This window comes from Brevundimonas sp. MEB006b (assembly GCF_030209705.1).
Taxonomy (GTDB): Bacteria; Pseudomonadota; Alphaproteobacteria; order Caulobacterales; family Caulobacteraceae; genus Brevundimonas.
Map to the genome: position 1 here is coordinate 1 of NZ_JARVRL010000005.1, position 52,835 is coordinate 52,835.

General features: G+C 66.3%; 65 protein-coding genes (1 of these 65 running past the window's edge). 48 read left to right on the forward strand and 17 right to left on the reverse strand.

Annotated elements, in window-relative coordinates; translation table 11 throughout:
- On the forward strand, positions 1-128 hold a 128-nt coding region (locus QRN13_RS06315), incomplete at its 5' end, for an EF-Tu C-terminal domain-related protein (RefSeq protein ID WP_455708777.1).
- A 305-nt stretch (positions 129-433) separates the two neighbouring features.
- Positions 434-2,029, forward strand: coding sequence for a carboxylesterase/lipase family protein (locus tag QRN13_RS06320; protein WP_284877275.1), 1,596 nt, complete (start codon positions 434-436; stop codon positions 2,027-2,029).
- Here the strand turns inward: QRN13_RS06320 and QRN13_RS06325 are convergent.
- Together QRN13_RS06325 and QRN13_RS06330 are read right to left on the reverse strand one after the other, a co-directional pair.
- Positions 2,026-3,093 carry a L,D-transpeptidase family protein gene (locus QRN13_RS06325; RefSeq protein WP_284877277.1) on the reverse strand — a complete coding sequence of 356 codons (1,068 nt, stop codon included), beginning with the start codon at positions 3,091-3,093 and terminating at the stop codon, positions 2,026-2,028. The genes QRN13_RS06320 and QRN13_RS06325 overlap by 4 nt on opposite strands.
- Before the next feature lie 38 nt (positions 3,094-3,131).
- A complete protein-coding gene (locus tag QRN13_RS06330) occupies positions 3,132-3,293 on the reverse strand; it encodes a hypothetical protein (protein WP_284877278.1) in 162 nt (53 codons plus the stop codon).
- A gap of 148 nt (positions 3,294-3,441) precedes the next feature.
- Here QRN13_RS06330 and QRN13_RS06335 point away from each other — a divergent pair, with 148 nt between their 5' ends.
- The 3 genes from QRN13_RS06335 (at position 3,442) to QRN13_RS06345 (ending at position 6,513) form a co-directional block, all read left to right on the forward strand.
- Entirely contained in the window at positions 3,442-4,602 is a 1,161-nt protein-coding gene (locus tag QRN13_RS06335) for a GNAT family N-acetyltransferase (protein ID WP_284877279.1), read from the forward strand.
- 10 nt (positions 4,603-4,612) lie between these two features.
- The gene (locus QRN13_RS06340) at positions 4,613-5,527 is read left to right on the forward strand and encodes a transcriptional regulator (protein ID WP_091746224.1); all 915 of its coding nucleotides are present in this window, start codon (positions 4,613-4,615) and stop codon (positions 5,525-5,527) included.
- Positions 5,528-5,625: 98 nt separating this feature from the next.
- Complete coding sequence (locus tag QRN13_RS06345) at positions 5,626-6,513, forward strand: GIN domain-containing protein (protein ID WP_284877280.1); 888 nt, start codon at positions 5,626-5,628, stop codon at positions 6,511-6,513.
- A gap of 117 nt (positions 6,514-6,630) precedes the next feature.
- On the opposite strand, the gene QRN13_RS06350 is transcribed toward QRN13_RS06345, so the two are convergent.
- Positions 6,631-7,383: a porin gene (locus QRN13_RS06350; protein WP_066551211.1), complete on the reverse strand. Its 753-nt coding sequence runs from the start codon at positions 7,381-7,383 to the stop codon at positions 6,631-6,633.
- 590 nt (positions 7,384-7,973) lie between these two features.
- Between QRN13_RS06350 and rpsJ the strand changes: the two genes are divergently transcribed.
- The 29 genes from rpsJ (at position 7,974) to QRN13_RS06495 (ending at position 23,540) form a co-directional block, all read left to right on the forward strand.
- Positions 7,974-8,279 (forward strand): 30S ribosomal protein S10, encoded by a 306-nt coding sequence (rpsJ, locus tag QRN13_RS06355; protein ID WP_003164367.1) that lies wholly within the window; start codon positions 7,974-7,976, stop codon positions 8,277-8,279.
- 21 nt (positions 8,280-8,300) lie between these two features.
- Positions 8,301-9,050 carry a 50S ribosomal protein L3 gene (rplC, locus tag QRN13_RS06360; protein WP_284877281.1) on the forward strand — a complete coding sequence of 250 codons (750 nt, stop codon included), beginning with the start codon at positions 8,301-8,303 and terminating at the stop codon, positions 9,048-9,050.
- Positions 9,050-9,688, forward strand: a complete 639-nt coding sequence (rplD, locus tag QRN13_RS06365) for a 50S ribosomal protein L4 (RefSeq protein ID WP_017506058.1) — start codon at positions 9,050-9,052, stop codon at positions 9,686-9,688. Before rplC ends, rplD begins: the two co-directional genes overlap by 1 nt.
- Entirely contained in the window at positions 9,688-9,990 is a 303-nt protein-coding gene (locus QRN13_RS06370; protein ID WP_008260292.1) for a 50S ribosomal protein L23, read from the forward strand. Before rplD ends, QRN13_RS06370 begins: the two co-directional genes overlap by 1 nt.
- Before the next feature lie 4 nt (positions 9,991-9,994).
- Complete coding sequence (rplB, locus tag QRN13_RS06375) at positions 9,995-10,831, forward strand: 50S ribosomal protein L2 (protein ID WP_055753391.1); 837 nt, start codon at positions 9,995-9,997, stop codon at positions 10,829-10,831.
- 2 nt (positions 10,832-10,833) lie between these two features.
- Complete coding sequence (gene rpsS / locus QRN13_RS06380) at positions 10,834-11,112, forward strand: 30S ribosomal protein S19 (protein WP_017506055.1); 279 nt, start codon at positions 10,834-10,836, stop codon at positions 11,110-11,112.
- Positions 11,113-11,115: 3 nt separating this feature from the next.
- On the forward strand, positions 11,116-11,496 hold the full coding sequence (gene rplV, locus QRN13_RS06385; RefSeq protein WP_017506054.1) for a 50S ribosomal protein L22: 381 nt from the start codon (positions 11,116-11,118) through the stop codon (positions 11,494-11,496).
- A complete protein-coding gene (rpsC, locus tag QRN13_RS06390; RefSeq protein ID WP_017506053.1) occupies positions 11,496-12,251 on the forward strand; it encodes a 30S ribosomal protein S3 in 756 nt (251 codons plus the stop codon). Before rplV ends, rpsC begins: the two co-directional genes overlap by 1 nt.
- A gap of 3 nt (positions 12,252-12,254) precedes the next feature.
- Positions 12,255-12,695: a 50S ribosomal protein L16 gene (gene rplP, locus QRN13_RS06395; RefSeq protein WP_017506052.1), complete on the forward strand. Its 441-nt coding sequence runs from the start codon at positions 12,255-12,257 to the stop codon at positions 12,693-12,695.
- The gene (gene rpmC, locus QRN13_RS06400) at positions 12,695-12,892 is read left to right on the forward strand and encodes a 50S ribosomal protein L29 (RefSeq protein WP_008263673.1); all 198 of its coding nucleotides are present in this window, start codon (positions 12,695-12,697) and stop codon (positions 12,890-12,892) included. Before rplP ends, rpmC begins: the two co-directional genes overlap by 1 nt.
- Before the next feature lie 10 nt (positions 12,893-12,902).
- Positions 12,903-13,145: a 30S ribosomal protein S17 gene (gene rpsQ, locus QRN13_RS06405; protein ID WP_017506051.1), complete on the forward strand. Its 243-nt coding sequence runs from the start codon at positions 12,903-12,905 to the stop codon at positions 13,143-13,145.
- An 18-nt stretch (positions 13,146-13,163) separates the two neighbouring features.
- Positions 13,164-13,532: a 50S ribosomal protein L14 gene (gene rplN, locus QRN13_RS06410; RefSeq protein WP_003164378.1), complete on the forward strand. Its 369-nt coding sequence runs from the start codon at positions 13,164-13,166 to the stop codon at positions 13,530-13,532.
- Between the two features lies 1 nt (position 13,533).
- Positions 13,534-13,842 (forward strand): 50S ribosomal protein L24, encoded by a 309-nt coding sequence (gene rplX, locus QRN13_RS06415; protein WP_039248554.1) that lies wholly within the window; start codon positions 13,534-13,536, stop codon positions 13,840-13,842.
- The gene (gene rplE, locus QRN13_RS06420; protein ID WP_284877282.1) at positions 13,842-14,402 is read left to right on the forward strand and encodes a 50S ribosomal protein L5; all 561 of its coding nucleotides are present in this window, start codon (positions 13,842-13,844) and stop codon (positions 14,400-14,402) included. Before rplX ends, rplE begins: the two co-directional genes overlap by 1 nt.
- A 19-nt stretch (positions 14,403-14,421) precedes the next feature.
- Entirely contained in the window at positions 14,422-14,727 is a 306-nt protein-coding gene (rpsN, locus tag QRN13_RS06425) for a 30S ribosomal protein S14 (protein WP_055753393.1), read from the forward strand.
- Between the two features lie 15 nt (positions 14,728-14,742).
- Complete coding sequence (gene rpsH / locus QRN13_RS06430; RefSeq protein WP_008262310.1) at positions 14,743-15,141, forward strand: 30S ribosomal protein S8; 399 nt, start codon at positions 14,743-14,745, stop codon at positions 15,139-15,141.
- 1 nt (position 15,142) lies between these two features.
- On the forward strand, positions 15,143-15,676 hold the full coding sequence (gene rplF, locus QRN13_RS06435; protein ID WP_055753394.1) for a 50S ribosomal protein L6: 534 nt from the start codon (positions 15,143-15,145) through the stop codon (positions 15,674-15,676).
- 3 nt (positions 15,677-15,679) lie between these two features.
- Positions 15,680-16,036 carry a 50S ribosomal protein L18 gene (gene rplR / locus QRN13_RS06440; RefSeq protein WP_008259637.1) on the forward strand — a complete coding sequence of 119 codons (357 nt, stop codon included), beginning with the start codon at positions 15,680-15,682 and terminating at the stop codon, positions 16,034-16,036.
- Between the two features lie 12 nt (positions 16,037-16,048).
- A complete protein-coding gene (gene rpsE / locus QRN13_RS06445; RefSeq protein WP_055753395.1) occupies positions 16,049-16,657 on the forward strand; it encodes a 30S ribosomal protein S5 in 609 nt (202 codons plus the stop codon).
- 3 nt (positions 16,658-16,660) lie between these two features.
- On the forward strand, positions 16,661-16,849 hold the full coding sequence (rpmD, locus tag QRN13_RS06450; RefSeq protein ID WP_055753396.1) for a 50S ribosomal protein L30: 189 nt from the start codon (positions 16,661-16,663) through the stop codon (positions 16,847-16,849).
- Positions 16,850-16,991: 142 nt separating this feature from the next.
- Positions 16,992-17,585 (forward strand): 50S ribosomal protein L15, encoded by a 594-nt coding sequence (gene rplO, locus QRN13_RS06455; RefSeq protein WP_055804617.1) that lies wholly within the window; start codon positions 16,992-16,994, stop codon positions 17,583-17,585.
- 128 nt (positions 17,586-17,713) lie between these two features.
- A complete protein-coding gene (gene secY, locus QRN13_RS06460; RefSeq protein WP_017506043.1) occupies positions 17,714-19,093 on the forward strand; it encodes a preprotein translocase subunit SecY in 1,380 nt (459 codons plus the stop codon).
- A 37-nt stretch (positions 19,094-19,130) separates the two neighbouring features.
- On the forward strand, positions 19,131-19,691 hold the full coding sequence (locus QRN13_RS06465; RefSeq protein WP_017506042.1) for an adenylate kinase: 561 nt from the start codon (positions 19,131-19,133) through the stop codon (positions 19,689-19,691).
- A 27-nt stretch (positions 19,692-19,718) separates the two neighbouring features.
- Positions 19,719-20,450: an energy transducer TonB gene (locus QRN13_RS06470; protein WP_284877283.1), complete on the forward strand. Its 732-nt coding sequence runs from the start codon at positions 19,719-19,721 to the stop codon at positions 20,448-20,450.
- 137 nt (positions 20,451-20,587) lie between these two features.
- Positions 20,588-20,956 carry a 30S ribosomal protein S13 gene (gene rpsM / locus QRN13_RS06475; protein WP_026108555.1) on the forward strand — a complete coding sequence of 123 codons (369 nt, stop codon included), beginning with the start codon at positions 20,588-20,590 and terminating at the stop codon, positions 20,954-20,956.
- Between the two features lie 9 nt (positions 20,957-20,965).
- Positions 20,966-21,355 (forward strand): 30S ribosomal protein S11, encoded by a 390-nt coding sequence (gene rpsK, locus QRN13_RS06480; protein ID WP_013268944.1) that lies wholly within the window; start codon positions 20,966-20,968, stop codon positions 21,353-21,355.
- A gap of 93 nt (positions 21,356-21,448) precedes the next feature.
- A complete protein-coding gene (locus QRN13_RS06485; RefSeq protein WP_017506040.1) occupies positions 21,449-22,468 on the forward strand; it encodes a DNA-directed RNA polymerase subunit alpha in 1,020 nt (339 codons plus the stop codon).
- Positions 22,469-22,572: 104 nt separating this feature from the next.
- Complete coding sequence (rplQ, locus tag QRN13_RS06490; RefSeq protein ID WP_055804627.1) at positions 22,573-22,992, forward strand: 50S ribosomal protein L17; 420 nt, start codon at positions 22,573-22,575, stop codon at positions 22,990-22,992.
- An 89-nt stretch (positions 22,993-23,081) separates the two neighbouring features.
- The gene (locus QRN13_RS06495; protein WP_284877284.1) at positions 23,082-23,540 is read left to right on the forward strand and encodes a GNAT family N-acetyltransferase; all 459 of its coding nucleotides are present in this window, start codon (positions 23,082-23,084) and stop codon (positions 23,538-23,540) included.
- A gap of 72 nt (positions 23,541-23,612) precedes the next feature.
- On the opposite strand, the gene QRN13_RS06500 is transcribed toward QRN13_RS06495, so the two are convergent.
- Entirely contained in the window at positions 23,613-24,470 is an 858-nt protein-coding gene (locus QRN13_RS06500) for an ABC transporter permease subunit (protein ID WP_284877285.1), read from the reverse strand.
- Positions 24,460-25,371: an ABC transporter ATP-binding protein gene (locus tag QRN13_RS06505; protein WP_284877286.1), complete on the reverse strand. Its 912-nt coding sequence runs from the start codon at positions 25,369-25,371 to the stop codon at positions 24,460-24,462. Before QRN13_RS06505 ends, QRN13_RS06500 begins: the two co-directional genes overlap by 11 nt.
- A gap of 99 nt (positions 25,372-25,470) precedes the next feature.
- Here QRN13_RS06505 and QRN13_RS06510 point away from each other — a divergent pair, with 99 nt between their 5' ends.
- A complete protein-coding gene (locus QRN13_RS06510; protein WP_284877287.1) occupies positions 25,471-26,715 on the forward strand; it encodes an alkaline phosphatase family protein in 1,245 nt (414 codons plus the stop codon).
- A gap of 62 nt (positions 26,716-26,777) precedes the next feature.
- Positions 26,778-28,499 carry a hypothetical protein gene (locus QRN13_RS06515; RefSeq protein ID WP_284877288.1) on the forward strand — a complete coding sequence of 574 codons (1,722 nt, stop codon included), beginning with the start codon at positions 26,778-26,780 and terminating at the stop codon, positions 28,497-28,499.
- Here QRN13_RS06515 and QRN13_RS06520 read toward each other — a convergent pair.
- From QRN13_RS06520 to QRN13_RS06535, 4 genes are read right to left on the reverse strand one after another with little or no spacing between them, the layout of a single operon-like run.
- A complete protein-coding gene (locus QRN13_RS06520) occupies positions 28,496-29,053 on the reverse strand; it encodes a CDP-alcohol phosphatidyltransferase family protein (protein WP_284877289.1) in 558 nt (185 codons plus the stop codon). The two genes, QRN13_RS06515 and QRN13_RS06520, sit on opposite strands and share 4 nt — an antisense overlap.
- An 8-nt stretch (positions 29,054-29,061) precedes the next feature.
- The gene (locus QRN13_RS06525) at positions 29,062-29,841 is read right to left on the reverse strand and encodes a DsbA family protein (RefSeq protein WP_052689612.1); all 780 of its coding nucleotides are present in this window, start codon (positions 29,839-29,841) and stop codon (positions 29,062-29,064) included.
- A 25-nt stretch (positions 29,842-29,866) separates the two neighbouring features.
- On the reverse strand, positions 29,867-31,267 hold the full coding sequence (locus tag QRN13_RS06530) for a M48 family metalloprotease (protein WP_284877290.1): 1,401 nt from the start codon (positions 31,265-31,267) through the stop codon (positions 29,867-29,869).
- Between the two features lie 59 nt (positions 31,268-31,326).
- Positions 31,327-34,041 carry an Rne/Rng family ribonuclease gene (locus tag QRN13_RS06535; RefSeq protein ID WP_284877291.1) on the reverse strand — a complete coding sequence of 905 codons (2,715 nt, stop codon included), beginning with the start codon at positions 34,039-34,041 and terminating at the stop codon, positions 31,327-31,329.
- A 508-nt stretch (positions 34,042-34,549) separates the two neighbouring features.
- On the opposite strand from QRN13_RS06535, the gene QRN13_RS06540 reads away from it, so the two are divergent.
- Positions 34,550-35,725, forward strand: coding sequence for an N-acetylmuramoyl-L-alanine amidase family protein (locus tag QRN13_RS06540; protein ID WP_205678504.1), 1,176 nt, complete (start codon positions 34,550-34,552; stop codon positions 35,723-35,725).
- A gap of 39 nt (positions 35,726-35,764) precedes the next feature.
- Entirely contained in the window at positions 35,765-36,442 is a 678-nt protein-coding gene (locus QRN13_RS06545; protein WP_284877293.1) for an SDR family oxidoreductase, read from the forward strand.
- 4 nt (positions 36,443-36,446) lie between these two features.
- Here QRN13_RS06545 and QRN13_RS06550 read toward each other — a convergent pair whose 3' ends face one another.
- A complete protein-coding gene (locus QRN13_RS06550; RefSeq protein WP_017506027.1) occupies positions 36,447-37,115 on the reverse strand; it encodes a J domain-containing protein in 669 nt (222 codons plus the stop codon).
- 45 nt (positions 37,116-37,160) lie between these two features.
- Here QRN13_RS06550 and QRN13_RS06555 point away from each other — a divergent pair, with 45 nt between their 5' ends.
- The 7 genes from QRN13_RS06555 (at position 37,161) to QRN13_RS06585 (ending at position 45,744) form a co-directional block, all read left to right on the forward strand.
- Positions 37,161-37,457 carry a BolA family protein gene (locus QRN13_RS06555; protein WP_284877294.1) on the forward strand — a complete coding sequence of 99 codons (297 nt, stop codon included), beginning with the start codon at positions 37,161-37,163 and terminating at the stop codon, positions 37,455-37,457.
- Between the two features lie 80 nt (positions 37,458-37,537).
- Positions 37,538-39,355, forward strand: coding sequence for a response regulator (locus QRN13_RS06560; protein ID WP_284877295.1), 1,818 nt, complete (start codon positions 37,538-37,540; stop codon positions 39,353-39,355).
- Positions 39,356-39,479: 124 nt separating this feature from the next.
- Complete coding sequence (locus tag QRN13_RS06565) at positions 39,480-39,974, forward strand: RcnB family protein (RefSeq protein WP_284877296.1); 495 nt, start codon at positions 39,480-39,482, stop codon at positions 39,972-39,974.
- A 98-nt stretch (positions 39,975-40,072) separates the two neighbouring features.
- Positions 40,073-41,761, forward strand: coding sequence for a cisplatin damage response ATP-dependent DNA ligase (locus QRN13_RS06570; RefSeq protein ID WP_284877297.1), 1,689 nt, complete (start codon positions 40,073-40,075; stop codon positions 41,759-41,761).
- A gap of 52 nt (positions 41,762-41,813) precedes the next feature.
- Entirely contained in the window at positions 41,814-42,767 is a 954-nt protein-coding gene (locus QRN13_RS06575; protein WP_284877298.1) for a mechanosensitive ion channel family protein, read from the forward strand.
- Entirely contained in the window at positions 42,767-43,783 is a 1,017-nt protein-coding gene (locus QRN13_RS06580; protein ID WP_284877299.1) for a threonine aldolase family protein, read from the forward strand. Before QRN13_RS06575 ends, QRN13_RS06580 begins: the two co-directional genes overlap by 1 nt.
- A gap of 110 nt (positions 43,784-43,893) precedes the next feature.
- On the forward strand, positions 43,894-45,744 hold the full coding sequence (locus QRN13_RS06585) for an ABCB family ABC transporter ATP-binding protein/permease (RefSeq protein WP_284877734.1): 1,851 nt from the start codon (positions 43,894-43,896) through the stop codon (positions 45,742-45,744).
- Here QRN13_RS06585 and QRN13_RS06590 read toward each other — a convergent pair.
- The 4 genes from QRN13_RS06590 to QRN13_RS06605 form a co-directional block, all read right to left on the reverse strand.
- Positions 45,729-46,208 carry a hypothetical protein gene (locus QRN13_RS06590; RefSeq protein ID WP_045811695.1) on the reverse strand — a complete coding sequence of 160 codons (480 nt, stop codon included), beginning with the start codon at positions 46,206-46,208 and terminating at the stop codon, positions 45,729-45,731. The genes QRN13_RS06585 and QRN13_RS06590 overlap by 16 nt on opposite strands.
- Positions 46,205-46,756 carry a response regulator gene (locus QRN13_RS06595; RefSeq protein WP_039247653.1) on the reverse strand — a complete coding sequence of 184 codons (552 nt, stop codon included), beginning with the start codon at positions 46,754-46,756 and terminating at the stop codon, positions 46,205-46,207. Before QRN13_RS06595 ends, QRN13_RS06590 begins: the two co-directional genes overlap by 4 nt.
- Positions 46,757-46,891: 135 nt before the next feature.
- Positions 46,892-47,839 carry an acetyl-CoA carboxylase carboxyltransferase subunit alpha gene (locus tag QRN13_RS06600; RefSeq protein ID WP_284877300.1) on the reverse strand — a complete coding sequence of 316 codons (948 nt, stop codon included), beginning with the start codon at positions 47,837-47,839 and terminating at the stop codon, positions 46,892-46,894.
- Between the two features lie 90 nt (positions 47,840-47,929).
- The gene (locus tag QRN13_RS06605; protein WP_284877301.1) at positions 47,930-48,850 is read right to left on the reverse strand and encodes a site-specific tyrosine recombinase XerD; all 921 of its coding nucleotides are present in this window, start codon (positions 48,848-48,850) and stop codon (positions 47,930-47,932) included.
- A 125-nt stretch (positions 48,851-48,975) separates the two neighbouring features.
- On the opposite strand from QRN13_RS06605, the gene QRN13_RS06610 reads away from it, so the two are divergent.
- From QRN13_RS06610 to QRN13_RS06620, 3 genes are read left to right on the forward strand one after another with little or no spacing between them, the layout of a single operon-like run.
- Positions 48,976-49,542, forward strand: coding sequence for a shikimate kinase (locus tag QRN13_RS06610; RefSeq protein WP_284877302.1), 567 nt, complete (start codon positions 48,976-48,978; stop codon positions 49,540-49,542).
- A complete protein-coding gene (gene aroB / locus QRN13_RS06615) occupies positions 49,539-50,645 on the forward strand; it encodes a 3-dehydroquinate synthase (RefSeq protein ID WP_284877303.1) in 1,107 nt (368 codons plus the stop codon). Before QRN13_RS06610 ends, aroB begins: the two co-directional genes overlap by 4 nt.
- A complete protein-coding gene (locus QRN13_RS06620) occupies positions 50,645-51,232 on the forward strand; it encodes a GNAT family N-acetyltransferase (RefSeq protein WP_284877735.1) in 588 nt (195 codons plus the stop codon). Before aroB ends, QRN13_RS06620 begins: the two co-directional genes overlap by 1 nt.
- On the opposite strand, the gene QRN13_RS06625 is transcribed toward QRN13_RS06620, so the two are convergent.
- The 3 genes in view from QRN13_RS06625 to tadA are tightly spaced (at most 50 nt apart) and all read right to left on the reverse strand, a layout consistent with a single transcriptional unit that may run on beyond the window.
- Positions 51,229-52,275 (reverse strand): NAD(P)H-dependent flavin oxidoreductase, encoded by a 1,047-nt coding sequence (locus tag QRN13_RS06625; protein ID WP_284877304.1) that lies wholly within the window; start codon positions 52,273-52,275, stop codon positions 51,229-51,231. The genes QRN13_RS06620 and QRN13_RS06625 overlap by 4 nt on opposite strands.
- A gap of 40 nt (positions 52,276-52,315) precedes the next feature.
- A complete protein-coding gene (locus QRN13_RS06630; RefSeq protein ID WP_082464998.1) occupies positions 52,316-52,741 on the reverse strand; it encodes an MliC family protein in 426 nt (141 codons plus the stop codon).
- Between the two features lie 50 nt (positions 52,742-52,791).
- Positions 52,792-52,835 carry the final stretch of a tRNA adenosine(34) deaminase TadA gene (gene tadA, locus QRN13_RS06635; protein WP_271040888.1) on the reverse strand. Its footprint extends 415 nt past the window's final position, so only the last 44 of its 459 coding nucleotides appear in the window; its start codon lies beyond the right edge, outside the window — the gene reads right to left on this strand; it ends in the stop codon at positions 52,792-52,794.

Below are 52,835 nucleotides of genomic sequence, written 5' to 3' on the forward strand. Positions count from 1 at the left end.
CGGGCGACAACGCCGAGCTGAACGTCGAGCTGATCACCCCGATCGCGATGGACCAAGGCCTGCGCTTCGCCATCCGTGAAGGCGGCCGCACCGTCGGCGCCGGCGTCGTCGCCAAGATCGTCGAGTAAGAAGACATCCTTTTGGCCTAACGCGCTCACGCGCTGCTTGAGGCCGGGTGGATACAGAGTAGCGTAACAGAGCGGCCTCGGAGGAAACTCCGGGGCCGTTTTGCTGTGTCCTGATCATCCCCGTCATCCTCGGGCTTGACCCGAGGATCGAGCGTTGCGCCGTATTGCCTCAACGGTGGCGCACAGCCCCCGATCAACATCCGATCCTCGGGTCAAGCCCGAGGATGACGGAGATGAGGCGGAAGACAGGAAACGTCGCCCGCGTTCGGGCGTTAGGACCGTCTGCCCAAAAGCCAAGGTTCACGATGCGTCTGATCTCGTTGCTTGCGTGCCTTGTCGCCCTGTCGGCCTGCGCTACCCATCCCGGCAAGGTCGATCAGGTCCGGTTCGCCAAGGACGCCGAGCCGATCTTGGCCAGGACCGAAGCCGGGATGGTGCGAGGGGTCGAGGGGGGCGGCACGCGCGCGTTTTTGGGCGTGGCGTTCGCGGCGCCGCCGGTCGGCGAACGGCGCTGGCGCGCGCCGCAGCCGGTCGCGGCATGGCAGGGTGTTCGAGATGCGACGCGGATCGGTGCGGACTGCACCCAGGCGATCGGGCGACGCTCGATCCTGGGCGGCGGCGGCGGGATCGTCGTCGGGTCCGAGGACTGTCTGTATTTGAACATCTATGCGCCGGGCGGAGAGGCGGCCGAGGCGCGGCCGGTGATGGTCTATATCCCGGGCGGCGCCTTCACCGTGGGGGCGGGCGCCAACTACGATCCCTCGAAACTGGCGCGCGAGCAGGGTCGGGTGGTCGTGACGATGAACTATCGGCTCGGCGCATTGGGCTGGCTGGCGCATCCGGGGTTTCAGGCGACCGGCGAAGGTTTCGGCGGCAACTTCGGCCTGATGGATCAGCAGGCGGCGCTGAAGTGGGTGCATCGGAACATTGCGGCCTTTGGCGGCGACCCGGGCGACGTCACCCTGTTCGCTGAGAGCGCTGGGGCCTGGACGGCCTGTTATCTGATGGCGTCGCCGCAGTCGGAGGGCCTGTATCAACGGGTCATCATGCAGAGCGGCGGGTGCCTGGAGCCGTCGTCCCTGGTCAGGGCGCAGGACGCGGCTCAGTCGGGGCCGATGTTCGCCGAAAGGCTGGGCTGCACCGGCGAGGATCAGATCGCTTGCCTGAAGGCGTTGCCGGCCTGGCGGCTGTCGCGAGCGGCGTCATTAAGGGCGGGCATCAACGGGCCGGGATCGTGGGGACCGGTGCACACTGACGCCACTGTGCCGGAAAACCCGGCGGTCGCGATCCGCGAGGGGCGGTTCACGCGCGTGCCCATCCTCGTCGGGACAAACCTCGATGAAGGGCGGCTGTTCGCCAACGAGGTGCAGGACATGGATCGCTATCAGAAGGAGACGATCTGGATGTACGGCGACCAGGGTGAGCGGGTGCTGGCGCGTTATCCTGTGGGTGAGGACGGGCCTGCCTATGCCATCGCCACCAACTTCACCGACCAGAGGTTCGCCTGTCCGTCACAGGCTTTGCGACGCCTTCTGGCCCAGCATGTGCCGGTGTGGGGCTATGAGTTTGCCGATCGCGAGGCGCCGTTCGTGCTGCCCGATTGGATCGTCGGTCTGGACCTGGGCGCCTATCACGCCAGCGAACTCGCCTATGTGTTCGGCACGCGCTGGGTGTTTGCTGATCCCAAGCGGTTCACGCCTGAGCAGAAGACGCTGTCGGAGCGGATGCAAAGGCTGTGGGCGACGTTCGGACGTTCGGCCTTCGCCGCCGAATGGCCCCGCGTCGAGGGTGCGGGGCCGGTGCGCGTGTTCAAGCCACAAGGCGATGTCATGGACGACGGCTTCTTCGAGCGCCACCACTGCGACTTCTGGGACGGGACGCCGTTCGGCGCCGTCCACTAGATAAACCGGACGGTGACGCCCGGCTTGACCTTGTCGGCCAGCATCCAGGCGTCCCAGTTGGTCAGGCGCACACAGCCATGCGAGGCCGTCTTGCCGACCAGATGCGGGTCCGGCGTGCCGTGGATGCCGTAGCTGGGCTTGTTCAGGTCGATCCAGACGACGCCCACTGGATTGTTCGGACCGGGTTTGACGACGACTTTCTTCTTGCCGTCGCCATAGCTGAGTTTCGACGGGTCGTAGGTGTAGTCCGGGTTTCGCGCCACGCCGTTCACCTTGACCGTGCCGGTCGGGGTGGGATTGTCGCCGCTGCCGATGGTGGCCGGGAAGTAGGCGATCAGCTTGCCGTCAGCGTCGAACGCCTTGACGGAACCCTCGCTCTTGTCGACGTCGATGTGGTCCACGTCGGCGCGCAGGGGCGCTGTGTTGACGGCGGGGACAAGCAGGCCTTGGCCCACGCGATTGAAGTCGGCGCCGGGATTCATGGCGCGCAGCAAGGCCTCAGTGACGTGGAAGCGCTCGGCCAAGGCCTCGACGATATTGGCGTAGCCCATGTGCGCCGCCTGACCCTGAGCTTCCAGCTCCGTGGGGACGACGCCGAGGTAGGGTCCGGCGATGTCCTGCTGCGTGATGGCGTAGGTGGTGGTCACCGCGCCCGGTCCGGCGGCGGCGCGCAGTCTTCCCATCACGTCGGCGTTCAACTCGCCGTTCACCGTCATGCCGTTCGCTTCCTGAAACGCCGAGATGGCCTGGCGCATGTTCGACCCCGCCAGGCCGTCGATCGCGCCGGGCGAGAAGCGAGCGCGCTCCAGAAGAACCTGGGCGCGGATCAGGGCGGGCTGCGGCGGCTGGTGGGCGGCATTTGCGGCGGCGGGCTGACCCTCTTGTGCGGCCGGCGGCGGCGCATAGGCGGTGTTTTCGATGGCGTCTCGAGAGAGCGGGCCGGTTTGGCCCACTTGCGCGGCCTCGGCCGTCTGCGCCGCTGGGGCGGCGGTGTTCTCTTCCTTCGGCGAGCAGGCGCCCAGAGAGAGAACAGCGAGTGCGGCGAGGTAGGCAGGACGGTTCATAAGAGACTTTCGAGACGGTGAGTGCAGTCGGTCGGTGTTCAGTTGGGTTCGCCGGTCGCGGGGTCGGTTTCGGTTTTGCCGGAGTTGGACGAATCCTTCGAACCCTTGGGTTCGGTCGCCGGGCGCGGCGGCTGGCCGTCGGCGTCCGGCCGCAGGTTCTCGTTCTCGACGGCTTTGCTGTCAGGGCGTTGATCGGTCATGGTCTTCTCCTTGGGTCACTCAAACGCGCCAGGGCGACCGCGGCTCCGTCAACGCGCGTTCACCATGCCGGTGAACCCTGATGAAACGCGCGTGGGGCAAGGTGCAGTCTGGAATGGCCCTTGCTGCGCAGGGCCTGAGAGGATGCGTATGGCCGGATTGCTGCAGGTCGAGATCGTGGATGCGGCGGCGATGGACGCCGCCGCCGTCGCCCTGTGGCGTGCGTGGACGGCTGGAAATCCCGATCTGGCCAGCCCCTATTTTCGCTGGGACTATGCCGAGATCGCCTCACGAGTCTGCCCCGGCGCGGCGATTGCCGTGTTCCGGCGAGATGACGAGATCGTCGGCTTCTTCCCGCATCAGCGACGCGGGGGAGCGGTGCAGCCGCTGGGCGCGCCTATGAACGACTATCATGGCGTCATCGCCCCGGCGGGCGAGACGATCACGCTGGAGGATGTGGCGCGGCTGTTGAACGCCAAGCGGCTGAACGTGCCCGGCTGGATCGGCGCAGGCGAAACAGGCCAGGCGCGTGAGACGGTGCAGGTGGCCATGCCCGAGGCGGGCTATGCCGACTGGTACGCCGAGCGGCGCAAGACGTTCGCCAAATACTTCAAGGACAAGGAGCGGGCGCGCCGCAGCCTGGAAGTCGAACTGGGGCCGATCCGGGTGGAGCGCGGTTTGCGCGATCCGGCTCTGCTGGATCATCTGATCGCGCTGAAGGCGGCGCAGTATCGGCGCTCGGGTCTGCACGACATCTTCGCCTGCGGCTGGACGCGGGATCTGCTGCACGCTCTGATGAGCGAGGCGCGTGAAGGCTTCGGCGCTTCGATGGCGGCCATGCATGCGGGCGACAAGCTGGTGGCGATCGAGTTCTCGCTGCACGCCGGGCGGCATTACCATTTCTGGTTCCCGGCCTATGAGCCGACGCTGGCGCGGTGCTCGCCGGGCATCCTGCTGAGTATGGACACGATGCGGCTGGCGGCGGCCGAGGGTTTCCGGGTGTTCGACTTCGGCTTCGAGGGCGAGACCTATAAGAAATACTTCGTCAATGCGCGCCAGACGGTGCGCGAAGCCGTGGTGATGCAGCCCGGCGTGGGCCGGGCGCTGGGCGACATCACGGTGGCGGCGTTGAACAGGGCGGGCGGGCGCGGCGAGGCGGTGCGGGCGTCGCTGCGTCGGCGCTGGGCCACGATCGAAGCCTGCGAGGCGACGCCGGTCGGGCGGCTGAGGGGGGCGGCGGTGGCCGCACGGTCGGCTGTCCAGAAGGCGGCCGCCAAGAAGAAGACGCCAGCGCGCGTCGCCCACGTTTGAGGACATCGGCATGACCCAACGCCGCACACGCTATCCGGGCCCGATCGCCGAGGCCAAGACACACGCCCACACCCTGATCGAGCAAGGATTCGCCGAGGACGCGGCGCTGGCCGCCGTGCTGGATCGCTATCCGGCCGAGCTGTTCGACATCAACCTGTATGACTACGACGAGGAGGGGCAGGTGTCCTTGCGCACCGGCGCGCGCGGGCGGCTGTCAGGTGAGGAGTTGCTGGAGGCGATCAAACAGGGTCGGCTGTGGGTCAATCTGCGCGGGGTCGAGACCGGCTGGCCCGAACTGTGGGCGGCGGCGATGAAGGATTTCGCCGCGATCCAGGCGACCTATCCGGGGATGCGGGCGGTGCGAAACGCGGGGCAGCTGATCCTGTCGTCGCCCAAGGCGCGCGTGCCCTATCATTTCGACGCGGCGGGCGTGGTGCTGTTCCACCTGCGTGGGCGCAAGCGGCTGTTCGTCTATCCCGGCGACGAGGGGCATCTGCCCGAGAGAAACATGGAACAGGTGGTCGCGCGTCAGACGACCGAGGAACTGCCTTACACGCTGGCGTTCGAACAGGATGCGCAGGTCATGGATCTGGAGCCAGGCCGCGCCCTGACCTGGCCCCTGTATGCGCCGCACCGGGTGGAGAATCTGGACCGCTTCTGCGTCAGCCTGTCGATGGATTTCCAGACCTGGCCGTCGCGGTTCCGCAACGGCGCGCTGTTCACCAATGCGGTGATCCGCAGCCGGGGCGGGCGGCCGCGCTTCACCGACGGCATGACGACGCCGGAGCTGGCGGCGCGCTGGGCCGCGTCGCTGGCGCTGAAGAAGGCGGGCGCGATGAAAAGCAAGATCGCAAACTTCGAGCGCGACTTCGAGCCGGAGATCGGCGCGGCTGACGGCGCGGGCGCGCTGAACGCGACGTCATGAGCTCGGGGCGTTAATTCGAGTTCATGACCTCGAGTTAAAATGACTTGGGCGCGGGCGGCGCGCACCTTCTGCTCACATTCGGGAAGGGAACACCGCTCATGAAAACCGCACTGATCGCCGCCGCCGCCGTCGCCACCCTGACCGGGTTCGTCGCCGCGCCCGCTTCGGCCGCCGAGGTCGAGATCCGCAACGCCGTCGCCCGCGTGGTGGTCATCGTCGAGGATCGTCAGGAAATCGGCGTCGAGGTCACGCAAGGCCAGACGCGCTTGCCGGCCATCCAGGTTCGCCGCGAAGGCAACGACGTCAAGATCGACGGCGGCCTGCGCCGTAACGGCATGTGGGGCGGCAACAGCGCCATTCGCGGCTGCAACTCCGGCCGCAGCGATGCGGGCCAGCCGGGGCAGGGCGCGACCGTCGAGGTGCGCGACCTGGGCCGCATCCGTCTGGAAGACGCGCCCTTGATCGTCGTGCGCACGCCGCGCGTCGTGGATGTCAGCGCCAGCGGCGCGGTCTTCGGCTCGGTCGGACGCGGCGCGCGATCGGTCGAGTTGGACAACGGCGGCTGCGGCAACTGGAACGTGGCCAATGTGGACGGCGATCTGGAACTGGGACTCGGCGGCTCGGGCGCGATCCGCGCGGGCACATCTCGATCGCTGAACGCCAGCGTCGGCGGGTCTGGCTCCATCTCGGCCGGAGCGACCGGAGCCCTGACGGCGGCTGTCGGCGGATCGGGCAATGTCGAGGTGGCCAGCGCCGGAGGACGCAGCGAACTGTCCATCGGCGGCTCGGGCGGTGTGAATGTGCGGCAGGGCCGAATGGACAAGCTGTCGGTCGCCATCGGCGGCTCGGGCGATGTTCGCTACGGCGGCGCAACGCGCGACCTGGACGTTGCGATCGCCGGATCGGGCAGCGTCCGCGTCGCCTCGGCCACGGGATCGGTTTCTCGCTCCGTCGTCGGATCGGGAACCTTGCAGATCGGGCAGTAAGACCCGAGCGACGAGAAGGCCTCCGGTCGTGGAACCCCGGGGGTCTTTTCCGGCCAAACAAAAAGCCCCGGCGGATCGCTCCGCCGGGGCTTTTCGCATGGATCAGGTCCGAGACGCTTAGAAGACGTTCAGGACGCTGGAGATGGCCGAGACGCCCAGGTTGGCGCCGGCGCGGTCACGCGCTTGCAGACCGCCGCCGAACGAGTAGCGCAGGCCGACCGACCAGGTGTCGACGTCCAGCGAATCGATGTCAGCGCGGGTGTAGGCGGCGCCCAGCGAGAACGGGGTGTTCTCGAACTCGTATTCGGCGCCCACGCCGTAGGTCCAGGCGTCGGTGTCGCCGCCCGAGAAGTCGACGTTGTTGTAGGCGACGCCGGCGTTCAAGCGCAGGTTCGGCATGACGTAGAAGGCGGCGTCGGCGCCGACGGTCCAGATGTCGGCGTCCACGTTGTCGGCGGTCGTGTAGGCGACTTGGCCGGTCAGGGTGGCGTTCGACAGATACTTCTGAGCTTCAGCGCCGACGGTCCAGATCGGCTCGTTGCCGCTGCCGATGCCGTTGGCGGCGACGAAGGCGCCGGCGCGAACGTCGGAGGACCACATCTTGGTCAGGTGAGCAGCGGCGGCGCCGGTGACGTCTTCTTCGCCAAAGGCCTTGGTGTAGTCGATCGCGCCGTTCAGCGTCACGGTCCAGTCCTGGGCCGGCAGGGCGACCGAGCCGTCAACGGTCCAGACGTCGGCGTCGACGTCGTCGCCGGCGACTTCGATCGACGGGTTGGAATAGGTCACGCCGACCGAACCGATGGCGTCTTGGGCGAAGGCCGGGGCGGCGAACAGGGCGGCGGCGGCCGTGGCGAGGAGGATCGTCTTCATTTTTCTTTTGTCCTTAGCAGTCTGCACCCGGATGGGGGTCCGGGGAGGGGCGCTGCTATCAGCCTAAGACCAAGCGGAGCAATAAACCGACGTTCGATTGGCTTGGGATCGCAAGGTTGTTGCGCAACAGCCACGCGTTGCGGCGAGAATGTGTCACGACTTGGCGATCTGTGGGGCAAGTTGTTAACCGCGCGCCGCAGTCGCGCTCATCCACTATAAAGAGGGCGTCCAACGCCGCCGACGTCGCCGCCAAACGCCTCGTTGCGACGTACAACGCCCTTGGCGAAGACCGCGTCGAAATCCTGTGCCAGCCCGGGTTTGCGCGCTTGACGAAATCAGAATCGATAGGCATAAGCCACCACTCTTGTTGGACCGGCTGTGCAGTTCGCTGCAAACGCGGTTCGCAAGAACGACCTAAGTCACTGTTCTTTGCAGCTTCTTGGGATATCAACGGCCTTCGCGGGCAACTGCGTGGGCCGATCGTTTTTGCGGATTTGCGTTCCCTGAGGGCTTTTTGCCCGAAGGCCTTCGGTCTTTGAAATGGTTCACAGGGACGCGGTCCTCCGACCGCATTGGAAGTAAGCACCGATATGGATCAAAGCATCCGCATCAGGCTCAAGGCCTTTGATCACCGCGTCCTCGATTTTTCGACGCGCGAGATCGTTAATACCGCCAAGCGCACCGGCGCGACCGTTCGCGGTCCGATTCCGCTGCCGACCCTGATCGAGAAGTTCACCGTGAACCGCTCTCCGCACGTCGATAAGAAGTCGCGTGAGCAGTTTGAAATCCGCACGCACAAACGCGTGCTCGACATCGTCGACCCCACCCCGCAGACCGTGGACGCGCTCATGAAGCTCGACCTGTCCGCCGGCGTGGACGTCGAGATCAAGATTTAAAGTAGAAAGAGGCGGGATCCGATGCGCACGGGCGTGATCGCCAAGAAGCTGGGCATGACCCGCGTGTTCGCCGATGACGGCGCGCACGTACCGGTCACTGTGCTGCAGCTCGACGGCTGCCAAGTCGTCGGCCAACGTACCCAGGAGCGTGACGGCTACGTCGCTCTCCAGCTGGGCGCTGGCACGAAGAAGGCTAAGAACACCAACAAGGCTCAACGCGAGACCTTCGCCAAGGCGGAAGTCGAACCGAAAGCCTATGTGACCGAGTTCCGCGTCGATGCGGACGGTCTGCTGGATGTGGGCGCCGAACTGTCGGCCGAACACTTCCTGGTGGGCCAGAAGGTCGACATCCAGGGCGAGACCATCGGTAAGGGTTTCGCCGGCGCCATGAAGCGCTGGAACTTCGGCGGCCTTCGCGCCACCCACGGCGTTTCGGTCTCGCACCGTTCGCACGGTTCGACGGGTAACCGTCAGGACCCGGGTCGCACGTTCCCCGGCAAGAAGATGGCCGGCCACTACGGCACCGAAACCGTCACCACCCAGAACCTGACCGTCGTCCGCGTGGACGCCGAGCGTGGCCTGATCCTGATCAAGGGCGCTGTCCCCGGTCACGACGGCAGCTACGTCAAGGTTCGCGACGCCATCAAGAAGGCTCGCCCGGCCGACGCTCCGTTCCCCGGCGCGCTGAAGTCGAGCAAGTCTGCTGCTCAACCCGCCTCGACCCCGGCTGAAGAAGCCCCCGTCGAAGCGACCCAAGGCGGTGAAGCGTAATGAAACTCTCTGTCATCCAACTCGACGGCAAGGCTGCTGGCGACGTGGAACTGTCGGACGCCGTCTTCGGCATCTCCGATATCCGCGGCGACATCCTGGCCCGCACCGTCAACTGGCAACTGGCCAAGCGCCGCGCCGGTACGCACAAGGTCCAAACCCGCAACGAGAACTCTCGTACGGGTAAGAAGATGTACAAGCAAAAGGGCACCGGCGGCGCTCGTCACGGTTCGCGCCGTGCACCGCAGTTCGTCGGCGGTTCGCGCGCCTTCGGCCCGATCGTTCGCGATCACGGCTTCTCGCTGCCGAAGAAGATCCGCGCGCTGGCTCTGCGTCACGCCCTGTCCTCCAAGGCCAAGTCGGGCGACCTGATCGTGGTCGACACCGTCTCGGTGAAGGAAGCCAAGACCGCTTCGCTGCGTGAAACGCTCGGCAAGCTGGGCTGGACCAAGGCTCTGATCATCGCGGGTCCCGAAGTCGACACGAACTTCGGCCTGGCCGCACGCAACATCCCGCACATCGACGTGCTGCCGAACGCCGGCCTGAACGTCTATGACATCCTGCGGGCTGACAAGTTGGTGCTGACGAAGGCCGCTATCGAGGCCATCGAAGCCCGCTTCAGCGATAAGGAAGCCGCGTAATGGCCGCTCAACCTACCGCCAAGCACTACGACACCATCCTGGCCCCGGTGATCACCGAAAAGGCCACGATCCTGTCCGAGCAGAACAAGGTCGTCTTCCGCGTCGCTGACACGGCGACCAAGGACGAGATCGCCGCTGCGGTCGAAAGCCTGTTCAAAGTCAACGTCCTGAAGGTCAACACCCTGGTTCAAAAGGGCAAGACCAAGCGCTTCCGGGGTATCCTGGGGCGCCGGGTCGACATCAAAAAAGCGATCGTGACGCTGGCTGACGGCCAGTCGATCGACGTCACCACGGGGCTCTGATCAGATGGCCTTGAAACATTACAATCCGACCTCGCCGGGCCGTCGCGCCCTCGTGCTGGTTGACCGTTCGGAACTCCACAAGGGCCGTCCGGAAAAGTCGCTGACCGAAGGCCTGACAAAGTCGGGCGGACGCGGGCAGGGCGGTCGCATCGCGGTCCGCTTCCGTGGCGGCGGCGCCAAGACCCTGTACCGCAAGATCGACTTCAAGCGTCGCAAGTGGGACATGGTCGGCACGGTCGAGCGTCTGGAATACGATCCGAACCGCACGGCTTTCATCGCGCTCGTGACCTACGAGGACGGCGAGAAGACCTACATCATCGCGCCGCAACGCCTTAAGGCGGGCGACACGATCGTGGCGGGCGAAAAGACCGACGTGAAGCCGGGCAACGCCATGCCGCTCCGTTCGATGCCGGTGGGTACGATCATCCACAACATCGAAATGAAGCCGGGCAAGGGCGCTCAGCTGGCCCGTTCGGCCGGCGCCTACGCCCAGCTGGTCGGTCGCGATCAGGGCTACGCCCAGATCCGTCTCGGCTCGGGCGAACTGCGCATGGTTCTGGACGGCTGCATCGCCACGGTGGGCGCGGTTTCGAACCCCGACCACATGAACCAGAACCTGGGCAAGGCCGGTCGTAAGCGTCACATGGGCTGGCGTCCGCACGTTCGCGGCGTCGCCATGAACCCGATCGACCACCCGCATGGTGGTGGTGAAGGCCGGACCTCTGGTGGTCGTACCCCCGTCACGCCGTGGGGTAAGGACACCAAGGGCACTCGTACCCGCAAGAACAAGGCTACGGACAAGTACATCATCCGTACCCGCCACGTTAAGAAGGCTCGCTAAGAATGGCCCGCTCCTCCTGGAAAGGCCCGTTTGTCGACGGGTATCTGCTCAAGAAGGCCGACGCCGTTCAATCGTCGGGCCGCAAGGACGTGATCAAGACCTGGTCGCGCCGCTCCACCATCCTGCCGCAGTTCGTCGGTCTGACGTTCGGCGTCCATAACGGTCAGAAGCACGTGCCCGTGTCGGTCTCGGAAGAGATGGTCGGCATGAAGCTCGGCGAGTTCGCCCCGACCCGGAACTTCCCGGGTCACGCGGCGGACAAGAAGGCCAAAAGGAAGTAACCGATGGCCCAGACAAAAAACGAGCGTCGGGTCGCCCCGACCGAGGCCCGCGCCAAGCTGGTCAACGTGCGTATCAGCCCGCAAAAGCTGAACCTGGTCGCCGCTTCGATCCGCGGCATGCCGGTCCAGAAGGCGCTGAACGAGCTGGAATTCAGCCGTAAGCGCATCGCTGGCGACGTCCGCAAGGTCCTGTATTCGGCAATCTCGAACGCCGAGAACAACCACAACCTCGACATCGACAATCTGGTCGTCGCCGAGGCCTTCGTGGGCAAGAACCTGGTGATGAAGCGTTTCGCGAGCCGTGCTCGCGGTCGTTCGTCGCGCATCCTGAAACCGTTCAGCGAGATCACCATCGTGGTCCGTGAAGCCGGCGAGGCCGCCTGATGGGACAGAAAATCAATCCGGTCGGTCTGCGCCTCGGCGTGAACCGCACGTGGGACAGCCGCTGGTTCGCCGCCGGCGCCGACTATTCCCGCCTGCTGCACCAGGACCTGAAGCTGCGCGAGTGGCTGCGGGAACGCCTGGCCGCCGCCGGCGTGTCGCGCATCATCATCGAGCGCCCACACAAGAAGTGCCGCATCACCATCTACGCCGCCCGTCCGGGCGTCGTGATCGGCAAGAAGGGCGCTGACATCGAGAAGCTCCGCAAGGACATCTCGGCGCGCACCGAGGGTGAAGTTCACCTGAACATCATCGAAGTCCGCAAGCCGGAAACCGATGCGCAACTGATCGCCGAGAACATCGCGCAGCAGCTGGAGCGCCGCGTGGCCTTCCGTCGCGCCATGAAGCGTTCGATGCAGTCGGCCATGCGTCTGGGCGCCAAGGGCATTCGTATGAATGTCTCGGGTCGTCTAGGCGGCGCCGAAATCGCACGTATGGAATGGTACCGCGAAGGTCGCGTGCCGCTTCACACGCTGCGCGCCGACATCGACTATGGCTTCTACGAAGCCAAGACGACCTACGGCATCATCGGCGTGAAGGTCTGGGTCTTTAAGGGTGAAGTGCTGGAGCACGATCCCATGGCGCAGGACAAGCGTTGGGCCCAGGAAGCTTCGGGTCCTTCCTCGAACGAAGGCCGCGAACGCGGCGGCCCCCGTGGCGACCGCGGTCCGCGTCGCGACCGGGGACGTGAGAACTAAGTCATGTTGCAACCGAAGAAGACCAAATACCGCAAGGCCTTCAAGGGCCGGATCCATGGCTCGGCCAAGGGCGGTTTCTCGCTGAACTTCGGGTCGTATGGCCTGAAGACGCTGGAGCCGGAACGCATCACCGCGCGTCAGATCGAAGCGGCTCGCCGCGCGATCACTCGCCAGATGAAGCGTCAGGGCCGCGTCTGGATCCGCGTGTTCCCCGACCTGCCCGTCACGGGCAAGCCGGCCGAAGTCCGGATGGGTAAGGGCAAGGGCGCCGTGGACCACTGGGCCGCGCGTTGCCACCCGGGCCGTATCCTGTTTGAAATCGACGGCGTGCCGGACGATGTCGCCCGCGAAGCACTCCGTCTCGGCGCCGCCAAGCTGCCGGTCCGCACCAAGGTCGTGACCCGTATCGACGCCGGCGTCGCGCATGTGGAGGCTGCCGCCTAATGACCAAGATCGCCGATCTGCGGTCGCAAACGACCGACCAACTGTCCGACGAGCTGCTGAAGCTCAAGAAGGAACAGTTCAACCTGCGCTTCCAGGCGGCCACCGGCCAAATGGAAAAGACTCACCGCGTTGGTGAAGTCCGCAAAGACATCGCTCGCATCTCGACGCTTCTGCGCGAGAAGCGTGCGGCCTCGTAAGGAAACGAATATGCCCAAGCGAATTCTTGAAGGCGTGGTCGTGTCCGACAAGGGCGAGAAGACTGTCGTTGTGAAGGTGGAGCGCACCCTGCTTCACCCGCTTCTGAAGAAGACCGTCCGGTCGTCCAAGAAGTACCACGCGCACGACGAAGCCAACGCGCTCAAGGTCGGCGACATCGCTCGCATCGTCGAGTGCGCCCCCAAGTCCAAACTGAAGCGCTGGGAAGTCCTTTCCAACGCCTCCGCCTCGTAATCAGAAGGATCTGATCTTATGATCCAGATGCAAACTAACCTGGAAGTGGCCGATAATTCGGGCGCCCGCCGGGTCATGTGCATCAAGGTGTTGGGCGGCTCCAAGCGCCGCTACGCCTCGATCGGCGACACAATCGTCGCCTCCGTGAAGGAAGCCATCCCGCGCGGCCGTGTGAAGAAGGGCGACGTCGTTCGCGCCATCGTCGTGCGCACCGCCAAGGACATCCAACGCAAGGACGGCTCGGTCATCCGCTTTGACAAGTCGGCCGCCGTCATCGTCAACAAGCAGAACGAGCCTGTCGGCACGCGGATCTTCGGCCCGGTTCCTCGCGAACTGCGCGCCAAGAACCACATGAAGATCATCTCGCTGGCTCCGGAGGTCCTGTAACATGGCCGCCAAGATCAAGAAGGGCGACCGCGTCGTCGTCCTTACCGGCAAGGACAAGGGCCGCACGGGCAACGTGCTGAAGGTCCTGCCCACCGAAAACCGCGTCCTCGTCGAAGGCGTCAACATGGTTCAGCGCCACACGCGCCCGAGCCAGGCTGACCCGCAGGGCGGCATCAAGAACAAGGAAGCCTCGCTTCACCTGTCGAACGTCGCGATCGCCGACGCCAACGGCAAGGCGACCCGCGTCGGCTTCAAGATCGATGGGGACAAGAAGGTCCGCATCGCCAAGACGACGGGAGACGTCATCTGATGGCTACCGAAAAGTACACCCCGCGCCTCAAGGACGAGTATCACGCTCGCATCCGCCAGGTGATGAAAGAAAAGTTCGGCTACACGAACGAAATGCAGGTGCCCAAGCTGGACAAGATCGTCCTGAACATGGGCATCGGCGAAGCCGTCGCGGACTCCAAGAAGGCGAACACCGCCCTCAAGGATCTGACCGCCATTGCCGGTCAGAAGGCCGTCGCCACCAAGGCCCGTAACTCCATCGCCGGCTTCAAGCTGCGCGAAGGCATGGTCATCGGCGGCAAGGTCACCCTGCGTGGCGACCAGATGTACGAGTTCCTGGACCGGTTCATCACGATCGCGCTGCCGCGCGTGAAAGATTTCCGTGGTCTGAGGGGCACGTCCTTCGATGGTCGCGGCAACTACGCCACGGGTCTGAAGGAGCACATCGTGTTCCCGGAGATCAACTACGACCAGATCGATCAGATGTGGGGCATGGACATTGTCGTCTGCACCACGGCCAAGACCGATGAGGAAGCCAAGGCTCTCCTCACCGAGTTCAAGTTCCCGTTCGTGAAGAACTGAGCGGGAAGGGAAGAGCACAATGGCTAAGAAAAGCGCCGTAAACCGCAATGAAGCCGTCAAGGCCCTGGTTGCGAAGTATGCCGCGAAGCGGGCCGCCCTCAAGGCGACCGCCAACGACGAAAACCTGCCGCTGGAGGAGCGCTTCGACGCGCGCCTGAAGCTGGCCGAACTGCCGCGCAACTCCGCGCCGAGCCGCATTCGCAACCGCTGCGAAGTGACGGGTCGTCCGCGGGCGTTCTACCGCAAGCTCAAGATGAGCCGGATTGCGCTGCGTGAACTGGGCAACCTGGGCCAGATTCCCGGCCTGACGAAGTCCAGCTGGTAAGGGGAGCGAACAGACATGATGATCAACGATCCCCTGAGCGACATGATCGCTCGCATCAAAAACGCGGCGACCCGCAAGCGTTCCAAGGTGCTGACCCCGGCTTCCCGTCTACGCCAGCGCGTCCTCGACGTGCTGCAGGACGAAGGCTACATCCGCGGCTACAACCTGGTTCAGAACCCGGGCGAGTTTCCGCAGTTCGAGATCGAGCTGAAGTACTTCGACGGTCAGCCCGTCATCGCCGAGATTGCGCGCGTGTCCAAGCCGGGCCGCCGCGTCTATTCGGCGATCGGCGATCTGAAGCCCGTCAAGAACGGCCTCGGCATCTCGATCCTCTCGACTTCGAAGGGCGTCATGTCCGACGCTTCCGCCCGCGACGCTAACGTCGGCGGCGAAGTCCTCTGCAGGGTCTACTGATATGTCCCGTATTGGCAAGAAAACCATCGCCGTGCCGAAGGGCGTGACTGTCACGCTCGACGGCCAGAACGTCACCGTCAAGGGACCCAAGGGCGAGAGCGCCTGGACCGTCGCCGACGAGATCGAAGTCAAGCAGGAAGGCGACGAACTGTCGCTGACGCCGCGTTCGGACACGCCTCGCGCTCGCGCGATGTGGGGTCTGTCGCGCACCCTGGTCGACAACATGGTCGTCGGCGTCACCACGGGCTTCGAAAAGTCGCTTGAGCTGGTCGGCGTGGGTTACCGCGCCGCGATGAAGGGCGACGCCCTTTCGCTGCAACTCGGCTTCTCGCACGAAGTCGATATCGCTCCGCCGGCCGGCGTCAGCTTCGCTGTGCCGAAGCAGACCGAGATCAAGATCTCGGGCGCTGACAAGCAAGCCGTCGGTCAGATCGCCTCGGTCATCCGCAAGCTGCGTCCGCCGGAGCCCTACAAGGGCAAGGGCGTCCGTTACGCGGGCGAGAAGGTCCGTCGCAAGGAAGGCAAGAAGAAGTAAGTCATGGCTCTTTCTCTTCGACAACAAGCCAAGCGTCGCTCGGAGCGCACGCGTCGCCGCCTGAAGGCTGTCGCCAACGGTCGTCTGCGTCTGTCGGTCTACCGTTCGGACAAGAACATCTCGGCCCAGATCATCGACGACGCCCAGGGCGTGACCGTCGTGGCTGCCTCGTCGCTGGAAGGCGGCAAGGGCAAGCGCGGTTCGGACACGGCTGCGGCCGCCGCGATCGGCAAGCTGATCGCCGAACGCGCCATCGAGAAGGGCGTCAAGGACGTCGTCTTCGACCGTGGCGAGTACATCTATCATGGACGGGTGAAGGCGCTGGCGGAAGCCGCGCGTGAAGCCGGCCTGAACTTCTAAGGGACGCGACAGATGGCGCAACAACCCCAACGCGGCGGCGGCGGCAACGATCGCAATCGTCGTGACAATCGCAACGGTCCCGCTGCTGATGGTCCGGATTCCGACATCGTCGAGAAGCTGGTGCACATCAACCGCGTCGCCGCCACCGTCAAAGGTGGCCGTCGCTTCAGCTTCGCAGCCCTGATGGTCGTCGGCGACGGCAAGGGTCGCGTCGGCTTCGGTCACGGCAAGGCGCGCGAAGTGCCGGAAGCCATCCGCAAGGCGACTGAAGAAGCCAAGAAGACGATGATCCGCGTTCCGCTGCGCGAGAACCGCACCCTGCACCACGACGGCAACGGCCGTTGGGGCGCCGGCAAGATCATGATGCGCGCCGCCCCTCCCGGGACCGGCGTCATCGCGGGCGGTCCGATGCGCGCCGTGCTCGAAACCCTCGGCGTCCAGGACGTCGTGGGCAAGTCGACCGGTTCGTCGAACCCCTACAACATGATCCGCGCGACGTTCGAAGCGCTGAAGGTCCAGTCCTCGCCCCGTCAAGTCGCGTCCAAGCGCGGCAAGAAGGTCGCGGATCTGATGGGCCGCCGCAACGACGGCGCCTCGGCGCCCGAAGCCGTGGAGTCCTAAGTCATGGCTGAGAAGAAAACCCTCACCGTCAAACAAACCGGTTCGCCAATCCGCCGGAAGAACGACCAGCGCGCCACCCTGGTGGGCCTGGGTCTGAACCGCCTGGGTCGTGAATCGACCCTGGAAGACACGCCTTCGGTTCGCGGGATGATCGCCAAGGTCGCCCACCTGACCGAGATCGTCGAAAAGTAAGCCGTTTCGCCCTCTCCCGAACCCGGGGGAGGGCGTTTCTGCACTTGCGAATACCCAGAGGGTCGCCTATCAGCGGCCCTTCATTTTTTCCAAGCCGAGTCCGGACGATGTCCGGGCGCTAGCACCCGAAAGGATCAGGCACATGAAACTGAACGAAATCCGCGACAACGAAGGCGCCCACAAGAAGCGCATGCGCGTCGGCCGTGGCCCCGGTTCGGGCAAGGGCAAGACCGCTGGCCGTGGCGTCAAGGGTCAGAAGTCGCGTTCGGGCGTCGCCATCGGCGGCTTCGAAGGCGGCCAAATGCCGCTGTACATGCGTATGCCCAAGCGCGGCTTCAACAACGCCAATGCTCTGAAGCTGGCTGAAGTGAACCTGTGGCGCCTCCAAGACGCCGTGGACGCCGGCAAGCTGGACGCCAAGTCCGAACTGAAGGGCGACGCCCTGGTCGCCGCCGGCGTGATCCGTCGCGTCAAGGACGGCGTGCGTCTGCTGGGCACCGGCGAGCTGAAGCAAGCGCTGAACCTGGTCGTCTGGTCGGCCACCGCTGGCGCCAAGAAGGCCATCGAGGCCGCTGGCGGCTCGGTCGTAGAGCAACGCATCGAAGCCGAAGCCAAGGCCGCCGCGCGCGTCGAGAAGCGCAACGCCGCCAAGGGCAAGGCTCCGGCTCCCAAGGCACCGCGCGGCGACGAGAACAAGATCTCGGCCCGCACCAAGCGCACCGCCGCCAAAGCCTAAGTCACGCGTCGTCGCGGCGATTAGGTCGTGACCTGATTACATCTGCGACGACGAAAGAACGGAAGCGGCCCTCGCATGAGGGCCGCTTTCCGCCTATCTGACGACTCAATCAGTCGTGGGGACGCATAATGGCTTCGGCCGCAGAACAACTCGCCGCCAATATGAATATGGGCTCGTTCGCGAAAGCGACCGAGCTGCATAAACGCCTGCTGTTCACGCTGGGCGCGCTTCTGGTCTACCGCATCGGCACCTATGTGCCGATCCCGGGCATCAACTCGCAGGCCTTCCTGCAGTTCTTCCAGAATCCAGACGGTCAGCGCGGCATCCTGGACATGTTTAACATGTTCTCGGGCGGCGCGGTCGAGCGCATGGCCATCTTCGCCCTGAACGTGATGCCCTACATCTCGGCCTCGATCATCGTGCAGCTGATGGGCACGGTGTATCCGCCCTGGGAGAAGCTGAAGAAGGAAGGCGGCGAAAGCGGCCGCAAGCAGCTGAACCAGTACACGCGTTATCTGACGGTGTTCCTGGCGCTGGCGCAGTCCTTCGGCATCGCGGCGGGCCTGAACAGCACGGCCGGCCTGGTCGATAACCCCGGCATCTTCTTCATCATCTCGACGGTCGTGACCCTGACCGGCGGCACCATGTTCCTGATGTGGCTGGGTGAGCAGGTGACGGCGCGCGGCGTCGGCAACGGCATCTCGCTGATCATCTTCGCCGGTATCGTGGCGGTCCTGCCGTCCACCATCGCCCGCCTGCTGGGCCTGGCCCAACAAGGCCAGATGTCGGCCTTCGCCCTGCTGTTCATCGCCATTCTGGCCGTGGCCACCGTGGTCTTCATCGTCTTTATGGAACGCGCCCAGCGCCGTCTTCTGATCCAGTATCCGAAGCGCCAGGAAGGCAATCGCATGGCCGGCGGCGAACGTTCGTTCCTGCCGCTGAAGGTCAACACCGCCGGCGTGATCCCACCGATCTTCGCCTCATCGCTGCTGATGCTGCCGACGACGGTTGCGACCATGACAGCTAACGCCGACCTGCCCAGCTGGATGAGCTGGCTGCCGCTGGTGACGGCTCAGCTGACGCACGGCCAGCCGCTGTTTATGGCGCTGTATGCCGCCCTGATCGTCTTCTTCTGCTTTTTCTACACCTCGATCACCTTCAATCCCGAGGACACGGCCGAGAACCTGCGCAAATACGGCGGCTTCCTGCCGGGCATCCGTCCGGGCAAACGCACGGCGGAATATCTGGACTATGTCCTGACCCGCCTGACCGTGATCGGCGCCGCCTACATCACCGCAGTCTGCCTGCTGCCGGAGTTCATCGTCAGCCAGTTCGGCAACAGCCTGTACTTTGGCGGAACGTCTATCTTGATCGTCGTCTCGGTCACCATGGACACTGTGGCCCAGATTCAGTCCCAACTGCTGGCGCATCAGTACGAAGGCCTGATCAAGAAGGCCAAGCTGCGTGGTCGTGGCGGTCGCGGCGCTCCCACGCCCGTTCGCCGCTAAGTCTTAGGTTGTCAGACGCCCAGGGGAGGGCTGAAGCATGAACTTGATCCTGTTCGGACCGCCGGCGGCGGGCAAGGGCACCCAGGCCAAGCGGCTGGTGGAAGAGAAGGGCATGGTCCAGCTCTCCACCGGCGACATGCTGCGCGCGGCCATCGCCTCGGGCTCGGAGCTGGGGCTCAAGGTCAAGGACGTGCTGGCGCGCGGCGATCTGGTCACCGACGAGATCGTGATCGCCCTGATCGAAGATCGCCTGACGGAGGCCGAGGCCGCCGGCGGCGCCATCTTCGACGGCTTCCCCCGCACCGTGGCCCAGGCCGAGGCGCTGGACGAGATGCTGGCCAAGCGCGGTGTTCAGATCGACGCCGTCGTCCGCCTGAAGGTTGACGACGCCGCCCTGACCGAACGGATCGCCAAGCGCTTCGCCGAACAGGGCCGCCCGGACGACAATCCGGAATCCTTTAAGGTTCGGCTCGAGGCCTACAATCGCAACACCGCACCGCTGCTTCCCTACTACGAAGCCCAGGGCAAGTTGACAGAGGCCGACGGCATGGGCTCGATCGAGTCCGTCGCCAAGGCCATCGACGAGGCCCTGGCCTGATTTGCGTTTTCGGGCGTTGATCGCCTGATGACCGAGTTGGACGATCCCAAACCCGAAAAGACCCGCCTGCGTCGCTGGCGCATGGCGGGCATATTCGTCGGCGTCGCCGTCGCGGAAATCTGCTTGTTCCTTTGGCTAGGACAGGTGAGGGGGCCGGCGCCGACGCCCGTGGTTGAGCCACCGCCGTTCGAGGTCGTTCTCTACGACCCGCCGCCGCCGATTTCCGCCGAACCCCCGGCGCCCGAGACGGGCGGCGGCGCCCCCGCTGCGCCATCCGTCATTCACACGCCGCCGCCTCCGCCCAAGGAACGCCCCCGCGAAGTTCCCGCCCCGCCTGTCAAGGCGCCGGAGCCTGCGCCCGTCGTCGGGATCGCACCGTCGCCGTCGCCGCAACCCGGCTTCGGCCAGGGCGGGCAGGGGACAGGCAGCGGATCCGGCGTCGGCTCTGGGTCCGGCCCGGGCAGCGGCTCGACCGGACCGCGTCTGGTCACCGGCCCCACCATCGGCCAGATTCGCGCCAACCACCCGCCGGGCGCCCGCAGCCGTTACGGTCGGGTCGAACTGTCCTGCGTCATTCGTTTAGACAGCCGGCTGGACGGTTGCCGCGTCGTTCAAGAGACGCCTCCCGGCCTGGGCTTCGGCGCGGCCGGCTTGCAGGTGTCCGGCTATTTCCGCTTCCAGCCGCCGACCGAAGACGGTCGCCCCGTCGAGGGCCAGCGGGTCACCGTCGGCGTAGATTTCGGCCGCCCGCCACGCTGAGCGGCGCCGCGCGGGAGCGGATGTTGACGCCCGGTGAATCATCTGTATAAGGGCGCCTTCCCGCGAAGGGCGCCACGCTCCTGGTTTGTTAACCGGAGCGTTTGTTGCGTCTGACTAACGCGTATCTGGAGAATTTCGTGGCCCGTATTGCTGGCGTCAACATCCCGACCAACAAGCGCGTAGAGATCGCGCTTCAGTATATCCATGGCATCGGCCCCGCCGCCGCCAAGGACATCACCGAGAAGGTGGGCATCGAGCCCGCCCGCCGGGTGAACCAGCTGACGGACGCCGAAGTCCTGTCGATCCGCGAAACGATCGACAAGGATCACACCGTCGAGGGCGACCTGCGCCGCGAGACGTCGATGAACATCAAGCGTCTGATGGATCTGGCCTGCTACCGCGGCCTGCGTCACCGTAAGGGCCTGCCGGTCCGCGGTCAGCGCACCCACACGAACGCCCGCACCCGCAAGGGTCCCGCCAAGCCGATCGCCGGCAAGAAGAAGTAAGACAGACACATGGCCAAGGAACCGGGTCGCGTAAAGAAGCGCGAGCGCAAGAACATCACCTCGGGCGTCGCCCACGTGAATGCTTCGTTCAACAACACCATGATCACGATCACCGATGCCCAGGGCAACGCGATCTCGTGGTCTTCGGCGGGTCATATGGGCTTCAAGGGTTCGCGTAAGTCGACCCCTTACGCCGCTCAGATGGCTGCGGAAGACGCTGGCAAGAAGGCCCAGGAACACGGCGTGAAGACGCTGGAAGTGAACGTCTCGGGTCCGGGCTCCGGCCGTGAATCGGCCCTGCGCGCGCTGCAGTCGGTCGGTCTGACGATCACGACGATCCGCGACGTCACGCCGATGCCGCACAATGGTTGCCGTCCGCCCAAGCGTCGTCGCGTCTAAGCGATAGCGTTCTAAGGCACCCCCCATCTCCGTCCGCTCCGTCATGGCCTCGTCGACAAGGCCGGAGCAGGCGAAACCCGTTCGAGGGACAAAATGATCGAAAGAAACTGGCAAGAGCTGATCCGTCCCGAGAAGCCGCAGATCGAGATCGGTTCCGACGCCCAGCGCAAGGCGCGCCTGGTGGCCGAACCCCTCGAGCGTGGCTTCGGCGTGACGCTCGGCAACGCGCTCCGTCGCGTTCTGCTGTCCTCGCTGCAAGGCGCAGCCGTCACGGCCATCCAGATCGACGGCGTCGTTCATGAATTCTCGTCGCTGGAAGGCGTGCGCGAAGACGTGGTCGACATCGTCCTGAACATCAAGCAACTGGCGCTGCGCATGCACGCCGAAGGCCCCAAGCGCATGACCCTGCGCGCCACGGGCCCCGGTCCGGTGACGGCCGGCCAGATCGACGTGCCGGCGGACATCGAGGTTCTGAACCCCGACCACGTCATCTGCACGCTGGACGACGGCGCATCGGTGCGCATGGAACTGACCGTCCAGAACGGCAAGGGCTACGTCGCCGCCGAGCTGAACCGTCCGGAAGATGCGCCGATCGGCCTGATCGCCGTCGACGCCCTGTATTCGCCGGTCAAGAAGGTGGCTTACCGCGTTGAGCCGACCCGTCAGGGTCAGTCGCTCGACTACGACAAGCTGTTGCTGGAAGTCGAAACCAACGGTGCGGTCACGCCGGTTGACGCCGTGGCCTACGCCGCGCGCATCCTGCAGGACCAGCTCCAGATCTTCATCACCTTCGAAGAGCCCAAGAAGGCTGTCGAGCAGTCGGACGGCAAGCCCGACCTGCCCTTCAACCCGGCGCTGCTGAAGAAGGTGGACGAGCTGGAACTGTCGGTTCGTTCGGCCAACTGCCTGAAGAACGACAACATCGTCTACATCGGCGACCTGATCCAGAAGACCGAGGGCGAAATGCTTCGCACCCCGAACTTCGGCCGCAAGTCGCTGAACGAGATCAAGGAAGTTCTCACGACGATGGGCCTCAGCCTCGGCATGGATGTGCCGAACTGGCCGCCCGAAAACATCGAAGATCTGGCCAAGAAGTTCGACGACCAGATCTAAGTTCAACCCTCCGCCCGTCTCCTTTGGGAGAATGTCGGGGCGGTTAGAAGATTACGGTTCCAGGTCCGCTTGAGGATACCGGTTCCGGAGTAGGAGAGACCCAGATGCGCCACGGCGCCGCCCATCGTAAACTCGGTCGCACGAGCAGCCACCGCACCGCCATGTTCGCCAACATGGCCGCCTCGCTGATCAAGCACGAGCAGATCACCACGACCCTGCCCAAGGCGAAGGAACTGCGTCCCTTCGTCGAGAAGCTGGTCACTCTCGCCAAAAAGGGCGACCTGCACGCGCGTCGTCAGGCCATCAGCCAGGTTCGCGACGTGCCGCAAGTCGGCAAGTTGTTCGAAACGCTTGGCCCGCGCTACAGCGAGCGTAACGGCGGCTATATCCGCATCATGAAGGCCGGCTTCCGCCACGGCGACAACGCCCCGATGGCCGTCATCGAGTTCGTTGACCGCGACGTCGAAGCCAAGGGCAAGGACTCCGGTCCGGTCCTGGCCTTCGAAGGCAACGACGAAGACTAAGATTTGGTCGTTTGACCAAACGCCGGAAGGGCGGTCGGAGCGATCCGACCGCCCTTTTGCTTTGCGTGGAAACCGGACATGAGGGGTGAATGACCGTCGCCATCGTCGATTTTCGTCCCGATCACGCCGTCGCCTGGGCGCAGCTGAACACCGCCTGGCTGATCGAGGGCGGCTTTGCGATCGAGGCCAAGGATCGGGTCGCGATCGATGATCCGCAGGGCGTCTTCCTGGATAAGGGCGGGCGCATCTTCATCGCGGAGAGGGATGGGGAGCCCGTGGGCTGCTGCGCCATGGTACCGACCGTCGACGCGGTGGAGGTCTGCAAGATGACGGTCACGCCCGCCGCGCGCGGCCTGGGTTTGGCGCGACGCCTGCTGGACGCCTGCGAAGCGGCGGCGTGGCAAGCGGGCGCTGCTCGGCTCTATCTGGAAACCAACAGCGCCCTGAAGCCCGCGATCGCTCTGTATGAAAGCGCCGGCTTCATGCATCTGCCGCCACGGCCCACGCCCTATGTGCGCGCTGATGTCTTCATGGAGAAGCGGCTCTAGCTGTCCAGCACGCGGCGGTGGACGCCTTCCGCGACTGGCTGGTTGCGGAAGGCGCACGTAGTCCGTCGCCGCCTATTCCTTCGACAGGTCCTGGCGGTTGAACCAGGCGACGGCGGCGGCGAAGGGGACGCCGATCCAGAGGGCCAGGCTGAGGACGCCCTTGAGTACGGCATAATCGGGCAGTTGCGCTGCCGATGCGCCGCCCTCGATGGCGGCCTTCAGCAGGTCGGTGGCCATGCCCGGCGACAGCAACGGCAGAAGCCAGCCGTCCGGCGTCACGCCCATCGGCAGCAGCAATTGGGGCAGGAAGAACTGGGCCACGCCGATCACCAGCGGGGCGAACAGGGCCGCCAGCAATGAGCGGGTCACCACGGCGGCCAGAAGGCCGAGCATGGTGAACTGAAGGATGCGCGCCCATGAGGTCAGGGTCAGCAGCCCGAAATCGGCGGCCGCCGCGCCAGTCATCGAGAAGGTGAGGGTGCGGCCGAACACCGCCGCCTGGATCACACTGGCGATCACGTCGGAGATCAGGGCGGCAATGGTCGCCAGCACGATCACCAGACCCACCACCGCGACCTTGCCGGTCAGCAGGTTCGGCCGGGTGTTGCGCGCGCTGATCAGCCGCCAGGTTTCCCAGCGATAGTCGCCGGCGTAGATGGTCGCCGCACCGATCAGGACAAACATCAGTATGGCCGGATTGGCGAAGTCGCCCGCGCTCTTGACCAGGGCCATGCCCAGATCGAGCGGGCCGCCCTTCATCATGTCCGGCGGCAGCTTGCCCGCCAGTTTCGCCTCGTTGGCCTTGGCGACCACGAAGCCCAGGGTGGCCAGGATCACACCCATGATCGGGATGAACAGCACGCTCCAGAACAGGGCGGTGCGGTTCTTGGATAGGCGGTAGGTTTCGGAACGGATCGCGTCAGCCAGCACGGTTTTGCTCCTGCACGCCGGTCCAGCCGGTTTCGCTCATGAAGACGTCTTCCAGGTCCGCGCCGATCCAGCGGGCTTCTTCGATATCGACTCCGCCCTCGACCAAAGCCTTGATGGCGGCGGCGGCCTCGGCGCGAGGCACGGCAGCCACCACCGCATCGCCCTCAAGCGTCGCGCGCTCGCCCAGCACGGACATGGCCTTCGCCAACGGCGTGACCGACAGGCGCAGACGCTCGCCCGAGGCGGTCAGGTCAGAGACGCGGCCCTCGGTGATCACCTTGCCCTTGTTGAAGATGGCGACGCGGTCGCAGACGCGCTGGACCTCCTGAAGCTGGTGGCTGGCCAGGATGACCGTCACGCCGTCGTGGTCGGCCAGGCTGCGGATCAGGGCGCGCATCTCCTGGATCCCGGGCGGATCCATGCCGCTGGTCGGTTCATCCAGGATGACCAGGTCCGGCTTGGTCATCAGGGCGGCGGCGACGCCCAGGCGTTGCAGCATACCGACCGAAAAGCCCTTCACGCGCCGATTGGCGGCCTCGGTCAGTCCGACGCGTTGCAGCCAGTTGTCGATCTCGGCCGAGGACACGCCGCCATGGGCGCGGGCCAGCCATTCCAGCACCTGGCGGGCGGTCATGAACGGCGGAAAGCGCGGCGTTTCGATCATCGAGCCCATGCGCCGCATCGAGGCTGGATCGCCGATCCGACCGCCCATCACCGTGGCCACGCCCTCTGTCGGACGAATCAGACCCAACAGGGTGCGAAACAGCGTCGATTTGCCCGCACCATTGGGACCCAGAATGCCGTAGACCCCGCCGCGCGGGATCGACAAGGTCAGGCCGTCCAAGGCCTTTACCGTCCCGTAGGTCTTGGTCAGGCCGCGAATGTCGATGACGGTTTCCATACGCCAAGCTTGGCGAGTGAACGCCGGTCGCACAAGCCGTCGCGTGGCTGTCGTCCATTAAGTTTAGGCAATGGTTCAGTGTCGCCTTGGAGTAAGCTCATGTCTCGTTTCGTCGCCGCCAGCCTGGCCGTGGCGGCCGCCTTCGCCGTCGCGTCCTGCGCCGGGGCCCCGCAGTCCGCCCTTACATCTCCGATTGTCGAGCAGGCCGCGCAGACGACCCGTCCCGATCTGGTCATCCTGGTGTCGATCGACGGCTTCTCGCCGGACTATCTGGGCAAGGGGCAGACGCCGGTGCTGGATGGACTGGTCGCCGGCGGCGCGTTCGGGTCGATGCGGCCGTCGTTCCCCAGCGTGACCTTCCCCAACCACTATACGCTGGTGACGGGACTGCACCCGGACCATCACGGGGTGGTCGGCAACCGGTTCACCGACGCGCAACTGGGCGCCTTCACCATGGCCAGCAAGGAAAGCGGCTTCTGGGATCAGGGCGAGCCGATCTGGGTCACGGCAGAAAAGGCCGGCGTGCGCACCGGCACCATGTTCTGGCCGGGATCGGAGGTCGAGATCCACGGCGTAAGGCCCAGCCAGTGGGCGCCGTTCGACCAGGGAATGCCGGGCGATGCGCGCGTGGATCGTCTGCTGTCGTGGCTGGACCTGCCGGTGGATCAGCGACCGAAGCTGGAGACGCTGTATTTCGACATCGTCGACACCGCCGGTCATCGCGACGGCCCTGATTCAGCCGAGACGCGCGCCGCCGCCGCATCGGTGGACGCCTCGATGGCACGGTTGATCGAGGGGCTGAAGGCGCTGGGGCTTTACGATCGCACGATGCTGGTCGTGGTGTCGGATCACGGCATGGCCGCGACCTCGCCGGAGCGGGTTGTGTGGATCGACGACATCATTGATCCGGCGGCGTTGAAGATCGGTTATGGCGGAGCGGTCCTGACCGCCGATCCGGCGCCGGGCCGCGAGGCCGAGGTGCAGCAGAAGCTGGTCGGACGCCATCCGCATATGGAATGCTGGAACAAGGCCGATGTGCCGGCGCGGCTGGTCTATGGATCCAACCCACGCGTGGCGCAGATCGTCTGTCTGGTCGAGACTGGCTGGTTGACGGCGGCGCGGGATCGGCCGGTGACGCGGGCGGGCGGCGCTCACGGTTATGACAATCAGGCGCCGGAGATGGCGGCGATCTTCATCGCCCATGGGCCGGGCGTGGTCGCCGGGCGTCGGCTGACCGATATGGACAGTGTCGATGTGCAGCCCTTCCTGGCGCGGATGCTTGGGATCGCGGCGCCGGCTGGCGACGGGCGGGCGCAAGACACCTTGCCCGTCACCATGCCCTGATGGGGTGATTGGCGAGCCGACGATTTGAGCGCACACTGGTCGCCAGAGGTAGAGGGGCGAAGATGCGCAAAAGTCTGTGGGTCGCGACGGTTTCGGTCGCCTGTCTGATTGCACCCGTGGCGGTCGCAGACGCCACTGCAACGGCGGCGACCCTGGCCCTGATCACCAATCCGCAGGTCTGCGGCCGGGTCGGCGCCGTCGGCGATGTCCAGCCGACACGCGACATGGTCATGGCCCCGGGCTTCGGCGACGAGGGCTTCGCGGTTGATACGCAGAACCCCGAGGCCCAGGCCTGGTTCGACCATGGCGTGCGGCTGCGCTGGGCGTTCGAGCATTCGGAATCGGTGCGGGCGTTCAGGAAGGCGAGGCAGTTGGACCCGTCGTGCGGCATGTGCGCCTGGGGCGAGGCCTGGGCGATCGGGCCGAACCTGAATGGCGGCGGGGGCGATCCCGAATCGATCGCCACAGGCCTGCGCGTCGCCCGTGACGCGCGGCGTCTGGCCCGCGACGCCACGCCGATGCAGCGCCAGATGATCGACGCCCTGATCCAGCGCTATTCCGGCAAGGAGAAGACCCGCGCCTTGCGTTACGCTCGCGCCATGGACCGGATCGCAAAGCGTCATGCCGACGACGTATCGGTCGCCTCGATCACCGCCGACGCCTGGATGCTCCAGCCCGAGGGCGAATGGTGGGACAAGGAAGGCAAGGCGACCGATCCGGCCGTCACCCGCGCCATGGCGATCCTGGAGCACGCCCTGACGGTCAAGGCGAACGATCCGGGCGCTATTCACCTGTACATCCATCTGACCGAATGGTCGGACGATCCGCACAGGGCGCTGGCCTATGGCGAGCGGCTGGCCCTGCTGGCGCCGGGGGCCAGCCATCTGGTGCATATGCCGTCGCACACCTTCTATCGGATCGGGCGCTACAAGGACGCGATGATGTCCAACGTCAACGCCGTGGCGCTGGACAAGAGCTACGACCAACTGGTCGGCCCGCCCGGCGGCATTCGCGGCATGCGGCTGCATGCCCACAACATCCATTTCGGCATGGGCGGCGCCCTGATGGCGGGCGGGGCCGAGCGCGGGCTGGAGCTGGCCGACTGGTACATGGCGACCTATCCGCAGCTGGCGGGACCGCCCGAGGCGGGCGAGGACGGCTATGTCGTCTATCGTCAGGTGATGGCGGCGGACGCCTATGCGCTTTACGGCCGGTTCGGATCGGACGCCCAGGTCGCGGCGCTGGCCGAGCCGGACGTGGGCCGTCCGCTGATGCGGGTCGGCTGGCGCTATGCACGGGGCGAGGCGGCGGCGCGGCGCGGCGATGCTGCGGCGGTTCGGATCGAGGCCCAGGCCATCGCCGCCCTGCTGGCGGACAAGGCGTTCACGGGTCCGATGGCGGATCGTCAGACCGGTTTCGCCGAACTGTTCCAGAAGGTGCTGGAAGGCCGCGCGGCCATGATCGATCAGAACTATCCCGCCGCCATCGCCGCCTATGGGCGGGCGGCGGCGATCCAGGCCATGGCGCCCGAGGGAGGCGATCCGCCCATGATCTGGTATCCGACGCGCCGAAGCCTGGCCGCCGCCATGCTGGCGTCCGGTGATGCGGCGGGGGCCAAGGCCAAGATCGGCGAACTGCTGAAGGATTGGCCGAACGACCCGTACAGCTACTACGTCCTCTACCGCGCCGAGCAGGCGCTGGGCGACGAGACTGCGGCCAATGACGCCCTGCGCCATGCCGGCGTCGAATGGATCGGCGGACAGATGAGTTTGGCCGAGGCCTAGCGCCCAAGGACGAAGACAGACGGCACGTCGCAGCGCCAAGTCTTCAGCCGCATCGTGATGGCGAAAGCCTCTATCTGTGAAAGCACGCCTAGACCGAAGGTGAACCACAACAGCCAGTTCGTCTGCCCCGTGACGAAGAGCTGAACAAAGAGCGCCCAGAGAAACAGGCAAAATAGCTTGGACAGCCAATGATGAGGCGACGCCTCGCGCCGGAAACGGGCGAAGCTGACGGCGTGGTTGGCGACCTCGAAAACCACGAGGACCAGAATCAATGGCCCGACCACCGAAGCCAAGCCGGGATGCATCAGCCAAAGGGCCAAGGCGGCGCCTAACCAAAAGATCACGTCCGCCCGGCCGTCCCAGCGTCGAAGCGTCGGCGTGACGACCTTCAGCCGCCGCGCGATGACGCCGTCGAAGATGTCGGACAACACCGCCAGCGACAGCAAGATCGCGGCGGCTCCACCTGCCTGAGGGGCGATCAGCGACACGCTGACCAGCGCAGGCGCGCAGAGCAGCCGGAAGATGACGAGAACCCAAGGCAGGCGGTTCAGCATCTAAACGATCAGCGCTTCGCTGCTTCGATCAGTTTGCCGATCTCGGCCGGGTCGATGCCGGGGCTGGCCTTGCCGTTGACGAAGAAGGTCGGCGTGCCGCGCAGGCGCAGGGCGGCGGCCGTGGTGTGGATGTCGGCGATGTGGCGCGTGGTGTCGGGCGCGGCGATCGCGGCCTTCGCGCGGGCCATGTCCACGCCATGCGCGGCCAGGATGGCGTCGATCGCTTCGATCGATAGCGCCCGCTCGGTCATCAGGGCGTCATAGACCTCCAGATACTTGCCCTGCTGGTGTGCAGCCAGGGCGGCGCGGGCGGCGTATTGCGAGGTGATGTCGTCGCCGCGGTCCAGGATGGGCCAGTCCTTGAAGACGAAGCGGACTTCCGGGTGGGCCGCCATCAGGGCGCGATAGTCGTGGGCCACGGCCTTGCAGCCGGGGCAGCGGAAGTCGAAGAATTCGATCACCGTGACCTTGGCGTTCGCTGGACCGAAGGCCGGATCGCGGGCGTCGGGCGCCAGGAGGCCGGCGTTGGCGGCGGCGGCCTGGTTCGTCTCCTCGACGGCGGCCTCGGCGTCCTTGGTCTGGAGCGCCATCTGCGCCTCCTGCAAGACCTCGGGATGCTCCAGCAGATACGCACGCACGTTCGATCCGCCGGTCAGATAGGGCGCCGCTGAAAAGCCCAGCGCGATGACCGATAGGCCCAGGGCCAGATAGCCGGCGCGGCCGCCGCTGAGCCATCCTGGCTTGGCGGTCTTGGGTTCGGGCGCAGGCGTGGGGGCGTCGTCGGTCATTCAGGCTCGCAGTCGGCGTAAGGGGTCAGTTGAGGGTGGCGGGCCGGCGCGCGGCGTCACGGCGGTCCAGGTCGTTGAGATCGTCGGGCGTGGCGCCCGAGGCCAAGACGATATCGACGGCGCGTCGCCATTCGATCGAGCCCGGATCCAGCATGGAGCGGGCGCGCAGGGCGAACTGAGTGGCCTGTTTCTCGTCCCCGCCGGCGAAATAGTATTCGGCCGAGGCAAGGCGCGCCTCGCCCTCCTTGTCCTGCGAGGCATAGGCCTGGGCCAGCAGTCGCCAGGCCATGGTGTTGTCCTTCTCGGCGACGACGGCGTGTTTCAGCTGGTCGATGGCCTCGTCCAGCTTGGCCTTGTCATTGGTTTCGATCAGGGCGTGGGCCAGGTTGACGCGCAGCAGGGGGGCGTCGGGCTTCAGGCGGACCGCCTCGCGGTGGGCGGCGACGGCCTCAGCCGGGCGACCTTCCTCGAACAGGATCTGGCCCTTCAGTTCCTGGAAATAGGGGTTATTCACGTCGCCGGCGATAAGCGCATCCACCGCCGTCAGCGCCTTGTCCGTCTGGCCGTCGCGATACCACGCGATGGCCCGCGCATAGCGGCCGGGCAGGGAGGTGTCGGTCGATGGATAGTCGCGCAGGGTGGCGTTCGGCGGATCCATGAAGGCGTGAATCTTGGCCAGGATCAGCGCGTGCTGCGCCATACGTTCGGGGCTGTCGCGATGGTCGTAGTGCGGCTGTTCCTGCACATAGCGGCGCAGGCTTTCGATCCGGTTCGACGACAGGGGGTGACTGCGGAAATAGGGATAGCGGCGGGCGTCGGAGAAGACCTCCTGCGAGCGGAAGTTCTCGAAGAAGGACACCAGCCCGGCTCCGGATTCGCCGGCCGCCTCCAGCGCCCGCGCGCCCGAGATGTCGGCCTCGCCTTCCTGGCTCTGCATGTAATGCAGCGCGCCCAGAGCGCCGAAATACTGGCTGGAGCCCAGCAGGGCCACGCCTGCGTCCGGCGCGCCGGCGGCGATGGCCAGGGCCCCCAGCGCCATGGTCATGAACATCGGCTGTTTGCCGGCGTTCTCGGCCCCGTCGCGCAGGGTATGGCGGTTCTTGATGTGGCCCGCCTCGTGCGCCATCACGCCCAGCAGTTCACCGGGCGTCTTGGTGCGCAGGATCAGGCCGGTGTTGACGCCCATGATCCGCCCGCGCGTCGCAAAGGCGTTCAGGTCGTTGTCGTTGACCAGCAGGACTTCGATGTCGTTCGGGTTCAGACCCATGGCCACGAAGACCGGGTCGGCCCATTCGCGCACGATGCCCTCGACCTCGGTGTCGCGGATCAGGCTTTGCGCGGAGGCCTGGCCGGCGACGGAAACAGCCATCAAGGCCGTCGCCGCCGCCGCCAGAACGCGGGATGCAGATCGGGGAAGCCACCTCATGGCTCTACTCCAACAACGACCGGCCCCCGCCTGTATCCAGACAGTCTAATCGTGACCGATCAGCGGCGCCACCACCCGCGCTTGGGCTTTTCGGGCGGTGCGACGATCTGGTTCGGGTCTTCGGCGATGATGGCCTGAACGTCTATCTCCGGCGTGGGGGCGACGAAAGGCTCGGCCAAGACGGCCTCGGTCACCGGAACCGCCGTCGGGGCGGCGACCGGGGCGACCTCCGCCGGTTCGGCGGCCAGCGCCTCGTGGGGGGTCACGTCCAGTTCGACCGGCGCGCCTTGGACCGTGGCCTCGTTCGGCTCGATGGCGGTGTCGGGATGCGGTTCGGTCGCGATCTCGACGTTGGCGCTGGCCGACTTGCGGCGCACGCGACGACGCTGAGGTTCGGGCGCGATGGCCGGGGCAGACGTTTCGACGGCCTCGGTCGGCTCGACCATGACGGCCATCGGCGTCTCGGGCGAGCCGTCGGGCGGCATGCCTTCGTTGGTGGCGCGGTTCTCGACCTTGATCTCGTGGCTGACGGGACCGTCGCCACGACCGCGACCCCGACGACGGCGACGACGCGAACGGCCGCCTTCCTCGCCGGAGCCTTCGCCCGCCCCGTTATTGGCGACGACATCCAGGCCTTCGATCTCGGACTGAGCGACAGCGGGACGTTCTGCCCGCTCGGGGCGCTCGCCGCGTTCCGGACGACCTTCCGAGCGGCCAGGGTTCAGCGGGTCGAACCAGACATAGGGGTCGTCCAGCGACGGCGTGCGGCCGCGAACCCAGGTGTAGACGTCGCGCTCGCCATCCTCGCGGACGCGGCGACCGCCACGGCGGCCACGGCGACGGCGGCGGCCGTTTTCGTCTTCCTCATCGTCCGAGGCGTCGTCGGCGCTGACCGTATCGACGGCCTCGACGTCGGAGGTCTCCTCGTCGCGACGACCGCCACGACGGCGACGGTTGCGCCCACGACCGCGATCGCGACCGCCTTCATGACGTTCCGAACGTTCGCGCGGTTCGTCGTCGTCGCTGTCTTCGCGATCCAGGGATTCGACCGTGTCGTCATCGTCGTCGACGATGATCTCCTCGTCGTCGTCCTCATCCTCGTCTTCGTACAGCGAGGCGTCGAAGTCGTCGTCGAGGTTGGGCATCTCGATCTCGGGCGCGACGAAGTCCTCGTTGGTCTCGGTGCGCTCGATATTGTGTTCGCCCTGACCCAGGCTGTCGTCGATCTGGACGATGACGTTCAGGCCGCGACGTTCAAGCAGCGACTGCAGATAGGCGCGCTTGTGGTTCAGGATGTACAGGCCGACGGCGGTGCAGACCTTCAGCACCACGACGCCTGCGCCGTTCTTGCCGGCCTCGATGTCGACCGCGCGCAGGGTCATCAGGGCGGCGGATTCGGCAGAGCGGATGCGGCCCGTGCCCTGGCAGTGCGGGCAGGCTTCGGTCGCACCCTCGATCACGCCCAGTCGGCGACGCTGGCGGCTGATCTCCATCAGGCCGAAGGGCGAGATACGGCCCATCTGGATGCGGGCGCGGTCGGAGGACAGGGCCTCCTTCAGCACGCGCTCGACGGCGCGGTTGTTCTTGCCTTCATCCATGTCGATGAAGTCGATGACGACCAGGCCGGCGAGGTCGCGCAAGCGCAGTTGGCGGGCGGCTTCTTCGGCCGCTTCCATATTGGTCTTGAAGGCCGTCTGCTCGACGTTGCGTTCCTTGGTGGCGCGACCCGAGTTGACGTCGATAGCCACCAGGGCTTCGGTCTGGTTGATGACCAGATAGCCGCCGGATTTCAGCGGCACCACCGGTTGGTGGATCTGCGTCAGCAGTTCCTCGATGCCGTTGGCCGCGAACAGGGGGCGCGAGCCGCGATACAGGTGAACCTTCTTGGCCTGGGCCGGCATCAGCACGCGCATGAAGTCGCGCGCTTCCTTGAAGCCCTCGACGCCCTCGACCTGAATGCCGTCGAAATCCTTGTCGAACATGTCGCGCACGGCGCGGCGGACCAGGTTCTCTTCCTCGTAGATCACCGAGGGGGCGTGAGAGGCGAGGGTGGTCTCGCGGATCGTTTCCCACAGGCGCAGCAGATATTGATAGTCGCGCTTGATCTCGGCCTTGGTGCGCTTGGCGCCCGCCGTGCGGATGATCAGGCCCATGCCCTTGGGCACTTCCAGGGCCGAGACGGCGCTCTTCAGGCGACGACGGTCAGAGGTGTTCGTGATCTTGCGCGAAATGCCGCCGCCCTTGCCGGTGTTAGGCATCAGCACGCAGTAGCGGCCGGCCAGCGACAGCCAGGTGGTCAGGGCCGCGCCCTTGGCGCCGCGCTCGTCCTTGACGACCTGGACCAGCAGGATCTGGCGGCGCTTGATGACGTCCTGGATCTTGTAGCGACGCATCAGGCGGCGCTTCAGCCGCTCCTCGTCGGCCAGCGCCGATTCGGGGTCGACGTCATCGCCGGTCGATTCGCGGTCGAGATCGTCTTCGTCCTCATCGTCATGCGCCTCGGCCATGATGGCTTCGCGGTCGGCGACGGGGATCTGGTAGTAGTCGGGGTGGATTTCGTTGAAGGCGAGGAAGCCGTGGCGATTGCCGCCGTATTCAATGAAGGCGGCCTGCAGGCTGGGCTCTACGCGAGTGACCTTGGCGAGGTAGATGTTGCCGCGAAGCTGGCGCTTCGCACGGGATTCGAAATCGAATTCCTCAATCTTGCGCCCGTCCACGATGGCGACCCGGGTCTCCTCGGGATGCGCCGCATCGATCAGCATTGTCTTTGACATGGAAAGTCTCTCTCTGGCGCGCGCAGGCCGACCGTCCCGGATCTCCGGACAGGGTCATGGCGGCTCGCCGAATGAAGGTGAGGGCCGGCGCGCGCGACATCCCCTCGCCGAGAACGGCGAAGAAGGCTTGATCAAGCCGTTGGGGAACGCAGGCGGAAAGGCCCATTAAGTCGTCGGTCCTGAACCGGGCGCGCCAATCCCTTGGGAAGGCCGCGTCCCTGGTCCGCTCTTCGAACCATCGGCCAGGCCGGGGCGGTTCTAGGATTGGTGAAAGTCAACGCCGCGAGGAGGGCGCGCCAAGATTCGCAGAGGCGAAATCGGCGCGATCGGTTCGCGAGCGGTCACAGCATAGTCATGCAACGGGAGAATTAAAAGGCGCTCGCCTTAACCCCCTGAATACGAGCCTCTGTCATGATGGGGTTCAAGTAGGCTTAAACCGGGTTCGCCGACGCAGATGAGCGGTCGCGTTTTGACAGGTCTGATGCGCTGGCGCGCGAAGGAGTGGGCGATGACCGCCCTGGCCTTCGTGGTCATCTGCATGGGCGGTCTGTCCGCAACGCGCGGTTTCGCCTGGGGCGCGCAGGGCGATGTGTTGGCGGTGCGCTTCGGCGCCGATGGCGATCGGACCCGCGTCGTCATCGATCTGGACAAGACGGCGCAAGGACGCGTCATCGACGCGGGCGGCGAAGGCCGGGTGGTCCTCGCTCTCAGCGGTGTTGCGCCGGGGCGCGGTCTGAACGGCGGCGGTTCGGGTTTGGTGCGTTCCTATGAGGTCACGTCGTCCGGCGGTTCGTCGCGGGTTCAGCTGGAACTGGCGCGCGGCAGCGAGATCGAACGGCGCTTCCTTCTGCCACCCGGCGACGGAGTCAGCCATTATCGTTATGTCGTGGACCTGAAGGCGACGGGAGCCGCCGCGCGCGCCTCGACCACGCCGGCGCCTCGCGCCAGCGCACCGCCGCGTCGCGCCGAGCGCCCCCTGATCGTCATCGACGCCGGCCATGGCGGCAATGATCCGGGCGCCAGCGGGGCGAGCGCGCAGGAAAAGCAGGTCACCCTTGCCGCAGCCCTGGCGTTGAAGGCCGAGCTTGAGAAGAACGGCCGCTATCGCGTGCGCCTGACCCGGACCGACGACCGCTACGTCGATCTCTATCGCCGTGTTTCCATCGCGCGTCAGGCCGACGCCGATCTGTTCATTTCCTTGCACGCTGACGCCGGCGCCGACCCGGCGCTGCGCGGGGCCAGCGTCTATACCTTGTCGGAGCAGGGCGCCGGTCGAGCGGTGCGTGAGTTCACGCGGGGCGACAACTGGCACCGCGAGCTGCATCTGCCGGGGCGCGACCCGTCGGTGGATCGCATCCTGCTCGACATGACGCAACGTGCGACTCAGAACCGCTCGGCCCAGTTCGCGCGCGTCTTGCTGACCCATCTGGAAGGCTCGGATCATCCTCTGCTTCGCCGCAGCCATCGCGATGCGGGCCTGGCTGTCCTCTTGGCGCCCGACGTGCCGGCCGTGCTGCTGGAAATGGGCTTCATCACAAACCCCGAGGACGAGCGGCTTCTGACCGACGAGCGCGCGCGCCGTCGCCTGATGAAGTCGGTGGCGGACGGGATCGATCGCTATTTCCGCGAGCCGTCGAGCCCGATGATGGCTGCCGCGAACAGCCAGGCGGCCGGTCAGCCCTGATCCGGCGCAACCAAGCCGGCTGTCGCCGGTTTCCCGACCATGAAAAAAGCGATTGTCACGGGCGGATCGGGCCTGATCGGAACGGGCGTCTGTAAGGCCTTGCTGGCCAACGGATGGGAAGTCGCCTCCTTCGACCTGAAGCCGGGAGAGGGCGAAGCGCGTCATATCGACTGCGATTTGGGTGATGAGGACTCGGTCAAACAAGCGTTTGAGACGCTGGGCTGGTCGTCGCTGGACCTGCTGGTCAACAACGGGGGCATCGCCGACCCGGTAAGCGGCCCGCTGGCTGAACTGTCGCTGGCGGACTGGCGCAAGACCATCGACAGCCATCTGAACGGCGCCTTTTTGATGAGCCGCGCCGCCATTCCGATGCTGAACGAGGGCGGCGCCATCGTGAACATGATCTCGACGCGCGCCTTCATGTCCGAGCCGCACACCGAGGCCTATGCGGCGTCCAAGGGTGCGCTGTTCGCCCTGACACACGCCCTGGCGATCAGCGAAAGCCCTCGAATCCGCGTGAATGCCATTGCGCCCGGCTGGATTTCGTATGGCGAGGATCTGCGTTCTGTCGATCACGAACAGCACCCGGTCGGCCGCGTCGGCCGCGCCGAGGATATCGCCGGTGCTGTGCTCTATCTCGCCGAAGCGAGTTTCGTGACGGGCCAGGTGCTGACCGTGGACGGCGGCATGACACGCAAGATGATCTACGCCGATTAGGCTGTCAGGCCAGACCGGCCTTTTTCAGCGTCTTCCACGCCTTGATCACGCGTTGCAGCTTGGCCTCGGCGCTGCGGTCGCCGCTGTTGGTGTCGGGGTGAAACCGCTTCAGCAGCTCGTGATACTGAGCCTTGATCTTCGCCTTGTCGGCGCCCGGATCCAGATCGAGGTCGGCCAAGGCGGCGCGTTCCAGCTTGCCGATGCGGCGGTCCTCGGTCGCGGACTGCGGCGCCTGATCGCCCTTGCGACCGAAAAGGCCGAAGCTGTCGCGCCATGAGCCGGCGCCGGTGGTGTTCGAGGTGCCCATCTTGGCGGCGAAGGCGGCGGCCTCGCGTGTGAACTTGCCGGCCTGCATCTCCCAGGTCGGGCGCCCGCCGGTCATGGCCTCGTTTTCCTGGGCGGCGCGGATCTGGCCTTCGCTCATGCCGGCGTAGAAGTTCCAGCCTTTGTTGTATTCGCCGGCGTGCGGCTGGCAGAACTCGTAGAAGTCGTTCAGCCGCTCGCGCGACTTGGGCGCCTTGGCGGCGGCGGCCCGGCGACAGTCGGGCCACTGGCAAGGCTTTTCGCCCGGCTTCAGGTGAAGCACGTCGGCTTTCGCCGCCTCTTCCTCTGGCTTGGGCGGCTTCACCCGAATGTCGGTGAAGCGCGGCTTGTATTGAAAGGAGGCGGACATCAGCCGAAGTGTAAGCGCGATTGGGACAGCATCAAGGAATCGATCATGTCTGAAGGCCCGGTGGCGACGATTATTCGTGCAAAACTGACGGCGGGGCTGTCGCCCTTGCGTCTGGAGGTCGAAGACGATAGCTGGCGCCACGCCGGACATCATCATGAAGGCGGAATGGACGCCAAGCCTGACGGCGAAAGCCATTTCAATCTGGTGATCGTGTCCGCCGCTTTCCAGGGGCAGACGCGGCTGGCGCGACAGCGCGCGGTCAACGCCCTCTTGAAGGACGAGATGGCCGGACCGGTCCACGCTCTTTCGATCAAGGCGCTGACGCCGGAGGAGGCGAGTTGAGCGAGAGAACTGCGTTCACATCGTCTTAGAACCTTCGTCTTAGCGTCATTCGACCAAACAGAACGTGGGGATCTGGGCTTATGGTGGAATCCGATGGCGTCGCGAGGGCGCTCGAAGGCGATCAGCGCGCCGGCGACGCAGCCCAGGCCCTGACGGCCATTCTGCAGACCCAGTATCTTCGCTACATGATCATCACATCCTGGGCCGTGGGCCTGCTGGGCACGGTGGGCCTGTGGCCGGCGCTCCTGTGGTTCGGCGGCACCCTGGCGGCTGGGTCGCTGCGGGGACTGGTCGAGCATCGTCTGAGCCATCGCGTCGGCACCAACTGGGGCGTGATCTTCCCTATCGTGGCTACGGTGACGACCGGCGCCTGGGCCATAGCGCCTCTGATGGCGTGGTTCTCGCCCACCGAGTTCGGACGGCCCCTGGCCCTTGCCCTGCTGATTTCCGGCTATGTGCTGGTCTTCGCTCAGCTTCGCAGCTCGCCGCGTCAGGCCCTGATCATCTCTTCGCCCTACGGTGCGGCCGCGACGATCATTCTGTTCAGCCTGTGGGGCACCAACGTCTTCTGGTCGATGCTGGCGGTCCTGCCGTTTACGGCGGCGGGTCTGTTCGTGCTGGTGACCATGACCTTGCTGCGCGAAGACCGCATCCGGGCCTTCCAGTCGCACCAGGCGCATCTGATCGAGGAACTGGAAGCGGCCCGCGACAAGGCCAATGCCGCCAATGACGCCAAGTCGAACTTCCTGGGCGTGATCTCGCACGAACTGCGCACCCCCATGAACGGCGTGCTGGGCGCGGCCCAACTGCTCAGCGCGACGCGACTGGAGACGACGCAGCGCGAATATCTGTCGATCATCCGCAACTCCGGCGACAATCTGTTGTCGCTGCTGAACGACATCCTCGACATGACCAAGATCGAGGCCGGCAAGATGAACTTCGAGGTCGTCGATGTCGCCGTCGACGGTCTGAACAAGCGCATCACCGGCCCCTTCGAAGCCCAGGCCGAAGCCAAGGGCCTGACGTTCGTCACGACCGTGGAAGGCGACATCCCGACGGTGGTGCGCGGCGATCCGCTGCGCGTCTGTCAGGTGGTGCAGAATCTGTTGTCCAATGCGGTCAAGTTCACCGAGGCCGGCGAAATCCACTATCTCGTGCGGGGCCACCGCATTTCGGATCAGCGCGTGCGGTTTGAATTTGTCGTCCAAGACAGCGGTGCGGGCATTGCGGCCGCCGATCTGGAGCGGCTGTTCATGCCGTTCACCCAGGTCGACACCTCGTCGACGCGGCGCTTTGGCGGGACGGGTCTGGGCCTGACCATCGCGCGACGCATGGCCAACATCATGGGCGGCGACATCACCGTGACGTCCAAGCTCGCCGAGGGCTCGTGCTTCACCCTGGAAATCGAGGCCGAGGTCGTGGAATGGGCCAAGCCCGTCGCGGCGGCCGAGGTTCATGCCGAGATTGAAGGCGGCGAATCGCTGCGCGTCCTGGTGGTCGAGGATCATCCGGTGAACCGCATGATCCTGGAGGCCTGGATGAGCTCGGCCAGCCACGTCACTTCGACGGCCGAGAACGGTCAGGTCGCGGTCGATATCGCCAAGGATCAGCCGTTCGACCTGATCATCATGGACGTGAACATGCCGGTGATGGACGGACTGACCGCAACGCGCATCATCCGCGAAGGCGGCCAGAACGCCGGCACTCCCATTGTGGTCCTGTCCGCCTCGGCGCGTCATGAGGATCACGAGGCCGGTCTTCAGGCCGGCGCCGACGCCTATTTGAACAAGCCGATCGATTTCGGCGCCCTGGCCGCCCTGATGGGTCGCGTCGGCGGGGGTCGCGAGGCAGTTGCGCAAATGGCGCTACCGTCGTCGGAGGCCTCCGTCGCCGCCTGATTGCGGCGATCCTGTGTTCCCGACATGAACCTGGGCCGATGACGCCGGTTCAGGTGCGCCTCAGTCGCCGTGATCCATAACTGCATCCAAGCCGACGTTCTTCGGCGCAGATGGAGACACGATCATGAAAAAGATCCTGACCACCGCAATCGCTTCGGTCATGGCCGCCGGCGCGCTGGGCGCTGCTGGCGCAGCGTCGGCCCAACCCATGCCGCCCCACGGTCCGCATGGTCCCGCCGCACGTCATGGTCCGGGTCCTGACCACTACGATCGTCGGGACTATCGCCAGGATCGCCGCGACTACCGCCGCGAGCTGCGTGAGGATCGTCGCGACTATCGCGAGCAGCAACGCGCCTATGAGCGCTGGCAGCGTGCGGAACGTCGTTACAATGCCCCGCGCTATGTGCCGCCGCGCGGCTATGCGGTTCGGACCTGGAGCTATGGTCAGCGGATGCCATCCTACTACCGGACCAACGCCTATGTGGTGAATGACTACAACCGCTATGGCCTGCGTGCCCCGCCCCGTGGCTACCAATACGTCCGCAGCGGTAATGACGTGGTGCTCGCCGCCGTCGCCGGCGGCCTGATCACCGCCGTGATCGCCGGATTGTTCAACTGATCTGCTGAGGATTTGAGATGCGCCCCGGAGGGAAACCTCCGGGGCGTTTTTCGTTCTGAAGAGGACGGCGACGCTTCCGGCGCCCAAGATGGATGACGATGCGCGCCTTCGCCGAGCTACTGGACCGCCTGTCCCTGACGGCTTCGCGCAACGCCAAGCTGGTGCTGGTGCGCGATTATCTGAGGGCGACGCCTGATCCCGATCGGGGATGGGCGCTGGCGGCCCTGACCGGCGACCTGACGTTCGACGCGGCCAAGCCGGCCATGATCCGAAAGGCGGTCGAGGGGCGGGTCGACAGCGTGCTGTTCGGCTGGTCCTACGACTATGTGGGGGATCTGGCGGAGACGGTGGCCCTGATCTGGCCCGTGACCCCGGACCATCGGCCAAACCGCGAGCCCGAATTGGCCGAGGTCGTCGAGGCGCTAAGGACCGCGACGCGGACGGAGGTGCGCGGTCTTCTGGAAGGCTGGCTCGATGCGCTGGAGCCGAAAGGGCGCTGGGCGCTGCTGAAGCTGATGACCGGGGCCTTGCGCGTGGGGCTGTCGGCGCGGCTGGCCAAGACGGCGGCGGCCATCATGCGCCCGGACGCGGTGATGGCGCCGCCTTCGCCGGAGGGCGACGAGGCGCAGATGACGCTGGAGGCGTTGGACGCCTCGGCCATCGAGGAGGTCTGGCACGCGGTGGAGCCGCCCTACGCCGACCTGTTCGCCTGGCTGGAGGGCAGGGCGGAGCGGCCCAGCCCGGATGCGCCCGGCCGTTTCCGACCCGTCATGCTGGCGGTCGCCATCGATGAAGCGGTCGACCTGCCCAAATTGTCGCCGGCCGACTATGCGGCCGAATGGAAGTGGGACGGCATTCGGGTGCAGGCTGTGCTGGAGGGCGAGGTCCGCAAGCTCTATTCGCGCACGGGCGACGAGATTTCAGCCGCCTTTCCCGATGTGATGGAGGCCCTGGCGTTTCAGGGCGCGATCGATGGCGAGCTGATCGTCTGGCGCGACGGGGCGGTCGCGCCGTTCGGGGACCTTCAGCAGCGGCTGAATCGCAAGTCGGTCGACGCCAAGGCGATGCAGGCCTTCCCGGCGGCGGTCGTCGCCTATGACCTGCTGGCCCAGGACGGCGAGGATCTGCGTGGCCTGCCGCTGCGCGAGCGCCGGTCGCGCTTAGAGGCCCTGGTCAATGGTCATACCGGCGAACGACTGCACCTGTCGCCGGTGGTCGATTACGCCGATTGGGATCAGTTGGCGCGGCTGCGGGCCAATCCGCCGGTCGGGGCGGCGGCCGAGGGGCTGATGCTGAAACGCTGGGACAGCCCCTATCTGGCGGGGCGACCCAAGGGGCCGTGGTTCAAATGGAAGCGCGACCCGCACGTCATCGACGCCGTCCTGATGTACGCCCAGCGCGGCCACGGCAAACGCTCCAGCTTCTATTCCGACTACACCTTCGGCGTCTGGACGCCGGAAGGGCCGCTGACGCCGGTGGGCAAGGCCTATTTCGGCTTTACCGACGAGGAGTTGAAACAGCTCGACAAGTTCGTGCGCGATCACACCATCGACCGGTTCGGGCCGGTGCGGTCGGTGCGAGCCGAGCGGGACTTCGGCCTGGTGCTGGAGATCGCCTTCGAAGGGCTGAATCGCTCGACCCGGCACAAGTCGGGCGTGGCCATGCGTTTTCCGCGCGTCAGCCGCATTCGCTGGGACAAGCCGGCGCGAGAGGCCAACACCATCGACGATGTCATGGACCTGCTGGACGCCATCGAAAGCGGCGGCGGGCGGATCGCAAAGGCCTGAAATCGGGCTTTCGGGGGTTCCAATCGTCGCGTCAGGCGTTAGACCCGACCTCATGTCTCTGCCTATTTCCAACGAAGTCGCCGACGCGGTGGCCGCGGGCCGCAAGGCCGTTTCGATCGATGCCGCCGTGATCGCCAAGCTGACCGACATGGCGGGTGATTTCGCGATCAACCTGACGATCGCCATCCTGATCTTCGTCCTCACCGTCTTTGCGGCGAAATGGGCGGCGCGCGGGGCGCGCAATACGCTGTCGAGGGTCAAGGGATTCCGCCACGATCCGACGGTCCTGAGCTTCGCGGTCCAGGTCGTGCGGGTGGTGGTCTTCATCATCGGCATGATCGCCGTGCTTCAGCGCCTAGGCGTTCAGACGACCTCGATCATCGCCGTGCTGGGCGCGGCGTCCTTGGCGGTAGGTCTGGCGTTGCAGGGCACGTTGTCGAACGTGGCGTCGGGGATCATGCTGCTGGTGCTGCGGCCCTACCGGGTCGGCGACGTCGTCGATGTCGGCGGGATGAGCGGCACGGTGCAGCGACTGGACCTGTTCACGACCCAACTTTCCAACGCCAATAACCACAAGATCGTCATTCCGAACTCCAAGGTCCTGAGCGACCCGCTGACCAATCTGACCGGCCAGCAGACGCGCCGGATCGAGATCAACTTCACGGTCGGCTATGGCGACGATCTGAACCAAGCGCGTTGCGTGCTGGCGGATACGGCCGCCGCACACGACAAGGTGCTGCACGATCCCCATCCCTGGACCGGGGTGACGGGCCTGCTGGACAGCTCGGTGCAGGTGACGCTGCACGCCTGGGTCAAGGTCGGCGACTGGTGGCAGACCCAGGCCGATCTGATGCAGGGCGGCAAGGAGGCGCTGGACGCCGCCGGGATCGAGATTCCGTTCCCGCATCAGGTCGCCGTGCCCTATGGCGATGAAGATGTGGTCCCGGTCGTGCGCGTCCGCACGGTCGAGGACGATACGGCCGATCTGAAGGCGACGAACCGTTGATGCGTTACGATTTCGGCTCCGACAACACCGCCGGCATGGCGCTGAGCGCCATCGAAGGCCTGGTGCGCGCCAACAAGGGATTCGCCCGCGCCTATGGCGCCGACGAGGTCACCGCCCGCGCCGTCGACCAGATTCGCCAGCGTCTGGATGCCGACGCCGAGGTGCGGTTTGTTTTCAGTGGGACGGCGGCCAACGCCATCGCCCTGTCGATGCTGGCCCAACCCTATGAGGCGGTGCTGGCGCACCATGCGGCGCACATCTGCACCGACGAGACGGGCGCGCCGGGCTTCTTCGGTCACGGCGTCGGCCTGATCGGACTGCCGGGGTTCTCGGGCAAGATCGATCCATTGGCGTTGCAGGCGCAGTTGGGCGAACCCGAAGTCGGGCATCGTCAACCGCCCGCCGCCCTGTCGCTGACCCAGGCCACGGAATATGGCTCGGTCTATACCGAGGAAGAACTGCGCCACCTGATCGAACCGGCCAAGGCGCTGGGCTACGGCGTTCACATGGACGGAGCGCGCCTGACCAATGCGGTCGCCGCCGGTTTCGACCTGAAGGACATTCCGCGCCTGGGCGTGGACGTGCTGGTGTTCGGCGGGGCCAAGGCGGGCGCCAACTGCGCCGAGGCGATCGTGCTGTTCGACAAGAGCCTGGCGCGGCGATTGGACAATCGGCTGAAACAAGCGGGCCAGACGTCATCCAAGACGCGTCTGTTGTCGGGCCCGATGCTGGGGTTGCTGGAAAGCGGCGATTGGGAATCGGGCGGCGCCCATGCCAATCTGATGGCGCAGCGACTGGCGGCGGGCATCGCGGGGCGGTCGCCCTTCGTCCTGGCCCATCCGGTGGAGGCGAACGCCGTCTTCGTGCGGATGCCGCCAGAGGCGCATGCCCGCCTGAATGAAATGGGCTGGGCCTGCTACGCCTTCGATGACGGTTCGGTGCGCTTCGTCTGTTCATGGGCGACGCAGGAAGCGGCCGTGGACGAGTTGATCGAGGCGGTCGCCGGTCTGGGCTGAGCGACTAATCCTCGTTCGCGCGCCAGCGTGGCCTTTCCCCGGTCGCAATGGGTTTCCATATGCGCATCATGGCGATGCGAGGCGAACGCTCCGGCGGCAGGCGTGACCCGATGGTCAAGGCGCAGCAGGCAGGGAGCACACAGGACAGGACGGACGGACCCCCGACGCTGACGGCGTTGGCGGACCTTGCGCGGCTGGTCGCCCGTTCAGGCGCACCGCACCTGAAACTGCGGCTGATCTCGGCCATCCTGCTGACGCTGGCGGGCAAGGGGCTGGGCGTCATGGCGCCGCTGGTGCTGGGTGCGGCGGTCAACCGTCTGGCGGCGGGGCAGGGTGCCGCGACCGCCGTCGGCCTGGGCTTTGCGGCCTTCGCCATCGGCTGGACGCTTGTTCGGTTCCTGTCGGCGGCCTCGCCCCTGATCTCCGACGTGGTGTTCGCGCCGGTGCGCGCCGCCGCCCAGCGCGCGACGGCGGCCGAGGCCTTCGCCCATGCGCTGAGCCTGTCGCTGGATTTTCACCAGACCAAGCGCTCAGGCGCCCTGTCGCGGACGATGGACCGGGGATCGCGCGCGGTCGATTTCCTGCTGCGCATCCTGGCCTTCAACTTGGTTCCGACGGGGGTGGAGCTGGTGCTGGCGGCCGGGGTGCTGGGCGCCAAATACGACTGGCGCTTCGCCGCCGTCGCGGTGGTCGTGGTCGTCATCTACACCGCCGCCACCTTCGCCATGTCCAACTGGCGGTTGGAGCATCGCCGGATCATGAATGCGGCCGATTCCGAGGCCGCTGGCGTCTCGGTCGACGCCCTGCTGAACTATGAGACGGTCAAGTCGTTCGGCGCCGAGACGCGCGCGGCTCAGACTTATGACCGCGCGTTGGGCGACTATGCCGAGGCGTCGCTGAAGGCCAACAGTTCGCTGAACATGTTGAACGGGATGCAGGCCCTGGTAATGAACCTGGGCCTGGGCGTCATGGCGGTGATGGCCGGATTCGAGGCGGCGGCCGGTCGGATGGGGCCGGGCGATGTGACGGCGGCGGTGCTGATCATGATCTCGCTATATGCGCCGCTCAACATCCTGGGCTTCGCCTATCGGGAAATCCGTCAGTCCTTCATCGACATGGAGGAGATGCTGAAGGTGACGCGACAGACGCCGCAGGTCGCCGATGCGCCGAACGCCGTCGCCCTGCCGCGGCCGGTCGATGCGCGCGGGGCGTCGGTAGCGTTCGAGGCCGTCGGCTTCCGCCACGACGCGCGGGCCAATGGGCTGGAGGACGTCAGCTTCTATGCCGCGCCGGGCACCACGACGGCGCTGGTCGGCCCATCGGGCGCGGGCAAGTCCACCATCGTCAAACTGGCGCTGCGTCTGCTCGATCCGCAGGAAGGGCGCGTGCTGATCGACGGCCATGATGCGCGCGAAGTGACCCAGGCCTCGCTGCGATCGGCGGTGGCGCTGGTGCCTCAGGATGTGGCGCTGTTCAACGACACCCTGGCCGCCAACATCGCCTTCGCCCGGCCCGAGGCGGATGAGGCGCAGGTGTGGGCGGCCGCGGAGGCGGCGGAACTGGCCGACTTCATTCGCGGCTTGCCGGACGGGATGCAGACCAAGGTCGGCGAACGGGGACTGAAGCTGTCGGGCGGCGAACGTCAGCGGGTGGGCATCGCCCGAGCCCTGCTGGCCGATCCGTGCATCCTGATCCTGGACGAGGCGACCAGCGCCCTGGACAGCCGCACCGAAGCCGCGATCCAGAAGACGCTGCGCAAGGCCAGGAACGGCCGCACGACCCTGGTGGTCGCACACCGGCTGTCGACCGTGGCGGATGCGGACCAGATTCTGGTGCTGAAGGCCGGGCGGGTCGTCGAACGCGGCGGTCACCACGAACTGGTAGCCCGACAGGGCGGGGAGTATGCGGCGCTGTGGCGCAAACAGACGCGCGGCGGCAAGACGCCTCAGATGGCCGACTGATCGGCGGTCGGCAGCTTCTTTCTCAGAACCTCATGCAGGTTCGTCAGGATGGCGGTCCGCGCGGCCTGCTCTTGCGGCGGCAGCGCCAGCAACAGCTTCATCGCCTGGGCATGGACCGTGGCGATGCGCCAGTCGAAACCGCCCTGACGCGGCGCGGCGTCCAGCAGGTCGCATAGGCCCTTGGCCGCCGTGCACAGGTCGTCCATCTCGAACGGGCTGGCCGCATCGATGATCTGGCTTGAGGCGGAATAGGCCAGATCCAGCCGCATGGGCTCGATCAGGTTCGGATCGGGCTTGGCCAGCAGGGCCGCGATATTGTCGCCGATGATGGCGCGGGCCTGATCCTGAAGTCCGTCCAGATTGGCGCGGGCCTGGGCCAGGGCGACCCCGACGCTGACACCGCCGGGGCGATCCAGCATCTCTGCCAGGCGAGACTTGCGCTGAGTGTGGGTGATGACGGTCATAGGGCCAGACTCTCCATCCCCTTCGCCTTGCGAATCATGTCGGCGCGGCGTTCCACGCCTTCATAGCCGGTGTGTCGGAACCGGCGATCCGGGCCCAGATAGTCGCCGACCTCCAGGAAGGGCCGGCTGTCGCGCGCCACCCACAGGATGCGCTCCAGCAGAAGCGCCGGGCTGAAGGGCTTGGTGACGACGAAGTTGGCGCCGCAGTCCCGCGCCTCGGCGACGCGCCCGCGACGAATGTGGCTGGCGGTCATGATGACGGGGGTGAAGGCGTTGGGATTGGGGCCGGAGCGGCGCAGCCAGCGCACCAGTTCGAACCCGTCGATGTCGGGCATGTCGGTGTCGACGACCAGCAGATCGACGGGTTTGTCGGTCAGCAGCTTCTTGGCTTCCATACCCGTGCCGCACGCATAGGTCGGGCGGATGCCGAAACCGGTCAGGGCGTTGGACGTCAGCGTCAGCGAAAACGGCGAATCGTCGACGATCATCGTGATCGCGCCAGCCAGATTGAAGACGGCGCTTTCACGCAGGGACTCGCCGCCGCTCATGGCGCAAAGGCCCCAGTCTGTCGCGCCGCTGAACTCATGGCCGGTCGCAAACCTCGATGCCCTTGAACGAAGCGCCGAGCTTGGCAGACGAGGGTGGATGCTGCGTTAACGTTGGTCGGCCAAAGCGACCGGGCGTCAGAGGGCGCCGATGGCGTAGAAGCGATCCGCGCGACGCTTCTTGATCTGCTGGGGCGTCAGGCCGTCGAAGCCCTTCAGTTCTTCGGCCAGAACGTCGCCGACATTGGCCATGGCCGCGTCGCGATCGGTATGGGCGCCGCCGACGGGCTCTTGGATCAGGCGGTCCACAATCTTCAGCTGCATCAGGTCCGGGCCGGTGATCTTCATCGCCATGGCCGCATCCTTGGCCCGCGCGCCGTCGCGCCACAGAATGCCGGCGGCGCCCTCGGGCGAGATGACCGAATAGATCGAGTGCTCCAGCATCAGGACGCGGCTGGCCGCCGCGATGGCGATGGCCCCGCCCGAACCGCCTTCGCCCGTGATGGTGGCGATGGAGGGCACGCCCAGGGTCAGGCAGCGCTCGGTCGAGCGGGCGATGGCCTCGGCCTGGCCGCGCTCCTCGGCGCCCAGGCCTGGATAGGCGCCGGCGGTGTCGATGAAGCTGAGGACCGGCAGGCCGAATTGTTCGGCCATGTCCATCAGGCGCACCGCCTTGCGATAGCCCTCGGGCCGCGCCATGCCGAAGTTGTGAGTGATGCGGGTCGCAGTGTCGTGACCCTTTTCGTGGCCCATGATGACGACCGGCCGGCCGCGGAACCGGGCCAGACCGCCCAGGATCGCCTGGTCGTCCCCGAACTGGCGGTCGCCGTGCAGTTCGTTCCAGTCGGTGAACAGGCTCTGGACGTAATCGATGAAGTGCGGACGCTGCGGATGGCGCGCGACCTGGGTCTTCATCCAGGGGTCGAGGCCGGCGTAGGTCTTCCTGCGCAGTTGCTCGGCCTTCTTGCGCAGGCCCTCGATCTCATGGTCGATGTCGCCCGAGGTGTCGGCCAGCAGCGACAGCTCCTCGATCTTGGCTTCCAGATCGGCGATCGGCTTTTCGAAGTCGAGATAGTGCGTGGCCATCAAGGCGTCCGGGAACTGCAAACGGGCGAAAGCGCCCTTGGGGAAGGCGCGCGAACCTAGAGAGGTCAACGCCGCCGGGCAAGCGGGGGTTCAGTCGTCGCGCGCCAAGGGGTGGTTTTGTTGGACGACCTGGGCCAGGCGATCGGTGGCGACGTGGGTGTAGATCTGGGTCGTGGCGATATCGACATGGCCCAGCAGGGTCTGAACGACGCGCAGATCGGCGCCGCCTTCGAGCAGGTGGGTGGCGAAGGCGTGTCGCAGGACGTGGGGGCTGACGCGGGCCGGGTCGATGCCGGCCGTGATCGCGGCCTCGTCCAGCAGTTGGGCGAAACGCCGCGGGGTCAGATGGCCGGTGCGGCCGGAGGAGGGGAACAGCCAGGGGCTGTCCGGCGTCTCGGGCTTGCGACCATCCTTGCCCTTCAGTTTAGCGTCGCGGGCGGTCAGCCAGGCCTTGATGGCCTCGCGCGCGGCGGTGTTCAGGGGCGCGAGCCGTTCCTTGCCGCCCTTGCCGCGCACGATCAGATAGGCGGAGTCGCGCCGAACGGCCTCGACTTTGAGCCCCAACAGTTCGGATACCCGCAGGCCGGAGGCGTAGGCCATCTCGACCAGGGCGACCAGGCGCAGACCCGCCGCCGCGTCACGGGTGGCCGAGGCGGCCAGAAGGGCGTCGATCTCGGCGCGGGTCAGAACCTTGGGCAGGGACCGGCCCTGTTTGGGCGCATCAAGGCGTCGGGACGGGTCATCGCCGCGCCAGCCTTCGGCCAGGGCGAAGCGGTAGAATTGCCGCGCGGAGGAGCGACGCCGCGCGGCAGTGGCGGCGGACAGGCCGCGTCGTGACAGGTCGGCGAACCAGCCCTCGACCGCCTCGGCGTCGGCCTTCATCAGACCGCCGGCGTCCGACAGCGCCATCTCCGCGTCCGTCAGATCGCGGCCATAGGCGGACAGGGTGTGGGGCGAGGCGTCGCGTTCGACGGCCATCATCTCCAGAAAGGCCTCGATCTGGGGCGTCATCGAGCGAACTCGCCGTCGAACCTGTGGCGCAGGGTCAGGCTTGGTGTAGAGGTTTTCTGGATCATGCCTGCCCGAGCCGCCGCCTTCGCCCTTCTCTCGACCGACCGTTCCGCCGGAGCCGCCGGATGAGGCGGCGCGCGAATCCGGGACCGACCCGCACCATAGCCCTGGTCGGGCTGATGGGGGTGGGCAAATCGTCGGTGGGACGCCGGCTGGCCAATCGGTTGCGGCTGCCCTTCGCCGACGGGGACGTGGAGATCGAATCGGCGGCCGGGATGACGGTGTCGGAAATCTTCGCCGCCCTGGGCGAGGCCGAGTTCCGGGCGGGCGAGGCGCGAGTGATCCGCCGCCTGCTGGAGGGGCCGCCCATCGTGCTGGCGACCGGCGGCGGGGCGATGATGAACCCGGAGACGCGGGCGCTGCTGAAGGCCAAGGCCGACACCGTCTGGCTGAGGGCCGATCTGGCGGTCATCGCGGAGCGGGTGGCGCGGCGCGACACGCGGCCCCTGCTGCGCGGCAAGGATCCGCTGGAGGTTCTGACCGGCCTAGCCGAAGCCCGCTATCCCATTTACGGCGAGGCCGATGTGACCGTGGACGTCGGGCAGGGCTCGCACGGCCAGGCGGTGGACGCCATTCACAAGAACCTGCGCCGACACTGGCGCCAGAGACGACGCACGGAGATCCCGCAATGACGATCATTCCGGTCAGCGGCGGGGCTTTTGCAGCTTATGACGTCGTGGTGGGACGCGGGCTGCTGGCTCAGGCCGGCGCACACATCGCACCGCTGGCCAAGGGGCGGACGGTCATCGTCACCGACGAGACGGTTGCGGGCATCCATGCCGAGGCCCTGACCGCGTCGCTGACGGCGGCGGGCGTCACCAGCGAGATCGTGGCGGTGCCGGCAGGCGAGGGCTCCAAGTCCTTCGCCGAGCTGGAGCGGGTGCTGGACCGGCTGCTGCAGATCGGTCTGGATCGCAAGGATGTGGTGATCGCTTTGGGCGGCGGGGTCGTCGGCGATCTGGCCGGTTTGGCGGCGGCCCTGTTCATGCGCGGCATCGATTTCGTGCAGATTCCGACGACTTTGCTGGCCCAGGTCGACTCTTCCGTCGGCGGCAAGACGGCCATCGATACGCCGCGCGGCAAGAACCTGGTCGGCGCCTTCCATCAGCCGCGTTTGGTGCTGGCGGATATCGACGTGCTGGCCACGCTGCCGGAACGCCAGGTGAGGTCCGGCTGGGCCGAGGTGCTGAAACACGGGCTGATCTGCGACGCGGCCTTCTTCGACTGGCTGGCGGGCGAGGGGGCGGCGGGCGCTAAGGGCGATGCGGCGGCGCTGGAACGGGCGGTAATCCGCTCGGTCGAGATCAAGAGCGCGGTGGTCGGCGAGGACGAAAAGGAGGCGGGGCGACGCGCCCTGCTGAACCTGGGCCACACCTTCGGCCATGCGATCGAAACCGAGGTCGGCTTCGACGAAGGCGCTTTGGCGCACGGCGAGGCGGTGGCGCTCGGGTGCTGCATGGCCTTCCGATACTCGGCGCGCGAAGGGCTGTGTTCGGCCGCCGATGTCGAGCGGGTCGAGGCGGTGGTCGCGGCGGCGGGTCTTCCGACGCGGCTGGATCAGGCGGGATCGTTCGCGGCCGACCGTCTGCTGGCCTTGATGGCGGGCGACAAAAAGGCCGAGGGCGGGGCCCTGACACTGATCCTGGCGCGGGGCGTGGGCCAGGCCTTCGTGGCCAAGGGCGTGGATGCGGCCAAGGTGCGGGCCTTCCTGATCGAGGAAGGCGCGACCGCGTGATGCGGATCGCGACGGTTCCGCTGGAGGATCGGTTCGTGCGGCTGGAGCCGTTCGAGGACGGGTTGAGAGCCGAGGTCCGCGCGGCTCTGAGTTGCGATCCCGACGCCTGGGAGATCATGGTGGCGCCCGCCTATGGCGATCATTTCGAGGCGTGGTGGAAGGGTGGGCTGGCGGCGATGCAGGCGCAGACGCGGATCGCCTATGCGGTGCGGCGGGCCTCGGACGGGGCGGTGGTCGGGACGACCAGCCTGTATGAGATCAACCCCGCCTATCGCCGCTGTGAGATCGGCTCGACCTTCTATCGGCCAGAGGCGCGGGGAGGGGCGATCAACCCGGCCTGCAAGCGGCTGTTGCTAGGGCATGCCTTCGATGCGCGCGCGGTGCGGGTCGAGATCATCACAGACGCCGTCAACGCCCAGAGCCAGGCCGCTATCCTGAAACTAGGCGCCAAGGCCGAGGGCGTCCTGCGTAAGCACAAAATCACATGGACTGGCCGGGCGCGCGACACCGCCATGTTCGCCGTCATCGACGACGACTGGCCCTCAGTGCGCGACGGGCTGGATCGGCGACTGGCGGCGTTGGTCTAGGCCCGCATCTCCTCGATCAGAGCCGCGATCAGGTCGGCGGCGGGCATGGCGCGCGCCAACGGGGCGCCCTGACCTGCCCATTGGGCTCCGAAGCCGGTCTCGCCAGCGGCCTTTGCGGCGGCGTTCAGGGCCTTGCCCGCATCATAGGCGACCGGGTAGTCCGGGATGACCGCCGTCGTCTGCTCGCCCCACTCGGTGAAACGATTGCGCAGGCAGCGGGCAGGGCGGCCCGAGACGGCACAGGTCATGGTGGTGTGGTGCGCGGCGTCGCTGCTCAAAGCGGCGCGATAGCCCGCGTCGGCCGCGCTTTCTGGACAGGCGATGAAGGCGGTGCCGAGCTGAGCCGCGATGGCGCCGAGGTCGAGGGCGGCGCGGACGCCTCGCCCATCCATGATCCCCCCGGCAGCGATGACTGGCAGGCCGGAGCGCATCACCAGAAGACGGGTCAGCGCCAGCGTCCCCAGGCGGCTGTCCTCGTCGTCGGGGTCGAGCATCCCGCGATGGCCGCCGGCTTCCCAGCCCTGGGCCACGATCGCGTCCACGCCGGCTGTCTTGCAGGCCAGGGCTTCGTCCAGATTGGTGGCGCTCGCCAGCAGCAGGCATCCGGTCTGTTTCAGCGCGCGAATCCGCTCGGCGTCAGGCAGGCCGAAATGGAAGCTAACTACGCGAGGCGCATTGGCGAGCAGGGCCGACAGCATGGCGTCGTCGTCGGCGAAGCTTTGGTAGATGGCGGCGAGTCCGGCGGGCGGGGTCGCGCCGAAAGCCTCGAACTGCAGGGTCAGAGCGTGAAGCCAGGCCGTTTCGACGATCTTATCTCTTCGCGGCGCGGCATGGACGAAATGATTGACGTTGAAGGGGCGGTCGGTCAGCGCTCGCGTCTCGGCGATCATCCGGCCCGCGCCGTCCGCATTCGTCGCGCCAACGGCGATGGAGCCCAGCGCGCCAGCGTTGCAAATGGCGGCGGCCATTCGGGGCGTCGAGACGCCGGCCATCGGCGCCTGGATGGTCGGAGCGGTCAGGCCGAGCTGTTCGATCAGGGACATGAGGTTGACGTATGCAGCCGCGCCACCTCTCGCAACGCGATCAGTCGACTGCGCGGCATTCCGTCGGCTGGCGACCCTCGACAGACCAGGTGGCCAAAACGCCCTTGCCGCGCAGTTCGACGTTGGAGGCGCGATACCAGATGCCGTCGGCGGCGCGTTCTTGGTACAGGTCGATGGCCTCGCCGGACGAGTTGCGGATGGTGGCCATCTGGCGCGGGTTGTCGAAGTCGACTGACAGACGCTCGCCATTATCGCACAGATAAACGGTGTGGACGACGCGGTTCAGGGTGCGGTCCTGGATTTCGGCGCCCGTGCGTTGGCGGGCGGTCTGGGCCTGGATGGCGCGTTCCTTGACCTCGTCGCCGGTGCGCGGAGCCTTGTCGGGATCGGCGCCGCAGGCGGTGAGGAGGGCCAGGGCGGCCAAGCCGCTGAACACGATCGACTGCGGCAGATCCGGCTTGAACAAGGTCTTTTCCCTCCACGGCCCCGCCCAACGGCGCAGCTTTTCGCGGCGTTCTAACGTGCGCCGCCTGTCGCCGTTCCCCGTCTTTGACGGAAGA

Bases quoted from the DNA above. Each gene is read 5' to 3' on its own strand.
- QRN13_RS06320 (WP_284877275.1), top strand. From the start codon at position 434: ATGCGTCTGATCTCGTTGCTTGCGTGCCTTGTCGCCCTGTCGGCCTGC.
- QRN13_RS06325 (WP_284877277.1), bottom strand. From the start codon at position 3,093: ATGAACCGTCCTGCCTACCTCGCCGCACTCGCTGTTCTCTCTCTGGGC.
- QRN13_RS06330 (WP_284877278.1), bottom strand. From the start codon at position 3,293: ATGACCGATCAACGCCCTGACAGCAAAGCCGTCGAGAACGAGAACCTG.
- QRN13_RS06335 (WP_284877279.1), top strand. From the start codon at position 3,442: ATGGCCGGATTGCTGCAGGTCGAGATCGTGGATGCGGCGGCGATGGAC.
- QRN13_RS06340 (WP_091746224.1), top strand. From the start codon at position 4,613: ATGACCCAACGCCGCACACGCTATCCGGGCCCGATCGCCGAGGCCAAG.
- QRN13_RS06345 (WP_284877280.1), top strand. From the start codon at position 5,626: ATGAAAACCGCACTGATCGCCGCCGCCGCCGTCGCCACCCTGACCGGG.
- QRN13_RS06350 (WP_066551211.1), bottom strand. From the start codon at position 7,383: ATGAAGACGATCCTCCTCGCCACGGCCGCCGCCGCCCTGTTCGCCGCC.
- rpsJ (WP_003164367.1), top strand. From the start codon at position 7,974: ATGGATCAAAGCATCCGCATCAGGCTCAAGGCCTTTGATCACCGCGTC.
- rplC (WP_284877281.1), top strand. From the start codon at position 8,301: ATGCGCACGGGCGTGATCGCCAAGAAGCTGGGCATGACCCGCGTGTTC.
- rplD (WP_017506058.1), top strand. From the start codon at position 9,050: ATGAAACTCTCTGTCATCCAACTCGACGGCAAGGCTGCTGGCGACGTG.
- QRN13_RS06370 (WP_008260292.1), top strand. From the start codon at position 9,688: ATGGCCGCTCAACCTACCGCCAAGCACTACGACACCATCCTGGCCCCG.
- rplB (WP_055753391.1), top strand. From the start codon at position 9,995: ATGGCCTTGAAACATTACAATCCGACCTCGCCGGGCCGTCGCGCCCTC.
- rpsS (WP_017506055.1), top strand. From the start codon at position 10,834: ATGGCCCGCTCCTCCTGGAAAGGCCCGTTTGTCGACGGGTATCTGCTC.
- rplV (WP_017506054.1), top strand. From the start codon at position 11,116: ATGGCCCAGACAAAAAACGAGCGTCGGGTCGCCCCGACCGAGGCCCGC.
- rpsC (WP_017506053.1), top strand. From the start codon at position 11,496: ATGGGACAGAAAATCAATCCGGTCGGTCTGCGCCTCGGCGTGAACCGC.
- rplP (WP_017506052.1), top strand. From the start codon at position 12,255: ATGTTGCAACCGAAGAAGACCAAATACCGCAAGGCCTTCAAGGGCCGG.
- rpmC (WP_008263673.1), top strand. From the start codon at position 12,695: ATGACCAAGATCGCCGATCTGCGGTCGCAAACGACCGACCAACTGTCC.
- rpsQ (WP_017506051.1), top strand. From the start codon at position 12,903: ATGCCCAAGCGAATTCTTGAAGGCGTGGTCGTGTCCGACAAGGGCGAG.
- rplN (WP_003164378.1), top strand. From the start codon at position 13,164: ATGATCCAGATGCAAACTAACCTGGAAGTGGCCGATAATTCGGGCGCC.
- rplX (WP_039248554.1), top strand. From the start codon at position 13,534: ATGGCCGCCAAGATCAAGAAGGGCGACCGCGTCGTCGTCCTTACCGGC.
- rplE (WP_284877282.1), top strand. From the start codon at position 13,842: ATGGCTACCGAAAAGTACACCCCGCGCCTCAAGGACGAGTATCACGCT.
- rpsN (WP_055753393.1), top strand. From the start codon at position 14,422: ATGGCTAAGAAAAGCGCCGTAAACCGCAATGAAGCCGTCAAGGCCCTG.
- rpsH (WP_008262310.1), top strand. From the start codon at position 14,743: ATGATGATCAACGATCCCCTGAGCGACATGATCGCTCGCATCAAAAAC.
- rplF (WP_055753394.1), top strand. From the start codon at position 15,143: ATGTCCCGTATTGGCAAGAAAACCATCGCCGTGCCGAAGGGCGTGACT.
- rplR (WP_008259637.1), top strand. From the start codon at position 15,680: ATGGCTCTTTCTCTTCGACAACAAGCCAAGCGTCGCTCGGAGCGCACG.
- rpsE (WP_055753395.1), top strand. From the start codon at position 16,049: ATGGCGCAACAACCCCAACGCGGCGGCGGCGGCAACGATCGCAATCGT.
- rpmD (WP_055753396.1), top strand. From the start codon at position 16,661: ATGGCTGAGAAGAAAACCCTCACCGTCAAACAAACCGGTTCGCCAATC.
- rplO (WP_055804617.1), top strand. From the start codon at position 16,992: ATGAAACTGAACGAAATCCGCGACAACGAAGGCGCCCACAAGAAGCGC.
- secY (WP_017506043.1), top strand. From the start codon at position 17,714: ATGGCTTCGGCCGCAGAACAACTCGCCGCCAATATGAATATGGGCTCG.
- QRN13_RS06465 (WP_017506042.1), top strand. From the start codon at position 19,131: ATGAACTTGATCCTGTTCGGACCGCCGGCGGCGGGCAAGGGCACCCAG.
- QRN13_RS06470 (WP_284877283.1), top strand. From the start codon at position 19,719: ATGACCGAGTTGGACGATCCCAAACCCGAAAAGACCCGCCTGCGTCGC.
- rpsK (WP_013268944.1), top strand. From the start codon at position 20,966: ATGGCCAAGGAACCGGGTCGCGTAAAGAAGCGCGAGCGCAAGAACATC.
- QRN13_RS06485 (WP_017506040.1), top strand. From the start codon at position 21,449: ATGATCGAAAGAAACTGGCAAGAGCTGATCCGTCCCGAGAAGCCGCAG.
- rplQ (WP_055804627.1), top strand. From the start codon at position 22,573: ATGCGCCACGGCGCCGCCCATCGTAAACTCGGTCGCACGAGCAGCCAC.
- QRN13_RS06495 (WP_284877284.1), top strand. From the start codon at position 23,082: ATGACCGTCGCCATCGTCGATTTTCGTCCCGATCACGCCGTCGCCTGG.
- QRN13_RS06505 (WP_284877286.1), bottom strand. From the start codon at position 25,371: ATGGAAACCGTCATCGACATTCGCGGCCTGACCAAGACCTACGGGACG.
- QRN13_RS06510 (WP_284877287.1), top strand. From the start codon at position 25,471: ATGTCTCGTTTCGTCGCCGCCAGCCTGGCCGTGGCGGCCGCCTTCGCC.
- QRN13_RS06515 (WP_284877288.1), top strand. From the start codon at position 26,778: ATGCGCAAAAGTCTGTGGGTCGCGACGGTTTCGGTCGCCTGTCTGATT.
- QRN13_RS06520 (WP_284877289.1), bottom strand. From the start codon at position 29,053: ATGCTGAACCGCCTGCCTTGGGTTCTCGTCATCTTCCGGCTGCTCTGC.
- QRN13_RS06525 (WP_052689612.1), bottom strand. From the start codon at position 29,841: ATGACCGACGACGCCCCCACGCCTGCGCCCGAACCCAAGACCGCCAAG.
- QRN13_RS06530 (WP_284877290.1), bottom strand. From the start codon at position 31,267: ATGAGGTGGCTTCCCCGATCTGCATCCCGCGTTCTGGCGGCGGCGGCG.
- QRN13_RS06535 (WP_284877291.1), bottom strand. From the start codon at position 34,041: ATGTCAAAGACAATGCTGATCGATGCGGCGCATCCCGAGGAGACCCGG.
- QRN13_RS06540 (WP_205678504.1), top strand. From the start codon at position 34,550: ATGACCGCCCTGGCCTTCGTGGTCATCTGCATGGGCGGTCTGTCCGCA.
- QRN13_RS06545 (WP_284877293.1), top strand. From the start codon at position 35,765: ATGAAAAAAGCGATTGTCACGGGCGGATCGGGCCTGATCGGAACGGGC.
- QRN13_RS06550 (WP_017506027.1), bottom strand. From the start codon at position 37,115: ATGTCCGCCTCCTTTCAATACAAGCCGCGCTTCACCGACATTCGGGTG.
- QRN13_RS06555 (WP_284877294.1), top strand. From the start codon at position 37,161: ATGTCTGAAGGCCCGGTGGCGACGATTATTCGTGCAAAACTGACGGCG.
- QRN13_RS06560 (WP_284877295.1), top strand. From the start codon at position 37,538: ATGGTGGAATCCGATGGCGTCGCGAGGGCGCTCGAAGGCGATCAGCGC.
- QRN13_RS06565 (WP_284877296.1), top strand. From the start codon at position 39,480: ATGAAAAAGATCCTGACCACCGCAATCGCTTCGGTCATGGCCGCCGGC.
- QRN13_RS06570 (WP_284877297.1), top strand. From the start codon at position 40,073: ATGCGCGCCTTCGCCGAGCTACTGGACCGCCTGTCCCTGACGGCTTCG.
- QRN13_RS06575 (WP_284877298.1), top strand. From the start codon at position 41,814: ATGTCTCTGCCTATTTCCAACGAAGTCGCCGACGCGGTGGCCGCGGGC.
- QRN13_RS06580 (WP_284877299.1), top strand. From the start codon at position 42,767: ATGCGTTACGATTTCGGCTCCGACAACACCGCCGGCATGGCGCTGAGC.
- QRN13_RS06585 (WP_284877734.1), top strand. From the start codon at position 43,894: ATGGTCAAGGCGCAGCAGGCAGGGAGCACACAGGACAGGACGGACGGA.
- QRN13_RS06590 (WP_045811695.1), bottom strand. From the start codon at position 46,208: ATGACCGTCATCACCCACACTCAGCGCAAGTCTCGCCTGGCAGAGATG.
- QRN13_RS06595 (WP_039247653.1), bottom strand. From the start codon at position 46,756: ATGAGCGGCGGCGAGTCCCTGCGTGAAAGCGCCGTCTTCAATCTGGCT.
- QRN13_RS06600 (WP_284877300.1), bottom strand. From the start codon at position 47,839: ATGGCCACGCACTATCTCGACTTCGAAAAGCCGATCGCCGATCTGGAA.
- QRN13_RS06605 (WP_284877301.1), bottom strand. From the start codon at position 48,850: ATGACGCCCCAGATCGAGGCCTTTCTGGAGATGATGGCCGTCGAACGC.
- QRN13_RS06610 (WP_284877302.1), top strand. From the start codon at position 48,976: ATGAGGCGGCGCGCGAATCCGGGACCGACCCGCACCATAGCCCTGGTC.
- aroB (WP_284877303.1), top strand. From the start codon at position 49,539: ATGACGATCATTCCGGTCAGCGGCGGGGCTTTTGCAGCTTATGACGTC.
- QRN13_RS06620 (WP_284877735.1), top strand. From the start codon at position 50,645: ATGCGGATCGCGACGGTTCCGCTGGAGGATCGGTTCGTGCGGCTGGAG.
- QRN13_RS06625 (WP_284877304.1), bottom strand. From the start codon at position 52,275: ATGTCCCTGATCGAACAGCTCGGCCTGACCGCTCCGACCATCCAGGCG.